Origin of the sequence: Streptomyces sp. NPDC000594 (assembly GCF_040299965.1) — a bacterium.
GTDB lineage: Bacteria > Actinomycetota > Actinomycetes > Streptomycetales > Streptomycetaceae > Streptomyces.
Genome location: NZ_JBEPCY010000023.1, coordinates 1 through 57671, shown reverse-complemented (window position 1 = coordinate 57671; position 57671 = coordinate 1). Strand labels below are relative to the sequence as shown.

Below are 57671 nucleotides of genomic sequence, written 5' to 3'. Positions count from 1 at the left end.
TGTGTTTGCCACGGGGGATTCGGGAGGAGACGGGATCTCATGGAACAGGTGCCAGGCAGTCCGAAGGAGCCGCAGGGACCGGACCCGCGGGATCCCGCCGGGCTGCCCGACTGCTATCGCCACCCCGGTAGCGAGACGGGCATCAGCTGTACCCGCTGTGAGCGGCCCATCTGCCCGCAGTGCATGGTCAGCGCCTCGGTGGGCTTCCAGTGCCCGGAGTGCGTCCGGGGAGGGTCGGGCACCGGGCACAGCGCGTCGGCGAGCGCCCCCCGCACCATCGCGGGCGGCTCCCTCCACGACGACTCCTTCCTCGTCACCAAGGTGCTGATCGCGCTCAATGTCGCGGTGTACGCACTGGTGCTGGCGCTCGGTGAGCGCTTTGTCTCCGAGGTGGAGCTGATCGGCTATGCCTACAGCCCCCAGCTCGACGAGATCGTCGGGGTCGCCCATGACCAGTGGTACCGGCTGCTGACAGCGGTCTTCCTGCACCAGGAGCTGTCGCACATCCTCTTCAACCTGCTCGGGCTCTGGTTCCTGGGCCGGATGGTCGAGCCGGCGCTGGGGCGCGGCCGCTATCTCGCGCTCTATCTGCTCTCCGGGCTCGGCGGCAGCACGCTCGCCTTTGTGATCGCCGCGCCGAACCAGCCCTCGCTGGGGGCGTCGGGCGCCATCTTCGGGCTGATGGGCGCGTTCGTGGTGCTGGCCCGCCGGGTCCGGATGGACATGCGCCCGGTCGCGATCATCCTCGCGATCAGCCTGGTGATGACCTTCGCCCGTCCCGACATCTCCTGGGAGGGGCACATCGGCGGGCTGGTGACGGGCGCGCTGATCGCCGCCGGCTTGGTCTACGCCCCCCGGGCGCGTCGGCGCCTGGTGCAGACGGCCACCTGTGCGGTCGTGCTGCTCGCCGTGGTGGTGGCGGTGCTGGCCAGGACGGCCGCCCTGGTGTGAAGGGTTGTCCACCGGTTGTCCACAGTGTGCGACCGCTCGCGCGCGGACCGTGGGGAACGCGTGTGCCCCTTGTCCCCGATCCGGGTTTTCCCGGTGGGACAAGGGGCGGCACACTCACCCGGACGGCGGGAACGATCACACCGGCGTCAACACGATGAAAGGTTATCCACAGATCGTCTGACCTTTTCCCCACTGTGGACAACTGCTGTGGATAACTACTTCCACTGGGTGGAGACACCGAAGCCGGCGGCGATGAAGCCGAAGCCGACGACGATGTTCCAGTCACCGATGGACTTGAGCGGCAGCTTGCCCTCGGTGACATAGAAAAGGACGATCCAGGCCAGTCCGATCAAGAACAGTCCCAGCATCACCGGAGCCACCCAGCTGCGGTTCGTCAGCTTGATGCTCTGCGGCGTCCTGGACGACGGCGGGGTGAAATCGGCCTTCTTGCGGATCCGTGACTTCGGCACGAGGGACTCTCCTGTCGATGCGCTGCGTGACCGCGCAGGGGACTGTGGCTGGCGTCCGGGGCTGGAGCGACGGGCACCACCGCCTCCCCGGGGCGTCCGTTAGCGTAGTGCTTCCGCGGCTCCTGAGGAGATAAGGGTACGTTGAGCAATTCCGCCAACTCCAGGCCAGGGCCGGTCCGACTGCTCGGAAGAAGGGCCGGTCGCCTGCTGACGGCCGCCATTTTCGCCCTCGCGGGGCTGATCTTCGTCACCAGTTTCAACACCGCCAAGGGCACCGATCTGCGCACCGACGACTCGCTGCTGAAGCTCTCGGACCTGATCGAGGAGCGCAGCGCCCGCAACGGGGAGCTGGAGCGGTCCACGGCGGGACTCCGCGACGAGGTCGACTCCCTCGCCGACCGGGACGACGAGTCCACCGAGGCGGAGGACGCCCGGCTCGGCGCGCTGGAGCGGGCCGCGGGGACCGAGGAGACCCGAGGCGAGGGGCTGACGGTCACTCTCGACGACGCCCCGCCGAACGCCCGTGCCGCCCCCGGCTACCCCGATCCCCAGGCCAACGATCTCGTCATCCACCAGCAGGACCTCCAGGCCGTGGTCAACGCGCTCTGGCAGGGCGGGGCACAGGGCATCCAGGTCATGGACCAGCGGCTGATCTCCACCAGCGCCGTGCGCTGCGTCGGGAACACCCTGATCCTCCAGGGCCGGGTCTACTCACCCCCGTACCGGATCACCGCCGTGGGTGACCGGGACCGGCTGGAGAGCGCCCTGGAGAGGTCCCAGGCGGTCCAGAACTACCGGCTCTATGTGAAGGCGTACGGGCTCGGCTGGAAAGTCGACGGGCGCGACACGGTGACTCTTCCCGGCTACTCCGGCACAGTGGATCTCCACCATGCGCAGCCCCTGGACCCGGAGCCGTCCGACGGTTCCCCGTAGCGGGGGCGGACAGGGGGCGCCGCCGTGCGACGGACCGTCCGGTTCCTCAGCGAGCTGTGCATCACCGTCGGGGTGCTGATCATCCTCTTTGTCGTCCATGTGGTCTTCTGGACCGGTATCCAGGCCGCCGACGCCGCCGACGCGGAGCTGGCCCGGCTGGAGGACCGCTGGGCCCAGGGCCGGATCGAGAGCCGCGCCCCGCCCGCACCCGCTTCCGCCGTCCCCCCGAAAGCCTCCGCCGACCCGGCCCCCGGCGCCGTCCCGACCCCCGGCGGGGAGCCCTCCACCGCTCCGGAGCGCCCCCGGGGCACCACCCAGGCCCCACCGGCCACCCGGGGGCCCGCGGCCGCTCTCCGGGCCGGTGAGCCCTTCGCCGTGATGTACATACCCCGCTTCGGCCGTGGCTGGGACTGGCCGGTCCTGGAGGGCACCGCCGTCGCCACCCTCAAGAAGGGGCTCGGCCACTACCGGTCCACCGCCCGCCCCGGGGAGCGGGGGAACATCGCGGTCGCCGGACACCGCCGCACCTACGGCGACCCCTTCAAGGACATGCCCCGGCTCCGCCCCGGCGACGCGATCGTCCTCACCGACGGCACCACCTGGTACACCTACCGGGTCGCGCGGCGTCCCTTCCGTACCGTCCCGAGCGATATCGGCGTGGTCGACCCCGTGCCCCGGGGGTCCCCCTTCACCCGGCCGGGCCGCTATCTCACCCTCACCACCTGCGAACCGGAATGGGGCAGCAGCCACCGGCTGATCGTCTGGGCCCGGCTGGCCGGAACCCGGGCTGTGACCGACGGCAAACCGGAAGCTTTGCTCAGCTGACCCGCAGGACGTTGTCGGCCCGTAATCTGGAGCCGTACCGAACGGAAGGGGCAGGCCCGTGTACGGCTGGATCTGGCGGCATCTGCCGGGCAACGCGTGGATCCGGGCGCTGATATCGCTCGTCCTGCTGCTCGCGGTGGTGTACGGGTTGTTCCAGTACGTCTTCCCGTGGGCCGAGCCCCTGCTGCCGTTCAACGATGTCACGGTCGACGGAGCGGGCGATGGTGGCGCCGGCACCGGAGTCGCACCCGGAGTCGAAGAGGAAACCGCCCGATGAGCGCACGCATCCTGGTCGTCGACAACTACGACAGCTTTGTCTTCAACCTCGTCCAGTACCTGTACCAACTCGGCGCGGAGTGCGAAGTGGTACGGAACGACGAGGTCTCCCTCGCCCATGCCCAGGACGGCTTCGACGGCGTCCTGCTCTCGCCGGGCCCCGGCACCCCCGAGGAGGCCGGGGTCTGCGTCGAGATGGTGCGGCACTGCGCCGCCACCGGGGTCCCGGTCTTCGGGGTCTGTCTCGGCATGCAGTCGATGGCGGTGGCCTACGGCGGGGTCGTGGACCGCGCCCCCGAGCTGCTGCACGGCAAGACCTCCCCGGTGCTCCACGAGGGCAAGGGCGTCTTCACCGGGCTGCCCTCGCCCTTCACCGCCACCCGCTACCACTCGCTGGCGGCGGAGCCCTCCACGGTGCCGGCGGAGCTGGAGGTCACCGCCTGGACCGAGGACGGCATCATCATGGGGCTGCGCCACCGTGAGCTGCTGGTCGAAGGGGTGCAGTTCCACCCCGAGTCGGTCCTCACCGAGCATGGCCATCTGATGCTCGCCAACTGGCTGGAGGAGTGCGGGGACCGGGGGGCGGTGGGCCGCTCGGCCGGCCTCGCCCCGGTGGTGGGCAAGGCCCTGGCGTGACCGACCGGCACCCTGGGGAGGGGTACGAGCCCCTTCCGGGGTACGGGCCGCAGGGGTACGAGCAGCCGGCTTACGAGCAGCAGGGGTACGAGCCGTCCGCGTACCCCCAGCCCGCGTACCCCCAGCCCGGGTACGGGCAGCCCGGGTACGGGCAGCCCGGATACGGACAGCAGGGGTACGGACAGCAGGGGTACGGGCCCCAGCCGTACCCGCCACAGCCGCCGTACGGGCAGCCCGGGTATGAGCAGCAGCCCTACCCGCAGGCCGGGTACGGACAGCAGGAGTACGAGCAGCAGGAGTACGGACAGCAGGAGTACGGACGGCAGGGGTACGGGCAGCAGGGATACGCGCCCCAGCCGTACGATCCACAGCCGCACCCGCAGCCCGGGTACGAGCCACAGGGGTACGCCCAGCCGGGGTACGCCCAGCCCGGATACGGCCAGGGGTACGCGCCGCCCGTGCCACCCGCGTACCCGGACCCGTACGGGTACACCGGCCCCCCGGGGCAGGACACGGGACACGACCCCGGGTACGGACGGCCGGGGCACGACCCGTACGGCGGCGCGCCCGCCGGATACGCGCCCGTACCCGCCCAGGACCCCGTACCCGCCTACGAACAGCCACCGGAGCCATCGCCGGAGCCATCGCCGGAGCCCGAAGCGGAACGGGAAACGGAACGGGAAGCGGAATCCGGGCCCAGGGCGTCGGGGGCGGGCCGGGCCGCGCGGCGGAGGGCCGCCCGCTCGACCAAGGCCGGCCCGGTCGTGGTCCTCAGCCGGGCCGTCGGCGAGGTCTTCATCACCCTCGGCGTGGTGATGCTGCTCTTTGTCGGCTATCAGCTCTGGTGGACCAATATCCGCGCCGGACACCAGGCCGACCGGGAGCGGGACAAGATCCAGGAAGCCTGGGCGGCGGGCCGCGACCCCGGGAGCTTCCGGCCCGGCGAGGGCTTCGCGATCATGTACATCCCCAAGCTCGATGTGGCCGTCCCGGTCGCCGCCAGCATCGACAAGAAGAAGGTGCTCGACCGGGGCATGGTCGGCCACTACAGCGAGGGCGGGCTCAAGACGCCGCTGCCCTCCGCCCGGTCCGGCAACTTCGCGGTCGCGGGCCATCGCAACACCCATGGCGAGCCGTTCCGCTACATCAACCGCCTCAAGCCCGGCGATCCCATCGTGGTCGAGACCCGGGACCGGTACTACACCTACCGGATGGCGAGCATCCTGCCGCAGACCCCGCCCTCCAACATCAAGGTGCTCCGCGCCGTACCCCCGGGATCCGGTTTCACCAAACCCGGCCGGTACATCACCCTCACCACCTGCACCCCGGAGTTCACCAGCACCTACCGGATGATCGTCTGGGGTGAGATGGTCGAGGAACGGCCGCGTGACAAGGGCAAACCCGATGCGCTCGTAGGCTAGGACAGGCCCTAAGACAGGCCTTGAAGGGACCATCGGAGGGCCCGCGGCCCAGACGGGAACGACGCAGTGTCACGTGCGCGCAGCCGGATCGCCGGTGCCATCAGCTTCCTCGGCGAGCTGCTGATCACCGCAGGGGTCGTCCTCGGGCTCTTCGTCGTCTACTCGCTGTGGTGGACCAATGTCCTCGCCGACCGGGAGTCCGGCCGGCAGGCGGACCGGGTCCGTGACGGCTGGGCGAAGGCCGCCCCCGACGCGAAGCCGGGGGCGCTCGACACCAAGGACGGCATCGGCTTTCTGCATGTCCCCGCCATGGACGACGACGAGGTCCTGGTGAAGAAGGGCACCACGCCCGAGCAGCTCAACGACGGGGTCGCGGGCTACTACACCGAGCCGGTGAAGTCCGCGCTCCCCTGGCAGAAGAAGGGCAACTTCACCCTGGCCGCCCATCGCGACGGCCATGGCGCCAAGTTCCACAACATCCACAAGCTGAAGGAAGGCGATCCGGTCGTCTTCGAGACCCGGGACACCTGGTACGTCTACCAGGTCTACAAGGCGCTGCCGCAGACCTCCAAGTACAACGTGGAGGTGCTGAAGCCGGTCCCGAAGCAGTCCGGGCGGACGGGGTCGGGCCGGTACATCACCCTGACCACCTGTACGCCCATCTACACCTCGGACTACCGCTACATCGTCTGGGGCGAGCTGGTCCGGGAGGTCCCGGTGGACGCGGACCGCACCCCGCCCGCCGAACTGCGCTGAGAACCGGCGGCCCCGGTGTCCGCTCGGGACACCGGGGCCGGGGCTCAGGGCCTCAGGGGCCGCAGGGAGGCAGGAAGGTCAGTGCCTCAGGGGGGCGGGAGGGTCAGGGACGGCCGCCCAGGCTGCCGCCGAACCAGCCGTCGCCGTCCGACTCCTCGCCGTCCCCGGAGTCACCGTTCCCGTTGTCGCCCTGGTTTCCCTGGTCGCCGTTGAAGTCGGCGGTGACGACGTTCACCTTCTTCTCGTCGCCGGGCTGCTGACCGCCCTTGGGGTCCTGGTCGACCACCCGGGCGTTGTCCCCGTCCGGGCCGTCGATCTCGCCCAGCTCCAGACCCGCCTGGGCCAGCAGCTGCCGCGCCTCGGCCAGGGTCCTGCCGGTCAGCCCCGGGACCGGGGCGACCTGCTCCGGGCCCTTGGAGACCTTCAGCGTCACCGTGCTGTTCTCGGCCGCCTGGGTGCCACCCTTGGGGTTCTGCTCGATGACCTGGTCCTTGGGCTGGTCCGAGTCGATGTACTCGACCTTCACCTGGAAGTTCATCACCTGGAGCTGGGTCTGGGCCCCGGCCAGCTGATTGCCCTCCACCGGGGGCACCGTCTTCATGGCCTGCTTGGCCACGGTGAGGGTGACGGTCGAGTTCTTCTCGGCCATGCTGGCGCCCGACGGCTCCTGGTCGAGGACCGTACCCGGGTCCTCACTCGCGGACTCGGACTCCTCGACCTTCACCTTGAAGCCCTTGCGGGTCAGCTGGTCCCGCGCGTTCTCCAGCGACTTCTCGGTGACATCGGGGACCTCGACCTTGGGCGCGCCCTCGGAGAGCACATAGGTGATGGTCTCGCCCTTGGCGATCTTGCCGTCGTCCGGGCTCTGGCTGCAGATCGTGCCCTTGGGCTGATCGCACCGCTCCGAACCGGACTGGGTGATCTCGACATCCGCGTTGGTCGCCTGCCGCTGCGCCTTCTCGGGGGTCATGCCCACCAGGATCGGCACCGGGATGTCGCCCACCTTGGGGTCGGGGCCGAAGACCGTGCGGCCGATCAGTATCGCGCCGATCAGCACCAGGACACCGGCGACCACCAGCAGCACCGTGGAGGTGGAGGACTTGCGCCGCCCCCGCCGTCCGCGGCCGTCGTCGTATCCGTTGAAACCGCCGTCGTCCGGGTTGACCGGGGGCAGCATCGAGGTCTGCGCGACCGCCGGATCGGCCGGCCGCATCGCCGTGGTGGGCTGCTCCTCCGAGGGGTACCCGCCGTAGCCGGCCGCGCCCATGCCCGCCGCCGCGGCGACCGGCTGGCCGTCGAGGCAGGCCTCGATGTCGGCCCGCATCTCGTCCGCCGACTGATAGCGGTAGTCGGGGTCCTTCACCAGCGCCTTGAGGACGATGGCGTCCATCTCGGGCGTGATCTCGTGATCGAACGACGACGGGGCCTGCGGCTCCTCGCGGACATGCTGATAGGCCACGGCCACCGGGGAGTCCCCGATGAAGGGCGGGCGCACGGTCAGCAGCTCGTACAGCAGACAGCCGGTGGAGTACAGGTCGGAGCGGGCGTCGACCTGCTCGCCCTTGGCCTGCTCGGGCGAGAGGTACTGGGCCGTACCGATCACGGCCGAGGTCTGGGTCATCGTCATCCCCGCGTCGCCCATGGCGCGCGCGATGCCGAAGTCCATCACCTTGACCTGCCCGGTGCGCGTCAGCATGACGTTCGCGGGCTTGATGTCACGGTGGACGATGTTGTTCCGGTGCGAGTACTCCAGCGCCTGGAGGATGCCGATGGTCATCTCCAGCGTGCGCTCGGGCAGCAGCTTGCGCCCGGAGTGCAGCAGCTCTCTGAGTGTGGAGCCGTCGACGTACTCCATCACGATGTAGGGGATGGAGACCCCGTCGACATAGTCCTCGCCGGTGTCGTAGACAGCGACGATCGCGGGATGGTTGAGCGAGGCGGCCGACTGGGCCTCGCGGCGGAACCGGGCCTGGAAGGACGGGTCACGGGCGAGATCGGCCCGGAGCGTCTTCACGGCGACGGTCCGGCCGAGACGGGTGTCATGTGCGAGATAGACCTCCGCCATGCCACCGCGGCCGAGCACCGAGCCCAGTTCGTACCGCCCGCCGAGGCGACGCGGCTCTTCCATAACTGTTCCAGCCCTCTCCGTCAGTCCGCCGGCGGGCCGTGGGGTGGCCCGGCGGTGTGCTGTTCGCGACTACGCTACCGGGCCCGCGCGGCCCGGCCGGTCCGCGACCGTCACCTGATACCTGACCGGTATCGCCCTGTGCAGAAATGACAGACATGGCAGACACCGCGGAGGACGGGCGTGACCTCGGTCACTTCTTCAGAACGGCCTCCATCACCTTCTTGGCGATCGGCGCGGCCAGACCGCCACCGGAGATGTCGTCCCGGGCGGTGCCGCCCGCGTCCTCCACGATCACCGCGACGGCGACCGGGGAGCCCTCGTCGGTCTTGGCGTACGAGATGAACCAGGCGTAGGGGCGCTTGCTGTTGTTGGCACCGTGCTGGGCGGTACCGGTCTTGCCGCCCACCTTGACGCCGGGGATCTGGGCGTTCCGGCCGCTGCCGCTGTCGACCACGTTCTCCATCAGCTCCTGGACCCGCTGGGCGGTGTCCTGGGAGAGCGGCCGGCTCAGCTCCTCCGGCTCGTTCTGCTTGATCACGTCGAGATCGGGGGACTCCAGCCGGTCGATCATGTACGGCTTCATCAGCTTGCCGTCATTGGCGATGCCGGCGGCGACCATCGCCATCTGGAGCGGGGTGGTCGCGGTGTTGAACTGGCCGATCGCCGAGAGCGAGTTCTCCGAGCGCTCCATCTCCTTGTCGTAGACGGAGGCGGCGGCGCGGACCGGGGTGAAGTGCTCCTTGTTGAAGCCGAACTTCTCCGCGGTCTCCAGCATCTTCTCCCGGCCCACCTCGTCGGCGAGCTTGGCGAAGACCGAGTTGCAGGAGATCTCCAGGGCCTTCTTCAGGCTGACGTTCTCGCACCCCTGGGCGAGGTTCGTCATCGGGGTGCGGGTGTTCGGGAGGATGTACGGCTCGGGCGTGTCGGTCGGCTCGTCGACATCGGTCACCTTGCCGTGCTCCAGCGCGGCGGCGGCGGTGAGCACCTTGAAGGTGGAGCCGGGCGGGTAGATCTCACGGAGCGCCCGGTTGAGCATGGGCTTGTCCTTGTCCGTGTCCAGCTTCTTGTACGCCTTCGCGTCGGCGCTCCGGTAGCCGGCGAAGTCGGCGGGGTCGTACGAGGGGGTGGAGGCCAGCGCCAGTATCTTGCCGCTCCCCGGGTCCAGCGCGGCGACGGCGCCCTTCTTCTTGCCGAGCCCCTCGAAGGCCGCCTTCTGCGCCCGGCCGTTCAGCGTGGTGACGACATTGCCGCCCTTCTTCTTGTCGCCCGTGAACATCGCCATGGTGCGGTCGAAGAAGAGCTGGTCGGAGTTGCCGGAGAGGATGCCGTCCTCAAGGTTCTCGATCTGGTTGGCGCCGAACGCCTGGGAGGCGTATCCGGTCACCGGCGCCCACATGGGGCCGTTCACATAGGTCCGCTTGAAGACAAAGTCGGTGTCGTCGGTCTTCTTGGAGCCGGTGATGGGCTTGCTGTCGACGATGATGTTGCCGCGCTCGCTGGCGTACCGGTCGATCTCGATCCGGCGGTTGCGGTCGTTCTCGTTCAGCTCGTCGGCCTGGAAGTACTGGAGCCAGTTGGCCCGTACCAGCAGGGCGAGGACCAGGAAGCCACAGAAGATCGCGATCCGGCGCAGGGGCTTGTTCACGGTCGGACCACCTGGGTCATCTCGGCGTCGGGGGACGGGGCGGGCGCGGGCGCGGGGCGGCGCGCGGTGTCGCTGATACGGATCAGGATGGCGATCAGCGCCCAGTTGGCGATCACCGAGGAGCCGCCGGCCGCGAGGAACGGCATCGTCATACCGGTCAGCGGGATCAGCCCCATCACACCGCCGGACACCACGAAGACCTGGATGGCGAAGGCGCCGGAGAGGCCGACCGCGAGCAGCTTGCCGAAGGGGTCGCGGGCGGCGAGCGCGGTGCGCACACCCCGCTCCACGATCAGGCCGTAGATCATGAAGAGGGCCATGATCCCGGCGAGCCCCAGCTCCTCGCCGAAGCTGGAGAGGATGAAGTCGGAGTTGGCGGCGAACATGATCAGGTCGGAGTTGCCCTGGCCCCAGCCGGTGCCCAGGGTGCCGCCCGCGCCGAAGGACATCAGCGCCTGGCCGACCTGGTTGCTCTGCTCCCAGACGGTGTCCGAGAAGGGGTTGAGCCAGGCGTCCACCCGCTGCTGGACATGGGTGGCGAAGGTGGCGACACCGACCGCTCCGGCGGCCGACATCAGCAGACCGAAGACGATCCAGCTGGTCCGTTCGGTGGCCACATAAAGCATGATCACGAACATGCCGAAGAACAGCAGGGAGGTACCGAGGTCGGTCTCGAAGACCAGGATCAGGATGGACATGCCCCAGACCATGAGGATCGGTCCGAGGTCCCGGCCGCGCGGCAGATAGAGGCCGAGGAAGCGGCGGCTGGCGAGCGCCAGGGCGTCCCGCTTCACCATCAGATAGCCGGAGAAGAAGACCGCGATGATGATCTTCGCGAACTCGCCGGGCTGGATGTTGATCGGGCCGAGGCTGATCCAGATCTTCGCGCCGTTACGGGCGGGGAAGAACATCGGCAGGATCAGCAGGAACAGCGCCACCGCCATGGAGATGTAGGTGTACCGCTGGAGGATCCGGTGGTCCTTGAGGAGCAGCAGCACGCCGACGAAGAGCGCCACACCGATCGCCGAGTACAGCATCTGCTTGGGGGCGTCCGGGGCATAGGCGCCGTAGAGGAACTCGGCCCGGCGGATCAGCCGCTCGGACTGGTCGAGCCGCCAGATCATCACCAGCCCCAGCCCGTTGAGCAGCACCGCGAGCGGCAGCAGCAGCGGGTCGGCGTACTTGGCGAACTTCCGCACCACGAGATGGGCCACGGCGGCGAGCAGGGCGAGCCCCAGCCCGTAGCCGAGGACACCGGCGGGCAGCTCGCCGTCGAGGGCGAGACCCACATTGATGTACGCGAAGACCGGGATGGCGACCGCGAAGGCGAGCAGCATCAGCTCGGTGTTGCGGCGGCTCGGTGCTTCGATCGCGCCGATCGTGGTGGTATTGGTGACAACGCTCATGGTGGAGAGGGCCCCCTACGGCTGATTACTGCTTACCGCAGTTCGAGGCCAGCTTCTGCTCGTCCTCCGAGAGAACCGGTCCCGGGGGAGGAGTGGGCGAGGCAGCGGTCGGCTTCTTCGTGGTGTTCTTCCGGTCGTCCTCCGGGGCGCCGCTGGGGCTGGCGCTGGGGGAGGCCGTGGCCTTGGCGGGCGGCGCGGCGGCGACCTTGTCGGCCGCCTCCTGGCGCTTCTCCTCCTTGCGGCAGGCGGAGGCCTGCGCGGAGAGTTCGCCGATCTTCGCCTGGGCCCTGCCGAGGTCCTTCTGGGCGATGGTCGCCTCCACCTGCTTGCGCTGGTAGGGCGGGAGGTACTTGAGTTCGATCTCCGGGTGGTCCTTCTTGACCTCGGAGAGCGAGATCCACGCCAGATCCTGGCTGATGCCCTGGTAGAGGGCGACATGGCCGCTCTTGGTGCCGACGTAGTACTGGGTCTGCGTCCAGCGGTAGCCGCCGTAGAGGCTGCCGCCGATCACCGCGAGGGCGAGGGTGGTGTAGAGCGAGCGCTTCAGCCAGGTGCGGCCCCGGCCGGGCTTCTCGAAGTCGTCGTCGGTGTACGCGTCGAAGCTGCCGTCGGGGGTGCCGTAGTCGTCACCGCCGCCGCCCGCCCGGTCGCCGTGGCCGCGCGGGGTGCGGCCGAGGCCGGAGGCGCGGCCCGCCGGGGTCTGCATGGCCCCGCCGTCGTTCAGCTGGAGCTGGTTCTCGGCGACCGCGCCGACGACCACGGGGGTGTCGCTGAGCTGCGCGGCCATCGGGTCGGCCGCGTCGGTGTCCAGGACATCGGCGACGATGCAGGTGATGTTGTCCGGGCCGCCGCCGCGCAGGGCGAGCTGGATGAGGTTCTGGATGGTCTCCTGGGGGCCCTGGTAGCTGGCCAGGGTCTCCTCCAGGGTCTGGTGGGAGACCACCCCGGAGAGCCCGTCGGAGCAGATCAGATAGCGGTCGCCGATCCGGACCTCGCGGATGGAGAGATCGGGTTCGACATGGTCGCCACTGCCCAGCGCGCGCATCAGCAGGGAGCGCTGCGGGTGGGTGGTGGCCTCCTCCTCGGTGATCCGGCCCTCGTCCACCAGCCGCTGGACCCAGGTGTGGTCCTGGGTGATCTGGGTGAGGACGCCGTCGCGGAGGAGATAGGCGCGGGAGTCGCCGACATGGACCAGGCCGAGTCGCTGGCCGGTCCACAGGAGCGCGGTGAGCGTGGTGCCCATGCCCTCCAGGCGGGGGTCCTCCTCGACCATGGCGCGCAGCTGGTCGTTGGCCCGCTGCACGGCGGAGCCGAGCGAGGTGAGCAGATCGGAGCCGGGGACGTCGTCGTCGAGCGGGACGAGGGTGGAGATGACCTCCGAGGAGGCGACCTCACCGGCGGCCTGGCCGCCCATGCCGTCGGCGATGGCGAGCAGCCGGGGGCCGGCATAGCCGGAGTCCTCGTTGCCCTCCCGGATCATGCCCTTGTGCGATCCGGCGGCGAAGCGCAGAGACAGGCTCATGCGCACCTCGCCGGTCGGCTCGGGGTACAGCCGGTCTCGCGCCACACTGCCCGCCCTCCGGTCGGGAGCCGCCGGTCCCGGTCCGCTTTCGGGACCGTTGTGGCTCGCTCGCTCCGCTCGCTCATTGTCTTACTACTTCCGCAGCTCGATGACGGTCTTGCCGATGCGGATCGGGGCGCCCAGCGGAATCGGTGTCGGGGTGGTGAGCCGGGTCCGTTCGAGATAGGTGCCGTTGGTGGACCCGAGGTCCTCGACGATCCACTGGCCGTCACGGTCCGGGTAGATCCTGGCATGCCTGCTGGACGCGTAGTCGTCGTCCAGGACGATCGTGGAGTCGTGCGCCCGGCCCAGGGTGATGGTCTGGCCCTGGAGCGCGACCGTGGTGCCGGTGAGGCTCCCTTCGGAGACCACCAGCTTGGTGGGCGCGCCCCGGCGCTGGCGGCCGCCGGACTGGCGTCCGGTCGGCTGCTGCCGCTGGGGCGGTGGCGCGGTCTGGCGTGGCTGCTGGGGCCGGGTGTCGCCACCGCGGCGTGAGCCGCGTTGTGTGACACGCGTTCCGAACAGATCGCTGCGGATGACCTGGACGGCCACGATGACGAACAGCCACAGAACGGCCAGGAAACCCAGCCGCATGACCGTCAGGGTCAGCTCTGACATTGCCCCCGCTTCACCCTTCGGCTTGCCGGTAAACGATGGTGGTGCTGCCCACGACGATCCGCGAGCCGTCGCGGAGCGTAGCGCGGGTGGTGTGCTGCCCGTCCACCACGATGCCGTTGGTGGACCCGAGATCCTGGATCGTCGAGGGCGTTCCGGTCCGGATCTCGCAGTGCCGGCGGGAGACGCCGGGGTCGTCGATCCGCACATCGGCGTCGGTGCTGCGACCCAGCACCAGCGTCGGGCGGGAGATCTGATGGCGGGTGCCGTTGATCTCGATCCAGCGCCGTACCTGGCCGCCGGCGGGGGCGGGCCCCGCTCCGGGGCCTCCCGCCGCGGGGCGGTCCGGTACGGAGGAGAGTCCTGGGCGGGCGCCCGGAGGCGGCCCGGCGGGCATCGGGGGCGAGGCGGCCGACGGCGGCCTGCCGTAGCCGGCGGCGGCGTCCCCCGGGCCCGCGGGCGGCTGGCCGCCGCCGGGGCTCTGCGAGGTGCTCGACGCGAGGGTGCGGCTGCGGACCCGGTAGAGGCCGGTGTCGAGGTCGTCGGCCTTCTCCAGATGGACCTTGATCGGGCCCATGAAGGTGTACCGCTGCTGCTTGGCGTAGTCGCGGACGAGTCCGGCCAGCTCGTCGCCGAGCTGGCCCGAGTAGGGGCTCAGGCGCTCGAAGTCGGGCGCGCTCAGCTCCACGATGAAGTCGTTGGGGACGACGGTCCGGTCGCGGTTCCAGATCGTGGCGTTGTTGTCGCACTCGCGCTGGAGGGCGCCGGCGATCTCCACCGGCTGGACCTCGGACTTGAAGACCTTGGCGAAGGTGCCGTTGACCAAGCCTTCGAGGCGCTGCTCGAATCGCTTCAGGACTCCCATCGGGCACCTCCTCCGTTGTCGCCGTCCTGATACTGCTTACTGATCGTATCCACGCGTCGGGAAATCGGCTGGTTCCCCTTGTCTGCCCCGTCGATGAGTGTCACCTCTCACACGGATCGTAGAGGCGCCCTGCTGACAGTGTCCCGCACCCGGGGAGCCCCGGGGAGGAGCGGGGGCGGTGGCAAGGGGGCTCGGGGGCGGGTCCGGTCCCGCTCCTTCCCCTGTGTGCCGTTTGCCCGCCGCCGTCCGCCGTACTCGGGCGCCTGCGCTGGTTTCCGGCTGTTCCGGTTCGGCTCCGGTTCGGCTCCGCTTCTGTTCTGCTTCCGCTTCGGTCCGCTGCTGTTTCGGTCCCGCTCCGGCCCTGGTCCGGCTTCGGTCCGCCCCGGTTCCGCTCCGGCTTCGCCGCCGGGCCCGTACCGGCCGCCGGACCGGCGGGGACTCCGCGTCCCCGAACAAACAGATGTGATTCCACCCTGCGCAGCGTGCTAATCTTCTGCATGTCGCCAGGGGGACACGCCGAGCAAGGCGGGTCAACCAAGCAACAACACCCAATGCGCGGGTGGCGGAATAGGCAGACGCGCTGGATTCAGGTTCCAGTGCCCGAAAGGGCGTGGGGGTTCAACTCCCCCCTCGCGCACCACACCGAAACGGGTGGCATCGATCATGATGCCACCCGTTTCGTCATGTCCGGACGTTTTTCGGCCCCGATGATTCAGGTGTCGGCCGTGTCCTGGGTTCAAACCTTCATCGGAGTGTCCTTCGTCACATTGTTCGTTTCCGTGTGTCGGGTTCGGTGTCGAGTCGCGTGCCGGGTTGTGTGCGGGGTCGTGTGCCGGGCCGGGCTCCCGGGGTGTCCACCTGCCACCCGGTGAGGGGTCGGTCGCGACCTTCGTCGTCGCCGGACGGGACGAAAGTGGACGGCCGGGGGCGGGGGCGGCTTCCTAAGGTGCTGCCGTGAACCTCTCATCGTCGAAGAGCCTGGCCGGACTGCGCAGGGGCTGGTCCTGGCTGGCGGTGTCCGAGCCCTGGTCGCGCCGCCCGGTACCGCCCCGCGGGGTGCCCGGGTGGGGGATGCCCGCCGAGCTGGTGCTGGCGCTGGCGATGGCGCTGGCGGCGTTCGGTATCGAGTACATGTTCGAATCCGTGCCCGTGCGGACCGTCATCGCCACCGCACTGGCCGGGCTGCTCACCCTGCTCCGCCGTCGGCTCCCCATACCCGTACTCATCGTGACCTGCGCTTTCTGCGTCGAACTCGCCGGTCTCTTCTTCGTTCAGATGCTTGTCGGCTGGTCCGCCGGAAGCCGGATCACGGGCACCGGCCGCGCCGTGGCGACCTTCCTCCTCGCGTACGCGGCGGGCCTCGCGGTCGTCGCCGGGTACCCCGGGGCGGATCTGACGCTCACCGTCCCGAGCGCGATCACCCTCACCCTCGCCTATCTGGCGACGGTCGTCGTCCCCGGCCTGGTCAGCCGCTACTGGCGCCAGCGCAGGACCCTGCTCCACGCCCTCCAGGAGCGCAACGCCCAGCTGCTCCGGGAGCGCAGGATGATCGCGGGCCAGGCACGGCTGAGGGAGCGCCAGCGCATCGCCCAGGACATGCACGACAGCCTGGGCCACCAGCTGGCCCTGATCGCCGTGCACACCGGGGCGATGGAGGTGGACCCGGAGCTGACCGGGCGGCAGCGGGAGGCGGTCGGGGTGCTGCGGACCGCCTCCGTGGCCGCCATGCACGAGCTGCGCGAGGTCGTCGGCATCCTCCGGGACGGGGTCGAGGAACCGGCCTCGGGACCGGTGGACGAGACGGAGCGGGCGGCCCGGGGGACCGCCGGTATCGGGGTGCTGGTGGAGACCGCCCGGTCCGCCGGGAACACGGTGGAGCTGCGGACGGAGGGGGAGCCCCGCCCGCTCGCCACCGCCGCCGACCACGCCGCGTACAGGATCGTGCAGGAGGCCCTCACCAACGCCTACAAGCACGCCCCCGGCGCCCCGATCCGGGTGGCGCTGCGCTACGAGCCGGACTCCCTGGTGGTGGAGATCGTCAGCGGTCCGCCCCCGGCGCCGGCCGGCGAGGTGGTCAGCGGCGGGCAGGGGCTCACCGGACTGCGCGAGCGGGCCCGGCTGGTCGGCGGGATGGTGCACACGGGGGTGCTGGACGACGGGGGGTTCCGGGTGGCGGGGGTGCTGCCGTACGGGGCCGTCGGCGGGTCCGGCGACGTCCCCCGTACCGGCACCGCTTCCGCTTCTGGTTCCGTTTCTGGTTCCGCCCCGGCTTCGGGACCGGCTTCGGGACCGGCTTCCGGTCCCGGGGACATGCGGTGGGATCCCCCGGGGGCCTTCCCGGACCCCGGCGGCCCGGCCCTCGACGGGAGCGACCACGAGGCCCTGCTGATGCGGGAGCTGGAGACGAGCCGGCGCCGGGAGCGGACCAGCGGGGTGGGCCTCGGCTGTGCGGTGGCGGCGGGCACGGCGGTGGTGGTCGTGGTGGGGATCGCGGTCGCCCTCGTGTACACGGTCGACTCCTTCGACGCGGGCATGATCGACAGGGCGGAGTACGACCGGATCACCATCGGTACCGCCGAGGCCGAGGTGCGCGAGCGGCTGCCCGAAGGGGACAGCTTCGTCACGAGCGGCCTGGACCGGGACGGGCCCCCGAAGCCCGAGGGGTCCGAGTGCCTGGTGCTGATGGACTCGGAGATGACGGACACCCTGACCACCGAGCCGGTGTTCCGCTTCTGCTTCCGGGACGGAAAGCTGATCGAGAAGAAGGCGTACCACACCGGCCGGTAGCCGGGCGGGCGCCGCTTGACCGTGCGGCGCCCCTGTGGTGTACCTACCTTCTCGGACAGAGAGTGTCCGACAGAGAAAGTGCCGGAGCGGGCCGCCGCCCGGTGGCCATCGGGTGAATGAGGATGACTATGACGGGGGCGCCGATACGGGTTGTCATCGCCGATGACGAGCCGCTGATACGGGCCGGGATCCGGATGATCCTCACCTCGGACCGGGAGATCGAGGTCGTCGCCGAGGCGGCCGACGGGCGCCAGGCGATCGAGCTGGTACGGGCGCACGGCGCCGATGTGGTGCTGCTGGACATCCAGATGCCGGTGATGGACGGGCTGACCGCGATGCGGGAGCTGCGCCGGGCGGCACCCGCCGCACGGGTCGTCATCCTCACGACCTTCGGGGAACGGGACAACGTCCTGCGGGCGCTGGAGTCGGGCGGGGCCGGTTTCCTGCTGAAGGACACCGCGCCCGCCGAGCTGATCGCCGCGGTACGGGCCGCGGCGGCGGGGGACGCCTATCTCTCGCCGGGCGCCACCCGCCATGTGGTCGACCGGCTCGCCACAGGGCACACTGCCTCCCGCAACGAGCGGGCGCGGGCCCGGGTGGCCCAGCTGAGCGCGCGGGAACGGGATGTCCTCGCGCTGCTGGGCGAGGGGCTCTCCAACGCGGACGCGGGACGGCGGCTGCATATGAGCGAGGCCACGGTGAAGACCTATGTCAGCCGGATCCTCGCCAAGCTGGAGTGCGAGAACCGGGTGCAGGCGGCGCTGCTGGCGAGGGACGCGGGGCTGGGGGAGGGCTGACCGTACGGGGTGGTTCCCGGGGTGGTTCCCGGGGTTTTCCACAGGGGGAGACGGGCGGCTCGCGGCCCAGGTACGGTCGGGACGGCCGAACGGTCGGGGAGACGGACGACCGGCGGCCGGACGATCGAGACACGCGGTCCCGGGGTGCGACCCGGGGGCGCGACGGAGGGGGAGGCCGTCGATGACGAGCGGATCCGAGACGGTGCCGCTGTCCACCGGAGGCCCCGGAGGGCCCGGGGGCCGTGGAGCCCTGGGGGGCTTCGGGAGCCTGGGCAGCCTGGGCGTTCAGGGTGGCCAGGGTGGCCAGGGGAGCGCGGGGAGCTTCGGGAGCGGTGGCCCCGGGGCGCGCATCCCGGCGGTGCCCGGGTTCGCCCGGCGCCCCGGCCCCGGCGGTGTGCCCTCGCCCAAGCAGCGGGGGAAGGACCTCCGGGCGCGGGTGCCGCGCTCGGCCCACGATGTGCTGCGCCCGGTCGCGGGGCGGCCCGGCGCCGTCGAGGCGGTCGAGGAGTCCAGCCGGGGCAGGGTCCCCGAGCTGACCCCGATCCGGGTCGGCCGGATGGCCGCCTCGCCCTTCGCCTTCCTGCGGGGCTCGGCCGGGCTGATGGCCCACGATCTGGTCGGCACCCCGGTCACCGGGGTCACCGCCCAGATCTGCGGAGACGCCCACGCCGCCAACTTCGGCCTCTACGGCGACGCCCGCGGCCGGCTGGTCATCGACCTCAACGACTTCGACGAGACCGCCGTCGGCCCCTGGGAGTGGGACGTCAAGAGACTCGCGGTCTCCCTGGTCCTCGCGGGCCGGGTGGCGGGCGCCGATGAGTCCGTCTGCGCCTCCGCCGCCTTCGACGCCATGGGCGCCTACCGGCGGACCATGCGGCTGCTGGCGAAACTGCCCGCCCTCGACGCCTGGAACGCGATAGCCGACGAGGAGCTGGTCTCCCACGCCGACGCCCGCGATCTGCTGGGCACCCTGGAGCGGGTCTCCCAGAAGGCGCGGAACAACACCAGCGCGCGCTTCGCCGCCCGGTCGACCGAGGAGTACACCGACGCCACCGGCTCCGGCCGGCGGTTCGTGGACGCGCCCCCGGTGCTGCGCCGGGTGCCGGACGCGGAGGCGTCGGCCGTCGCCGCCTCGCTGACGGAGTATCTGGGCACGGTCTCCGAGGACCGGCTGCCGCTGCTGGCCCGGTACGAGATCCACGATGTGGCGTTCCGGGTGGTGGGCACCGGCAGTGTCGGGACCCGCTCCTATGTGGTGCTGCTGCTGGACCACCGGGGGGAGCCGCTGGTGCTCCAGGTCAAGGAGGCCCGGCCGTCCGCGCTGCTGCCGCATCTGGCGGCGGCCGGCTTTCCGGGGACCGGCCCGGGGCACGAGGGCCGCCGGGTGGTGCTCGGGCAGAAGCGGATGCAGGTCGTCAGCGACATGCTGCTCGGCTGGACCACGGTGGCGGGCCGCCCCTTCCAGGTCCGGCAGTTCCGCAACCGCAAGGGCAGTGTGGACCCGGCGGCGCTCTCCCCGGACCAGCTCGACGACTACGGGCGGATGACGGGCGCGCTGCTGGCCCGCGCCCATGCCCACAGCGCCGATCCCCGGCTGCTCGCGGGGTACTGCGGCCGGGGCGAGGAGCTGGACGAGGCGCTGGCCCGGTTCGCCGTGGGCTACGCGGACCGTACCGAGGCCGACCACGCCGAGCTGCTGCGGTCGATACGGGCGGGAAGGACGGCCGCCGAGCCGGGGGTGTGAGAGGCCGGGGGTGTGAGAGCCGGCCGCCCCGCGCCCGTACTCTGGGCGGGTGACCCAGGATGTGCCCGGCGGGCCGACGCCCCGGAACGACGAAGAGCAGCAGGCGCAGGCACGGCCGGAGGACCGGCTGGACCGTGCGGTGCGCGCGGCCGAGCAGGCGCTGATCGAGTTCGAGATCGCGCTGGAGACCTTCCGGGTGGAGGTGGAGAACTTCTCCCGCCTCCACCACCAGCGGCTCGGTCCCATGTACGCCCGGCTGGACGAGCTGGACGCGCAGATCGCCGAGGCGCGGGCCGCCCGCAGCGGTGACCCGGAGGATCTGCGCAAGGCCCAGGAGGCCCGTGCGGTGGTGCTGCCGATGCCGGGCGTGGACGAGCTGTTCCACGGCTGGATGGACTCCGACGGTCTCTACCCCGAGGCCGCCGCCATGCTGGGCGGGCAGTCGGTCCGCACCCCGCAGCGGGTGCGGCCGAGCGACGAGGCCCGCAAGCTCTACCGCGAGCTGGCCCGCCGCGCCCACCCCGATCTGGCGCAGGACGAGACGGAGCGGGCCCGGCGGGACGAGTTCATCACCCGGGTGAACGCGGCCTACGCCCTCGGCGACACCGAGGGGCTGCGGGTGCTCGCCGATGAGTGGGCCGCCGGGCCCGAGCCCGCCGCCGCACGGCTGAGCGAGAGCGAGGAGCTGTACGCCCGGCTGGAGTGGCTGGCCCAGCGCAAGGAGCGGCTGGCGGTGGTGGCCAGGGAGCTGGAGGAGAGCGCGATCGGCGCCATGCTCAGGCTGGCGCCGGACGACCCGGACCGGCTGCTGGAGGAGATCGCCGAGCAGCTGCTCGCCCAGGTCGCGGAGCGGGAGACGGAACTGGCCGGGCTGGCCGGATAGGGAGCCGTCCCCGGACGCCGGTGGTTCGGGCATCCTGGGAGGGCCCCGGCGACCGGCCGGGGCGGCCCGGCGCCCGCGTGCTTCCGCACGGGGAGCGCCGTGCACGCGTCCGCGTGCGCCGAGCCGTGTTCGGTGGTCCGGCGTTTCCGGCGCTTCGGCGTTCCGACAAGAGAGGCTTCACCCATGAATTTCGCCCCGCTCCCCTCGGTGGAGGCCGCGGCGGTTCCGGCCGACGGTCTGATCCTGGATGTCCGGGAGGAGGACGAGTGGGAGGCGGGCCATGTCGAGGGCGCGCTGCACATCCCCATGAGCGACTTCGTGGCCCGCTTCGGCGCGGTGACCGAGGCGGTCGCCGAGGGCGCCCGGGCCCATGTGATGTGCCGGGTGGGCGGCCGGTCCGCGCAGGTGACGCAGTATCTGGTGCAGCAGGGCATCGACGCGGTGAACATCGACGGCGGCATGATCGCCTGGCAGTCCGCCGGGCGTCCGATGGTCACCGACAACGGCGCCACCGCGGTCGTCCTCTGATCGCCGTGCCCCCGGTGCCCCGGGGCGGTCCGCCGTCCGGCGCCGCCCCCGGGGCCATGCGGCACCGCTGACCCAGGGGCGTTCGGCACCGCTCCCCCGGGTCGTGGAGCACGGCTTCCCGGGGCCGGTCGCGTGGCTCAGCCGAGGGGGTGGGCCGCCAGCAGATCGCCCAGGGCCTCCTCATGGGCGGCGGCCGGGCCCAGCGACAGCTCCAGATACTTGGCCCAGGCGTGGTACCGGTGGAGCGGCACCTCGGTGTCGGCGCCATGGCCGCCATGGAGATGCTGGGCCGTCTGCACCACCCGGCGGACCCCCTCCGCGGCCCAGATCTTGGCCACGGCCACATCGGCGGCCACCGGCAGCGGTCCGCCCACCCCGGCCGTGCCCGGTGCGGGCGCCAGCCGCCAGGCGGCCTGCCAGAGGGTGGCCTCCATCGCGCGCAGATCCATATAGCGGTCGGCCGTCTGGACCGCGACCGCCTGGAAGGTCGCCAGCGGGTGCCCGAACTGCTCCCGCTTGCCGGTGTACTCGCTCGTCATGGTGAGGACCTGCTCGCCGAGACCGAGGGCGAGCGCACAGGTCCCGGTGGTCAGCAGCAGGCGCAGCCACTCCCAGGCGCCCTCGGCGGCGATCAGCTCCGGGGCGGCCGTGCGGACCCCGTCGAGCGTCACCTCGGCCAGCCGCTCCCCGGTGGTGGTGATCTGGTCGGTGAGGGTGACGCCCGCCCGGTCCGGGGGCAGCAGGGCGACGACCGGCGTACCCCCGTCCCGGTGGGCGGGAACGGCGATCAGATCGGCGGACGGGCCCCAGGGGACGGCGGTCTGCGCCCCGTCGAGCACCCAGGCCCCTGCGGTGCCGTTGCCAGTGGTGCCGTTCCCTGCGGTGCTGCTCCTGGTGGGCCCGCTCCCGGTGGTGGACTCCGGGTGGGCGGTGACGGCCCGCTCGGCCGGGTCATGGCCGGTGCGCCCCTGGGCCGCCGCGGTGATCACCAGCTCGCCCCGGACGATGCCGGGCAGCAGCCGGGCGCACTGCTCCGGAGTGCCGTACCGGGCCAGCGTCATGGCGACCGCGCAGCTCTCCAGCAGGGGCACCCTGGCCAGCACCCGCGCGGACTCGCGCAGCACCAGACAGAGCGCGATGGGGTCGAGTCCCGCGCCGCCGTGCTCCGGCGGGACCACCAGGCCCAGCAGATCGGTGGCGGCCAGCCGGGCCCACAGCTTCCGGTCGAACTCCTGGGCCACGGCGCCCCGGACGAGCGAGGGGCTGGGCACGGAGTCGGGGGCGACATCGGCGAAGACGGCCCGCGCCGCCTCGACGGCCGCCCGCTGCTCCTCGGTGAAGGTGAAGTCCACTGGCCTGTCCTCCCGCACGGTGGTGCCCGGACCGCCGACGTCGTATCTGACGGGCCGTCAAGATAGAGCACGCCGGGGGAAATGAACACAGCCCGAAATGAACACAGCCGGTCCGGCTCAGCGGTCGAAGTCCAGCTCGACCTCTCCGGTCGCCGGGTGGGACTGACAGGCCAGCACATATCCGGCGGAGGTCTCCTCCGGCTCCAGCGCGAAGTTGCGGTCCATCCGCACCTCACCGGAGACCAGAAAGGCACGGCAGGTGCCGCACACCCCGCCCTTGCAGGCATAGGGGGCGTCGGAGCGGGCCCGCAACACCGTCTCCAGCAGGGATTCCCCCTCCCGCACCGGCCAGCTGCCCGAACGGCCGTCGAGGGTCACGGTCAGCGTGGCCCGGTCCGGGGCCGCCGCCGGGGCGGTGACGGGGGCGGAGCCGGTCTCCACATGGAAGATCTCCTGATGGATCCTGCCGCGCTCCACACCGAGCCCCCGCAGCGCCCGGTCCGCCCCGCTGACCAGTCCGAACGGTCCGCAGAGAAACCAGCCGTCGATCCGGGTCACCGGCAGCAGCCGGGGCAGCAGCGCCGACAGCCGCTCCCGGTCCAGCCGGCCCGACTCCAGACCCGCCTGCCGCTCCTCCCGGGAGAGGGCGGTGACCAGCTGGAACCGCTCGGGGTAGCGGTCCTTCACCTCGGCCACCTCGTCCAGGAACATGGTGGAGGCGACCGTACGGTCGCTCCGGATCAGACAGAAACGGGCTTCGGGCTCCCGGGCGAGCAGGGTGGTGACCATGGAGAGCACCGGGGTGATGCCGCTGCCGCCGACCACCGCCGCGAAGTATCCGGGGTGGGGCTCCAGCCGGAAGCGCCCCATCGGCTCCATCACCTCGACGGTGTCGCCGACGGCCAGTTCCTCGATGGCGTAGGTGGAGAACTCCCCGCCGTCCACCCGGCGGATGCCCACCCGTGGTGCGGAGGGCTCGCCGGGCCCGGGGGCGGCGGAGCAGATGGAGTAGGTGCGGCGGATCTCCTCGCCGCCCACCGTCCGGCGCAGGGCGAGATGCTGACCCGGCGTATGGCGGAACCGCGCCCACAGCTCCGGCGGGACGGTGAAGGTGACGGCGACCGAGTCGTCCGTGAGCCGTTCGACCGAGCCGACCCGGAGCCGGTGGAACATCTACAACTCCTTGAAGTGGTCGAAGGGCTCACGACAGCTCACACAGCGGCGCAGCGCCTTGCAGGCGGTGGAGGAGAAGCGGCTCAGCAGCTCGGTGTCGGTCGATCCGCAGTGCGGGCAGCGCACCGAGAGCGTCAGCGGGACCGGCTCGCCCCCGGCGGTCGGGTGCGGCGGTGCGATCCCGGCGGTCGGGCGCGGTGGGGCGATCCCGGACTCGGCGAGCTTGCGCCGCCCCTCGGCGCTGATGTCATCGGTGGACCAGGGCGGGGAGAGCACGGTGACCACCGACACCTCGGTCATGCCCTGCTCCCGCAGCACCCGCTCGATGTCCTCGGCCATGGCCTCGACGGCGGGGCAGCCGGTGTAGGTGGGGGTGAGGGAGACCTCGACCCGCCCGGGGCCGAGCAGCTCGACCCCGCGCATCACGCCCAGCTCCGCCAGGCTCAGCACCGGCAGCTCCGGGTCGGGCACCGCGCCCGCGAGGGCCAGCAGCCGTTTCTCCAGCGCCGTGGTCACCATGACGCCCCCGGATGGCTGCGGTGCAGATGCTGCATCTCGGCGAGCATCCGTCCGAAGGGTTCGGTGTGGATTCCCTGGCGACCCGCCCCGGCCGCCCAGTCGAGGGAGCGCGGCCCCTCGGGGACGGTCAGGGTCGCCCGTACCAGGGTCCCGGTCACGGCCTCAAGCCACTCCGCCTCCAGGGCCTCCCAGTCCACCTCCACCCCCTCGACCGGCCGGAACGGCTCCGCCGTGAACCGCCACAGCGCCGCGCAGGCGCGCCGCATCCGCCGATGGCTCTCCTCGGTCCCGTCGCCCAGCCGGAGGGTCCACCGCTCGGCGTGGTCCCGGTGGTAGGCGACCTCCTTGACCGCCTTGGCCGCGAGCGGTGCGAACGGGCCGCCCCCGGTGGCCAGCCGCCGGTGGAGGAGATGCTGGTGGACGGAGAAGAAGAGCTGGCGGACGACGGTGTGCGCGAAGTCGCCGTTGGGCTGCTCCACCAGCTGGAGATTGCGGAACTCCCGCTCCTCCCGGAGATAGGCCAGCTCGTCCTCGTCCCCCACCAGGGAGAGCAGGACACGGGCCTGGCCCAGCAGATCCAGGGCGATATTGGCGAGGGCGACCTCCTCCTCCAGGACGGGGGCGTGGCCCGCCCACTCGCCGAGGCGGTGCGAGAGCACCAGCGCGTCGTCACCGAGGGCGAGCGCCGCCGTGGTCACCGGGGTGGTCACAGATGCTTCACCCCCTCGGGGATCTCGTAGAAGGTCGGATGGCGGTAGGGCTTGTCGGCGGCGGGCTCGAAGAAGGTGTCCTTCTCGTCCGGTGAGGAGGCGGTGATCTCCGTGGAGGGGACCACCCAGAGGGAGACGCCTTCGCCCCGGCGGGTGTAGAGATCGCGGGCGTTGCGCAGGGCCATCTCGGCGTCGGGGGCGTGCAGGCTGCCGGCGTGGGTGTGCGAGAGGCCGCGCCGGGAGCGGACGAAGACCTCCCACAGGGGCCAGTCGGTGGGGCCGCTCATGCCGTCGTCTCCCGGTGTCCCCTGTGTTCCTGGTGCTCCGGGTGTTCCTGGTGTCCCCCGTGCTTCGGGTGCTCCGGGTCCTCCGGGTGCCCGGGGCGCTGCCGGTGGCGGTCCGCGTGGGCGGTCGCGGCCTCCCGTACCCAGGCGCCGTCCTCATGGGCGCGGCGGCGCTGGGTGATCCGTTCCTCGTTGCACGGGCCGTCGCCGGCGAGGACGCGGTGGAACTCGGCCCAGTCGATGGGGCCGAAGTCATGGTGGCCCCGCTCCTCGTCCCACCGCAGAGCGGGGTCGGGGAGGGTGAGGCCGAGCGCCTCGGCCTGGGGGACGCAGATGTCCACGAAGCGCTGGCGCAGCTCGTCGTTGGAGTGGCGCTTGATCTTCCAGGCCATCGAGCGGGCCGAGTGCGCGGACTCGTCGTCCGGCGGGCCGAACATCATCAGGGACGGCCACCACCAGCGGTCCACCGCGTCCTGGGCCATCCGGTGCTGGGCGGGGGTGCCCCGGGCGAGGGTGAGCAGCAGCTCGTACCCCTGGCGCTGGTGGAAGGACTCCTCCTTGCAGATACGGACCATCGCGCGGGCGTAGGGGCCGTAGGAGCAGCGGCAGAGCGGTACCTGGTTGGTGATCGCGGCGCCGTCCACCAGCCAGCCGATGGCGCCGACATCGGCCCAGGTCAGGGTGGGGTAGTTAAAGATCGAGGAGTAGCGCTGGCGGCCGGTGTGCAGCTTGTCCAGCAGCTCGTCGCGGCTGGTGCCGAGGGTCTCGGCGGCGCTGTAGAGATAGAGCCCGTGGCCCGCCTCGTCCTGGACCTTGGCCAGGAGGATCGCCTTGCGGCGCAGCGAGGGGGCGCGGCTGATCCAGTTGGCCTCGGGCTGCATGCCGATGATCTCGGAGTGGGCGTGCTGGGCCATCTGCCGGATCAGGGTGGCGCGGTAGGCGTCCGGCATCCAGTCGCGGGGCTCGATGCGCTCGTCGGCCGCCACGGTGGCCTCGAACACCGCTGCGTCACGCTCTGTCGTGCCCACGGTCATCGACGTCATAGGACATCCCTACCGACCGATCGTTCGGTTCCTTGACTTCAATGGTGAGTCCCGGGCCCGTAGGGTGTCAACCCTGTGGATAACCGGGGCGGGTCGAGCGGGATCGGGGCGGGATGGGCTCGTACGACGACGGGAACGCCAACAGAACCGCAGACGCAAGCACCGCCAGAACCGCAGGCGGAAGCGCCGACAGGAGCGCCGACGGAACCGCCCCCGGCGGGCTGCTCGCGCTCTCGACCCCGTACCGGATCGCCGCCGCCCTCGCCCTGGCGCTGGTCGCCGTCGTGGCCACCGTCCATATCGGCATGGTCTTCCTCCATGTCGCCCCCGCCAACACCGCCAGCAAGCGGTACGGCGAGGCGATAGACGCCTGGGTCTATCCCGAGTTCGAGCAGAACTGGAAGCTCTTCGCCCCCAACCCGCTCCAGCAGAACACCGCCGTCGAGGTACGGGCCGAGGTCCGCACCCCGGCGGGCGCCCTGCGGACCACCGGCTGGATCGGGCTGACCGCCGAGGACGCCCGGTCGATCCGGGGCAATCCGCTCCCCAGCCATGTCCACCAGAACGAGCTGCGCCGCGCCTGGGACTTCTACGACACCACCCATGACGAGAAGAACCGCGCCACCGGGGACCGGGGCCGGCTCGCCGAGCGGTATCTCCGCCGGATTGCGGTGCTCCGCCTGGACCGGCGCGATCCGGGCGGCACCGTGGAGCGCGTCCGGCTGCGGTCGGTGACCACCCTGGTCCCGGCGCCCCGGTGGAGCGGCGAGAAGACCGACACCCGGCCGTCCCACCGGCTCCTCCCCTGGTGGGAGGTGACCCCGGCCGACCGGCCCGCCGGGGCGGCGGCGCGGGCTCCGGGGGACCGGGGCCCGGACCGGGACCGGGACCGGGACCCGGTGGCCTTCGGGGGGAGGGTCCGATGACGACCGCGCCCCCCTCCGTCCGGATCGCGGACGCCCTCCAGCGGGTCACCGCGAACGCCCTCGGCCCGTACCAGTCCGCCGTCGTCCGGATCGGCTTCGCCGGTACCTGGGCCCTCTTCCTCCTTCGGGAACTGCCCCACCGGCATGAGCTGTACGGGCCCGACGGCCCCTGGAGCTGGGCCCTCGGTGACCGGCTCATCCGGGGCAACGACGCCTTCACCGCGCTGATGTGGACCGACAGCGCCCTGTGGTTCGAGGCGGTCTATCTCCTGGCGCTGGTCTCCGCCGCGCTGCTGGCCCTCGGCTGGCGGACCCGGGCGATGGCGGCGCTGTTCATGGCGGGGGTGCTGTCGCTCCAGAACCGTTCCGTCCTCATGGGGGACGGCGGTGACAACATCATCCATCTGGTCGCGATCTATCTGGTGGCCACCCGCTGCGGTCAGGTCTGGTCGCTCGACGCCCGGCGCGCCGCCCGGCAGCGGGCCCGCACCGCGCAGACCCCCGGCCCGGCCGGAGACCCGGCGGGGGCGGCACCGGCGGACCGGGTCGGCCCCGTGCTCTGGACGGTCCTCGGGGCCCTGCTGATCACCGGGACCCTGCTGAACCGCTCCGGCTTCGGGATCCTGACGCTGCTCTGGGCGGTCTGGACCGGACTCGGCCTGTGGTGGCTGCTGAACCGCTGTGCCCCGGCCTCCCAGCCCCGGCTGCTCCTGGACACCCTCGCCAACATCCTCCACAACGCCGCCCTTGTGGTGATCATGGCGGAGGTCTGTCTGATCTACGCCACCGCCGGCTGGTACAAGATCCAGGGATCCCGCTGGCAGGACGGCACCGCGCTGCACTACCCGCTCCAGCTGGAGTACTTCACCCCCTGGCCCGCCCTCTCCGATCTGCTGGCGTCCCATGGGCTGCTGGTGATGGCCCTCTCCTACGGGACCGTCGCCGTCCAGGTCGCCTTTCCGTTCACCCTCTTCAACCGGCGGATCAAGAACATCCTGCTGGTGGTGATGATCGCCGAGCATGCGGCCATCGCCGTGGTGCTGGGACTGCCGTTCTTCTCGCTGGCGATGATCGCCGCCGACGCGGTCTTCCTCCCCACGGCCTTTCTGCTCCGGCTGGGCGTCCGCTCGGCCCGGCTGCGCGACCGTCTCACCGCCCTGGTGCGCGGCGGGCCGTACGGACGGAAGGAGCGGGAGGAGCAGCGGGAGGAGTGGGACGAGCGCCAGGGCCCACGGCCCCCGGAGCACGACCCGCGCCCCGTAGCCTGAGGCGATGAGCGAGAACGGCACCCCTGCGGCGGCGGACCCCGTACGGCAATGGCGGCAGTGGCGGGAGGCACCGTCCCAGGGGACGGCGCAGGGTTCCCTCTTCCCCGCCCCCGTGAAGGGCGGGGAGCGGCGGCCGGAGGCGGCCTGGGAGCGGGCGCTGGAGGAGGCGCCGGAACCCGAGCCGGAGACCGTGCTGCTCGATGGCTTCCATGCGCTGAAGCACGCCCTCCGCTTCGGTGCGGAGGTGCGGACCGCGCTCACCAGCGACCGGGAGGCCGTGCTCGCGCTCGCCGACGATCTCGCCCCGGATGTACGGGAGCGGGTCGCGGGGCTGCTCACCGAGGTGCCCCTGGAGACCCTGCGCGAGCTGGTGCCCCGGGTCCACCCCACCCGGGTCGCCGCCCTCGCCCTTCGGCCCGACCGCACGGCCAACCTCGGTCTGCTGACCGAGCGCCCCCGGCGGTCACCCGTCGTCGTCCTGGACAACCCGCGCAACCTCGGGAATGTGGGCGCGGTGGTCCGCCTCGCCGCAGGCTTCGGCGCCACCGGCGTGGTCACCACCGGGGACATCGACCCCTGGCACCCGAACGCGGTCCGCGCGGGAGCCGGACTGCACTACGCCACCGCCGTGGAACGGCTGCCCGGCGACGGCCTCCCCCCGGGGCCGCTCCTGGTGCTCGACCCCGAGGGCGAGGACATCCGGTCGATGACCCTCCCCGATGACGCGCTGCTGGTCTTCGGCTCCGAACGGCACGGTGTCTCGCCGGAGCTGCGCTCCCGGGCCACCCGGCTGCTCGCGCTGCCGATGCGCCCCCAGGTCTCCAGCTACAACCTCGCCACCAGTGTGGCCATGGCCCTCTTCCACTGGGGAGGCACCCCGGACCAGGCCGGACCGACGGACCGACCGAGGGCCTGAGCGCCTGGACCGGGGGCCTGACCGGGGCGGACCGGGCGGGCCCGGGGCGGCTCAGCCCTGGCGCCGCACCTCCACCGTCCGGAAACGGTTGGCGACGAACGCGGCGTCGCACAGCGCCGCGTTGGCCGAGGGATTGCCACCGGAGCCATGGAAGTCGGAGAAGGCCGCCGTCTGATTGACGTACACCCCGCCGGTCAGATTGAGCGAGAGCTGTGCCGACTCCTCCAGACAGACCTCCTCGATCGCGCGCTCCGTCTCCCGGGAGGTGGTGTACGCGCCGACCGTCATCACGCCCTGTTCCCGGATGGTGCTCCGCAGCAGCTCCAGGGCGGCGGCGGTGGAGTCCACGGCGACGGCGAAGGACACCGGGCCGAAGCACTCCGAGCGGTACACCGACTCCGACTCCGGCTTGGCGCCGTCGAGTTTGACGATCACCGGGGTCCGCACCACGGCGTCCGGGAACTCCGGATGGGCGATCTTCCGGGTGGGCAGGGCGACCTCGCCGAGATCCGCCGCTCCGTCCAGCCGTTTCTTGACCTCCGGATTGACCAGGGCGCCCAGCACGGCGTTGGCCCGGGTGTCGTCGCCGAGCAGGCCGCCCACCGAGGCCGCCAGATCGTTCACCACCTCGTCGTAGGACTTGTGGCCCGTGTCGGTGGCGACGCCGTCCCGGGGGATCAGCAGATTCTGCGGGGTGGTGCACATCTGGCCGCTGTAGAGGGAGAGCGAGAAGGCCAGATTGGAGAGCATCCCCCGGTAGTCGTCGGTGGAGTCCACGACGACCGTATTGACCCCGGCCTTCTCCGTGTACACCTGGGCCTGGCGGGCATGGGTCTCCAGCCAGTCGCCGAAGGCGGTGGAGCCGGTGTAGTCGATGATCCTGATCTCGGGGCGGACCGCGAGCGTCTTCGCGATGCCCTCGCCGGGCCGCTCGGTGGCGAGCGCCACCAGCTGGGGGTCGAACCCGGCCTCGGCCAGCACCTCACGGGCGGTCCGCACGGTGAGCGCGAGCGGCAGCACCGCCCGGGGGTGCGGCTTGACCAGCACCGGATTGCCGGTGGCCAGCGAGGCGAAGATCCCGGGATAGCCGTTCCAGGTGGGGAAGGTGTTGCAGCCGATCACCAGGGCGATGCCCCGGCCGGCGGCGGTGAAGCTCTTCCGCAGCTCCAGCGGATCCCGCTTGCCCTGCGGCTTGACCCACTCCGCGGCGGCGGGGACCCGGGTCTGCTCGGCATAGGCGTACGCCACCGCCTCCAGACCGCGGTCCTGGGCGTGCGGCCCGCCCGCCTGGAACGCCATCATGAACGCCTGCCCGCTGGTGTGCATCACCGCGTGCGCGAACTCATGGGTGCGGGCGCTGATCCGGGACAGGATCTCCAGGCAGACCAGCGCCCGCAGCTCGGGGCCCGCCTCCCGCCAGGCGGCCATGCCCGCCCGCATCGCCGGGAGCAGCACATCGGGGTCGACATGCGGATATTCGATGCCCAGCTCGGGGCCGTAGGGCGAGACCTCGCCGCCCGTCCAGCCGTCGGTGCCGGGCTGGTCCAGCTCGAAGCGGCCACCGCGCAGCGCCTCGAAGGCGGCGAGGCCGTCGGCGGGTGCGCTCTCGCCGTAGGCCTTGGGGTGTTCGGGGTGCGGGGACCAGTACGCGCGGGTGCGGATCGCCTCAAGGGCCTGATCGAGCGTCGGCCGGTGGCGCTCGGTCAGCCGGGTCTCGGTCAGTTGCATGACGGACCAACTCCTCGTCGAGCTGGGCGGGAACGGACGGACAGGGTTAGAGTAACCGAACGATCGGTCGGTACAAGGGGGCCTGTCAAACCTGTGGAAAACTCATCCGGGAGGATCACTCCCATGAGCGCCGAAGAGAACGCCGGCCTGGATCCGCGCCGCACGGTCGCCGTGGTCGGCACCGGCACCATGGGCCAGGGCATCGCCCAGGTCGCGCTGGTCGCGGGGCATCCCGTACGCCTCCACGACAGCCTGCCCGGCCGGGCCGAGGAGGCCGCGGCGGCCATCGGCGCCCGGCTCGACCGGCTGGTCGACAAGGGCCGGATGACCGCGGACGCGCGGGACGCCGCCCGCGCCCGGCTCCACCCGGCGGCCGGCCTCGGGGATCTCTCCGACGCCGCACTGGTCGTCGAGGCGGTCGCGGAGCGGCTCGACGTCAAGCGGGAACTGTTCGCCGCCCTGGAGGAGACCGTCGCCGACGACTGTCTCCTCGCCACCAACACCTCCTCCCTCCCGGTGACCGCCGTGGCGGGCGGACTCCGTCTCCCCGGCCGCTTCGTCGGCCTCCACTTCTTCAACCCCGCACCGCTGCTCCCGCTGGTCGAGGTGGTCAGCGGCCATGCCACGGAGCCCGCCGTGGCGGCCCGTGCCCGGGCCACCGTCGCGGCCTGGGGCAAGACCCCCGTACACAGCGCCGACCTGCCCGGTTTCATCGTGAACCGGATCGCCAGGCCGTTCTACGCCGAGGGCTTCGCGGTGTACGAGGACCGGGGCGCGGACCCCGCCACCATCGATGCCGTCCTCCGTGAGTGCGGCGGATTCCGGATGGGTCCCTTCGAACTCACCGACCTCATCGGCCAGGACATCAATGAGGCGGTCACCCACTCGGTGTGGGAGGCGTTCTTCCGGAACGTGAAGTTCACCCCGTCGCTGGCCCAGCGGAGGCTGGTGGAGGCCGGGCTGCTCGGCCGGAAGACCGGCCGGGGCTGGTACGACCATGGACCGGACGCCGTCCGTCCGGAACCGCACACCGCCCCGCCCGAGCCCGCTCCGGCGTATGTCATCGGCGGCGGCGACCTCGGCCCCGCCGCCGAACTGCTGCCGCTGATGCGGGAGTCCGGGATCACGGTCCGCCCGGGGAACGAGGAGGCCGACCTCCAGCTGCTGCTTCCCAGTGGCGGTCAGCTGGTCCTCGCCGACGGGCAGAGCTCCGCCGAGTTCCGCGATGTCGTCTACTTCGACCTCGCCCTCGACTACCGCGCCGCCACGCGGATCGCGCTCTCCGCCGCCCCCCACACCGGCGACCGCACCCTGCGCGAGGCGATCGGACTCTTCCAGGCGCTCGGCAAGAAGGTCAGCGTCATCGGGGACGTACCGGGCATGATCGTGGCCCGGACCGTCGCCCGGCTGATCGACCTCGCCGCCGACGCGGTGGCGAAGGGCGTCGCCACCGGGGAGGACATCGACACCGCGATGCGGCTGGGGGTCAACTACCCGATCGGGCCGCTCGCATGGAACCGCCGTCTCCCCTCCGGCTACATCCATGACCTCCTGGACGCCCTGCACACCCGGGTGCCGGACGGGCGGTACGCTCCCTCACTCGCGCTCTTCCAGCTCTCCTCGGCCGAGGACCATGCCGAGGACCATGACGGGGGCGACGACCGGGACGGCGGCGAGGACGGCGTGGCAGGTGCCGGCGGCGGGCGAGCGGGAGCGGAAGCCGGAGAAGGAGCGCAGTCATGACCACGCCGAAGCGGGACACGTACACCCCGGAGACCCTGCTGACCGTCGCCGTCCGCGTCTTCAACGAACGCGGCTACGACGGCACCTCCATGGAGCATCTCTCCCAGGCGGCGGGGATCTCCAAGTCCTCCATCTACCACCATGTCTCCGGCAAGGAGGAGCTGCTGCGCCGGGCCGTGAGCCGGGCCATCGACGCGCTCTTCGCGATCCTGGAGGAGCCGGGGGCACGGGACGGGCGCGCGATCGAACGGGTCGAGTACGTCACCCGGCGCACCGTGGAGGTGCTGATCGCGGAGCTGCCCCATGTGACCCTGCTGCTGCGGGTCCGGGGGAACACCACCACCGAGCGCTGGGCGATGGAACGCCGCCGGGAGTTCGACCAGCGGGTCGCGGATCTGCTGAAGGCGGCGGCGGCCGACGGTGACCTCCGCGCCGATGTGGACATCAAGCTGGCGACCCGGCTGCTCTTCGGCATGATCAACTCGCTGGTGGAGTGGTACCGGCCGCAGTCCCAGGGCGGGGGGCAGGACGGGGACCGGCTCGCCGAGACGGTGGTGCGGCTCGCCTTCGGCGGGCTGCGGACGGAGCACGCGGCGGCGGACCGGGGCTGACCCGCCGCCCACCGGGCTCCCCGGCCGCCCCCTTTCCCCGTCGGCCGCTGGTCAGCCGGGCTGCTCGCCCTCGCCGCCGTCCGCCGCCCGGTCCGCCGGGGCCGGGTGCATCGCGGGCAGATCCGTCTCCTCGAAGACCAGCAGGGTCCGCGTGGACAGCACCTCCGGCATCGACTGGAGCTGGGTCAGCACCAGCTCCCGCAGGGTGCGGTTGTCCGGTGTGTGCACCAGCAGCAGTACATCGAAATCGCCGCTGACCAGGGCTATGTGCGCGGCCCCCGGCAGCGCCCGCAGCCGTTCCCGTACCGTGCGCCAGGAGTTCTGCACGATCTTGAGCGTGATGTAGGCGGAGGCGCCCTGACCCGCGCGTTCATGGTCGATACGGGCCCCGAAGCCCCGGATGACCCCGTCGTCGACGAGCCGGTTGATCCGCGAGTAGGCATTGGCCCGCGACACATGGACCCGCTCGGCGACGGAGCGGATGGACGCCCGGCCCTCGGACTCCAGGATGCCCAGGATGGCCCGGTCGATGGTGTCCAGCGGCCGGGGTACGGGCGCGGGGCCGGTGACCGGCTCGGACCGGTCCGCGACGACCGGGGCCGTACGGGCCGCTCCGCCGTCGCCCGAACGGGCCGTTCCGGCCTCGCCCGGTGCGGCGGGGGCCTCCGGTTCCGTGGCCTCCGGTCCCGCCCGGAACCCGTTCTCGGCCATTTGTTCAGGACACATATCCCCCCGCCTCCCCGGCATGGACGACCTGTGCCCATCACAGGCTGTGGAGAACCGTTTGTCCACAGGCTGGAGGCGGCTGTAGCCAAAATGCGTCCACGACCGAACAATCGGTAGGTGAGGCGCGCCACATTCCGGCCGCTTCGTCGCCCTCTCCCAAGAGGAGGTGCTCGCTGTGAGAGCCGTCGCCTACCGGCCCACTCCGCCGCCGGAGTGGAAGCCCCGCACCGACCCCGCGCCGCTGCTTCCCGACCCGGAGCCGTTCCGGGTGCTGGGCACGGCCGCCGCCGGACGGGTCGATCCCGGGCTGCTGCGCACGCTCCACGCCCATCTGGTCCGAGGCCGCCGGTTCAACACCCAGGCGACCGCGCTGACCAGGCAGGGCAGGCTCGCGGTCTATCCGTCGAGCACCGGCCAGGAGGCCTGCCAGGTCGCCGCCGCACTCGCCCTGGAGGAGCGGGACTGGCTCTTCCCCAGCTACCGCGACACCCTCGCGGCCGTCACCCGGGGGCTCGACCCGGTCGAGGTGCTCGGGCTGCTGCGCGGCGACTGGCACACCGGGTACGACCCCCGGGAGCACCGGATCGCGCCCCTGTCCACCCCGCTCGCCACCCAGCTGCCGCACGCCGTGGGGCTCGCCCACGCGGCCCGGCTGCGCGGTGACGAGGTGGTCGCGCTCGCCCTGGTCGGCGACGGCGGCACCAGCGAGGGCGACTTCCACGAGGCGCTGAACTTCGCGGCCGTGTGGCGGGCCCCCGTCGTCTTCCTGGTGCAGAACAACGGCTTCGCGATCTCCGTACCGCTCGCCAAGCAGACCGCCGCCCCCTCCCTCGCCCACAAGGCCGTGGGATACGGCATGCCCGGCCGGCTGGTCGACGGGAACGACGCGCCCGCGGTGCACCAGGTGCTCTCCGAGGCCGTGGCCCGCGCCCGGCGCGGCGAGGGACCCACCTTGGTGGAGGCCGTCACCTATCGCATGGAGGCCCACACCAACGCCGATGACGCCACCCGCTACCGCGAGGAGCCCGAAGTGGAGGCATGGCGGGCACATGACCCCATCGCCCTGATCGAGCGGGAGCTGACCTCCCGGGGGCTGCTCGACGAGGACGCCCGGCGGGCCGTGGCCGACTCCGCCGAGGCGATGGCCGCCCGGCTGCGCGAGCGGATGAACGCGGACCCGGTGCTCGACCCGATGGACCTGTTCGCCCATGTGTACGCGGACCGCACCGGCCAGCTCCAGGAGCAGGCGGAGCAGCTGCGGGCCGAGCTGGAAGCGGAGGGGGACCCCCGATGACCTCGGTGACCACCGGAGCCACCACCGCCGCCGCGGTGAAACCGGCGACCATGGCCCAGGCGCTCCAGCGGGCGATGCGGGACGCGATGGCCGAGGACCCCACCGTCCATGTCCTCGGCGAGGACGTGGGCACCCTCGGCGGTGTCTTCCGGGTCACCGACGGGCTGGCCAAGGAGTTCGGCGAGGACCGCTGCACCGACACCCCGCTCGCGGAGGCGGGCATCCTCGGCACGGCCGTCGGCATGGCGATGTACGGACTGCGCCCGGTGGTGGAGATGCAGTTCGACGCCTTCGCCTACCCGGCGTTCGAGCAGCTGATCAGCCATGTCTCCCGGATGCGCAACCGCACCCGGGGCGCCCTGCCGCTGCCGATCACCGTCCGGGTGCCGTACGGCGGGGGCATCGGCGGGGTCGAGCACCACAGTGACTCCTCCGAGGCGTACTACATGGCGACCCCCGGGCTCCAGGTCGTCACCCCCGCCACCGTGGAGGACGCCTACGGTCTTCTCCGGGCGGCCATCGCCGGCGACGACCCGGTGGTCTTCCTGGAGCCCAAGCGGCTGTACTGGTCCAAGGCGGCCTGGTCGCCGGAGGCCCCGGCGGCGGTCGAGCCGATCGGGCGGGCCGTCGTCCGCCGCCCCGGGCGCTCCGCAACGCTGATCACCTACGGTCCGTCCGTCCCCGTCTGTCTGGAGGCGGCGGAGGCGGCGGTGGCCGAGGGGTGGGAGCTGGAGGTCGTGGACCTCCGTTCGCTGGTCCCGTTCGACGACCGGACGGTCTGTGAATCCGTCCGGCGCACCGGCCGCGCGGTCGTCGTGCACGAGTCCACGGGCTTCGGCGGACCCGGTGGGGAGATCGCCGCCCGGGTCACCGAGCGCTGCTTCCACCACCTGGAGGCGCCGGTGCTGAGGGTGGCCGGTTTCGATATCCCCTATCCGCCGCCCATGCTGGAGCGGCACCATCTGCCAGGAGTGGACCGGGTGCTGGACACGGTGGCGCGATTGCAGTGGGAGGCGGAGAGCTGAATGGCACAGGTGCTGGAGTTCAGGCTGCCGGACCTCGGGGAGGGACTGACCGAGGCGGAGATTGTGCGCTGGCTGGTATCCGTCGGCGAGGTCGTCGCGGTGGACCAGCCGGTGGTGGAGGTCGAGACGGCCAAGGCCATGGTGGAGGTCCCCTGCCCCTATGGGGGTGTGGTGACCGCGCGCTTCGGTGAGGAGGGGACGGAGCTGCCGGTCGGCGCTCCGCTGCTGACGGTCGCCGTGGGTGCGACCGCCGGGGAGTTCCCGGCCGGAGCGGAGGCCGGGGATCCGTCCGGTACGGGCGGGAGCACCGCCGCCGCGGAACCCCTGGGGGCCGGGTCTTCCACCGGGTCCCCCGCCGGGGCCGTATCCCCCGCCGGGTCCGACGCCGGGGTCGCGTCCGGGGCTGCGGCGGAGTCCTCGGGCAATGTCCTCGTCGGGTACGGCACCGGAGGGCCCGCCGCCCGCCGCCGCCGGATACGGCCCACCGCCCCGGGGGAGAGCACCCCGCCGGTGCCCCGGTCGCAGCGGCCCGTGGAGGACGATCCCGAGCAGACCGGCCCGGTTCCGGTGATATCCCCCCTGGTGCGTAGGCTGGCCCGGGAGTACGGGCTCGATCTGCGGCAGCTGTCGGGGTCGGGGCCGGAGGGGCTGATCCAGCGGGCCGATGTCGAGTACGCCCGTGCGGCGGGGGCCGCCGCGCAGGCGGGTGCGAACGCCACGCCGGCCGCACCGACCACCTCGGCCGCCGTGTCCGCCCGTACCGTGCCCGCCCCCGCGGCCCCCGCTCCCGCACCGGCCGTCGCCGGGCACGCCCCGTCCACCGGGTCGCCCCTGGCCGCCGTCACCGAGCGGATCCCGCTGCGCGGGGTGCGCGGCACCATGGCCGACAAGCTCTCCCGGAGCCGGACCGAGATACCCGACGCCACCTGCTGGGTGGACGCCGACGCGACGGAGCTGATGGCGGCCCGTGCCGCCATGAACGGCGCGGGCGGGCCGAAGATCTCGCTCATCGCCCTGCTCGCCCGGATCTGCGCGGCGGCGCTCGCCCGCCACCCCGAGCTGAACGCCACCGTGGACACGGCGGCCCGGGAGATCGTCCGGCTCTCCGATGTCCACATCGGCTTCGCGGCACAGACCGACCGCGGACTGGTGGTCCCGGTGGTCCGGGACGCGCACCGGCGTTCGGCGGAGTCCCTGACGGCCGAGTTCGCCCGGCTGACCGAGGCCGCCCGCGAGGGCCGGCTCTCGCCCACCGAGCTGACCGGCGGCACCTTCACCCTGAACAACTACGGGGTCTTCGGGGTCGACGGCTCCACACCGATCATCAACCACCCGGAGGCGGCCATGCTCGGGGTGGGCCGGATCATCCCCAAGCCCTGGGTGCACCAGGGGGAGCTGGCCGTGCGTCAGGTCGTCCAGCTCTCGCTCACCTTCGACCACCGGGTGTGCGACGGGGGCACGGCGGGCGGCTTCCTGCGGTATGTCGCGGACTGTGTGGAACAGCCGGCGGTGCTGCTGCGCACCCTCTGAGGGGCCGGTGGCCGGGACCGGCGGCCCGGGGCGGAGGGGCCCGGCCGGCCGGGCCCATACTGCGGGCATGACCTCGACCCCGCACCCGGTGACGCCGCCCGTGACCCCCGCCCATGACGCCGTCGTCCTCGCCGGGGGAGCCGCCCGCCGGCTCGGCGGCGCCGACAAGCCGGGCCTCGCCGTGGGCGGCCGGCCCCTGCTCGACCGGGTCCTCGCGGCCTGCGACCGGGCCGCGACCACGGTGGTCGTCGGCGGGCGCCGGGCGACCGCGCGCCCGGTCCGCTGGGCCCGGGAGGAGCCGCCCGGCGGCGGCCCGCTCGCCGCGCTCGACGCGGGGCTGCGGCGGCTCGGGGAGGACTCGGAGCGGGTGGTGGTGGTCTCCGCCGATCTGCCGTTCCTCACCGGGGCGACGGTAGGGGCGCTCCTCGACGCCCTGGGGACGAGCGGGCGGGAGGCGGCGCTCCTCGTCGACGCGGACGGCCGGGAACAGCCGCTGGTCGCGGTCTACCGGACCGAGCCCGTCCGGCGTGAACTCGCCCTGCTGGCGACCGAGTACGGCACCCTGGCCGGGCTTCCGCTGCGGCTGCTGCCCGAGCAGCTGGAGACCGTCCGGGTGGCGGACGCCTCCTCGGCCGCCTTCGACTGCGACACCTGGGAGGATCTCGCCGCCGCGCGGGCACGGATCAGGGAGCATGGGAACGTGCTGGAGGAATGGATCACCGCGGTCAGGGAAGAACTCGGCGTCGACCTCGATGTCGACATCGAACTGCTGCTGGACCTCGCCCGGGACGCCGCCCATGGGGTGGCCCGTCCGGCCGCGCCCCTCACCACCTTCCTGGTGGGGTACGCGGCGGCCGGCGGCGGGCGGGAAGCGGTCGCCGAGACGGCCCGGAAGGCGGTGGAGCTGGCCCGCCGCTGGGAGGAAGAGTCCGGCCCGCTCGCCGACGGCGGTGGTTCCCGATGACCCCCCGTGACCACCGAGGCCGCTTCACCCGCAAGCCCTCGGCTCCTGGCACGGCCCCCGCGCCCCGCACCGCCGGGCCCGCGCCCGGGGCCGCTTCCGCGCCCGGGGCTCCCAGGGCGACCGGGCCCGCGTCCGAGGCGGTGTCCGAGGCCGTGTCCGCGTCGGGGAACGTTCCGGTGTCCGAGGGCGCCCCTTCCGTTTCCGGGGCCGCCCGACCGCTCCGTACCGCTGCCACGGCACCGGGGGCCGACTCCGGGGCCGGGGGCACCGCCGCTTCCGCGGCCAGGGCGGTCTTCGCGTTCGGGATCCCTGTCCCGCCCCGGGCTGTCTCCGTACCCAGGGGCGTAGGGCGCACGCCCAGGAAGGCGGCCGGGGGCGAGGCTGCCGGGGACGGGGTGGAGGATGCCCTGGCGCTGCTGGACGGGGCGCCCGGGGCTGTCGTCCCGGAGGAGCGGCCGGCCCCGGTGGCCCCGGTGGTGCCGGTGGTGCCGGGGGATCAGGGGGATCCGGACGGTGTGGAGGACGCGCTCGCGCTGCTGGACGGGACGGTGGAGCCGATGGCCGGGCGGAGACGGACCGTCGCCGCCGGATCGCCGGCCGCGGTGCTGGACGACGACGGGGTGGAGGACGCCCTGGCCCTGCTCGACGGGGCCCGTGTGCCCCGGTGCGCCGACCCCGGGACCCGACGGGCGGGCGGTGCGGGCGAGGAGAGCGGCGACGGGTTCGAGGACGCGCTCGCCGTTCTGCGTCCCGCCGCCGGGCCTCACGCCCCCGAGGGCGGCGGTGGGCCGGAGGGCACGGCCGGAACCGGGCCCCGGCCCGGCAGCGGCCCACGGCACGAAGCACAGCGGGGCGGCCCACGGCACGGAGCACAGCGGGGCGGTCCACGGCCCGGAGTGCAGCGGGACGGGGCACAGCACGGAGCACAGCACGGAGCACAGGACGGGGCGGTCGGCTGGGACGAGGCCCGGGAGATCGCGGCACGGGCGGGGCGGCGTGGCGGGCCGGCCCTCCCCGAGCGGGTCCCGCTGGTCCGGGCGCTGGGACGGGTGCTGGCCGCGCCGCTCACCGCCCTCTGCGATCTGCCGTCCTTCGACACCGCCGCCATGGACGGCTGGGCGGTCGCCGGGCCCGGCCCCTGGACCGTCCGCGATGTCTCCGTACTCGCCGGGCGCGGTGGTGTGCCCCCGCTGGCGGACGGCACCGCCGTGCGGATCGCCACCGGCGCGCGCATCCCGCCCGAGGCCACCGCCGTCCTCCGGTCCGAGCATGCCCGCCTCGACACCGCGCGGGGGCTGCTCGGCGCCGACCGGCCGCTCTCCCACGGCCAGGACATCCGCCCCCGGGGCCAGGAGTGCCGTACGGGCGACCGGCTGCTGGACCCCGCCCGGGTGGTGGACCCGGCGGTGCTGGGGCTCGCCGCCGCCGCGGGCTATGACGCCCTGGCCGTCGCCGCCCGGCCCCGGGCCGAGGTGCTGATCCTCGGCGATGAGCTGCTGTCCGGGGGGCTGCCCCACGACGGGCTGATCCGGGACGCCCTGGGCCCCCTTCTGCCGCCCTGGCTGGAGGCGCTGGGCGCGGAGACGGTCGCGGTCCGGCGGATCGGTGACGACGCCGACGCCCTGCTCCGCGCGGTCACCGACACCGACGCCGATCTGCTGCTGACCACCGGAGGCACCGCGGCCGGCCCGGTCGACCATGTGCGCTCCGTGCTGCGGGCGACCGGCGCGGAGTTGCTGGTCGACTCGGTCGCCGTCCGGCCCGGACACCCCATGCTCCTCGCCCGGCTCGCCGCCCCGGCCCCGGGCGGCGACGGCGCCCCGGTCCGCCATCTGGTCGGGCTGCCCGGCAATCCGCTGGCCGCGGTGGCCGGGCTGCTCACCCTCGCCGAGCCCCTGGTGCGGGGGCTGCTGGGCCGGGTCCCCCCGGTCCCGCGCCCGCTGCCGGCGGGTGAGGAGATCCCGGGTCATCCCCGGGACACCCGCCTGGTGCCCTGTCTCCTCGGCGAGGGACGGCTGCTGCCGCTGCGGTACGGGGGTTCGGCCATGCTCCGGGGGATCGCCTCCGCCGAGGGGCTGGCGGTGGTACCTCCCGGAGGCGCACGGCCGGGGGACCCGCTGGAGCTGCTGGCCCTCCCCGGGGCACCTCTCCGCGCACTCCCCTGAGCCATGGGCACCAGGCGAGGAAGCCCAAGGGCCGGGTCCCGTGCGGTGTTTCACGTGAAACACCCCGGACCCCGGCCCGGCGCCGCTCACTTCAGTGGAGCCTCCGGCTCCCGGCTGATGGTGATCAGCCGGTCCCCGAACTGGAGCTGGGCGCACTCCGGATCGGTGTAGTCCATCATCTTCTTCCGCCGGACCACGGCCACCACCAGATCCGCGCACTCCCGGGGCGACCGGCCCACCTCGTCCTTGGCCACCGGCCGCTCGGCCAGATTCAGTCCGCTCCCCCGGGTCATCAGATCCTCCAGGGTGTCGGCCACATGGGGACTGGCCATCGAGACCCCGAGGAGCCGCCCGGCGGAGCTGGAGCTGGTGACCACGGTGTCGGCGCCGCTCTGCTTGATCAGCGGTACGTTCTCGTCCTCACGGACCGCCACCACAATGGACGCCCGCTTGTTGAGCTGGCGGGCGGTCAGGGTGACCAGGGTCGCGGTGTCGTCCCGCTGGGGGGCGATTATCACCCGCGCGGCCCGCTGGATCTCGGCCCTGAGCAGGGTGCGGGAGCGGGTGGCGTCGCCATGGACCGAGACCAGACCGTCGGCCCCGGCCGCCTCCACCGCCTTCAGCTGGGGGTCGACCACGACGATCTTCTCCGTGGGCACGCCCTGGCCCCGCAGGGTCTCGACGGCATGCCGGCCCTTGGTGCCATAGCCCACGATGATCACATGGTCGGCCATCCGGGAGCGCCAGCGGTGCACCCGTACCTGCTGACGGGTGCGCTCGGTCAGCACTTCGAGGGTGGTACCGACCAGGATGATCAGGAAGAGCACCCGCAGCGGGGTGATGACGAAGATATTGGTGAGCCGGGCGACGTCGCTGACCGGGGCGATATCGCCATAGCCGGTGGTCGAGAGGGTGACGGTCGTGTAGTAGGCGGCGTCCAGCAGGTCGACCTTGCCGTCCGCGTTGTCGGTGTACCCGGCGCGGTCCACCCAGACCAGCAGAGTGGTGACGGAGAGGACCAGCATGGCCATGGCCAGCCGTCTCAGCACCTGCTGGAGCGGGGGCACCGCCGCCTGGGCGGGCATGGTGATGGAGCGCCCCGCCTCGTCGTCGTCCGCGGCCTCCCGGCGGGAGCGGTACCAGATGGAGCGCAGGATCGAGAGCCTGCCTGCCTTCGGCGGCGGATGCTTCTCGTTCCTCATCGATGTCCCCTCTGCACATGGTCCGGTCGGTTGATCCGAAGCTCCCATCGTCCCCGATCCGGCCCCCGAACACGGCCCCGTCCGCCGTGTTGGGGGTAGCGTCGTCCTCCCGTGGTGACGGCGGTACGCACCGGGGGTGGGAACAGAGGACCAGTGGAGGCTTTGTGCGCGGGCACACCGTGATCGTCGGATTCGGGACCAAGGGCCGTTCCGCCATCCAGACGCTGACGGCGACCGGTCTGAAGAAGGACCAGATCGTCATCGTGGACACCAACGGCAAGGTGGTGGAGTCCGCCGTCGCCGAGGGCTACAACGGGGTGACCGGGGACGCCGCCAGCAGCCATGTCCTGATCAAGGCCGAGGTGCAGCGCGCCGGCCAGATCATCATCGCGGCCCAGCGGGACGACACCGCGGTCCTGGTCACCCTGACGGCACGCCAGATGAACAAAGAGGCCAAGATCGTGGCCTGTGTCCGCGAGGAGGAGAACGCCCCCCTGCTGCGGCAGTCCGGCGCCGACGCCGTCATCACCAGCGCCAGCGCCGCCGGACGGCTGATGGGACTCTCCGTCCTCAGCCCCAGCGCGGGCGCGGTGATGGAGGACCTGATCCAGCAGGGCAGCGGACTCGACCTGGTGGAACGCCCGGTGATAAAGGCCGAGGTGGGCAAGAATGTCCGGGAGACGGATGATCTCGTGGTGAGCGTGCTCCGGGGGCACCGGATGCTCGGCTACGACGACCCGGCGGCCAGCCCGCTCCAGCTGACGGACCGGCTGATCACCATCGTCCGGGCGGAGGAGCCCGCCCCGGGCCGGAACGGCCGCCGCCCGTAGCCACCGCGCTCAGCCGCCCGTAACACCCCCGTACCGCACCGGCACGACCCCCGTCACCCGGGTCCGTGCCCCGGACCGGTACTCCGGCGGCCCGGGGGTAGCCTCGCCGCCATGCATGCGATCACGATTCCCGAACCCGGTGGTCCCGAGGCCCTGCTCTGGGCCGAGGTCCCCGACCCCGTACCCGGCGACGGTGAGGTCCTTGTCGAGGTGGCGGCAAGCGCGGTCAACCGTGCGGATCTGCTCCAGCGGCAGGGCCACTACGACCCGCCGCCCGGATCCTCGCCCTACCCCGGCCTTGAGTGCTCCGGCCGGATCACGGCCCTGGGCCCCGGTGTCTCCGGCTGGGCCATCGGCGACGAGGTGTGCGCCCTGCTCTCCGGCGGCGGCTACGCGGAACGGGTGACCGTACCCTCCGGACAGCTGCTCCCCGTACCCAGCGGTGTCGATCTGCTCGCCGCCGCCGCGCTCCCCGAGGTGACCGCGACCGTCTGGTCCAATGTCTTTATGATCGCCCATCTGCGGCCGGGCGAGACCGTGCTGATCCACGGCGGTGCCAGCGGCATCGGCACCATGGCGATCCAGCTGGCGAAGGCCGTGGGGGCCACCGTCGCGGTCACCGCGGGCGGGCCGGAGAAGCTGGCCCGCTGCGCCGAACTGGGCGCCGACCTCCTGATCGACTACCGGGAACAGGACTTCGTGGCCGAGCTGCGCACCGCCACCGGCGGCGCGGGGGCCGATGTCATCCTCGACATCATCGGCGCGAAGTACCTCGAACGGAATGTCCGCGCGCTGGCGGTCAACGGCCGGCTCGCGGTGATCGGCCTCCAGGGCGGGGTCAAGGGCGAGCTGAACCTCGGGGCGCTGCTCGCCAAGCGGGCGGCGATCACCGCGACCTCGCTGCGCGGCCGTCCACTGGGGGAGAAGGCGGCGATCGTGGCGGCGGTCCGGGAGCATGTCTGGCCACTGATCGAGAACGGCCGGGTACGCCCGGTCGTCGACCGGGTCCTGCCGCTGAGCGAGGCGGCCCAGGCCCACCGGGTGCTGGAGTCGGGTGCCCAGTTCGGCAAGGTGCTCCTGGTCCGGGGCTGACCGGCCGGTTCCGCCGAGGAGCCCGGACCCCCGGGGCCCCGGACGCACCGGAGCCCGGACCGACCGGGTCCGGGCTCCTGGGACATCACCGGGGACGGCCCCGGGGGGCGGTCCGGGGGACGTTCTACAGATACGGCCCCGAACGGATCGGCCCCTGCGGGTGGTCGTCCTCATGGGCCGAACCGGGCGGCAGCGCCCGGCGCATCTGCTCCAACTGCGCCCTGGCCGCCATCTGCTGGGCGAACAGGGTCGTCTGAATGCCGTGGAACAGCCCCTCCAGCCAGCCCACCAGCTGGGCCTGGGCGATCCTCAACTCCGCCTCGGACGGCACCACATCATCGGTGAAGGGCAGGGAGAGCCGCTCCAACTCGTCCACCAGCTCCGGCGCGAGCCCGTCCTCCAGCTCCTTGACCGAACCGGCGTGGATCTCCTTCAGACGGACCCGGCTCGCCTCGTCCAGAGGTGCCGCCCTGACCTCCTCCAGCAACTGCTTGATCATGCTGCCGATGCGCATGACCTTCGCGGGCTGCTCGACCATCTCCGTCACCGGGATCTCGCGCGGCTCGTCGTCGCCCCCGCCGCCGAGTGTCATTCCGTCCTGCCCCACGACAAGGATGGGGTGCTCCTGTGACCGTTCGTTCGTCGGCATCTCCATGCCGTCATTGTCTCGCACACCCGGGTCGGAGCGGGGCGCGGTCCGATATCCGCAGCCCAGGGCGGGATGTGCCGGATGCGGCAGTGCCCCGTACCGGGACGATCCTCCTGGTACGGGGCACTGCGCCGATCCGGTACGGGGAACCGCGCCGGGGAGCGGATCAGGTCGCCGCGCGGCGGCCCAGGGCTCCCCGGGAGCGGGTCACCAGCATCGCCAGCAGCGTCGCGCCCAACGGCACGGCGATCAGCAGCAGGGCGAGGGTGGACCAGGGGACCTCAATGGGGACGAAGGGCTTCTCCGCCAGAGTGGCGAACCCCTTCTCGTACTGGGTCTCCCACAGCGAGGTCTCCTTGTGGCGCTGGGAGAGCCTCAGCCCGATCGCGGGCACAAAACCCGCCACCGTGCCCAGGACCACACCCATCGCCGCGACCACCCCGCACTGGAACCCGCTGAGCTTTCTGCGCACCCCCGGGGTGGCCCCGACCGCCGCCAGGGTCTTCAGATCCGCCTCGGCGTCCGCCTGGGAGAGGCCCGTGGCGATACCCGCCGCGCCGATGGTGACCAGACCGGCGAAGATCGCCAGGGCCAGCATCATCACATCGTTGTCGCTCACGAACCCCTTCTCGACCATGAGCACATGGTTGGTGGCGTTCCGGTCCAGCTCCAGATTGAGCCGCTGCTCCTCTTCCGCGCGCGGTGCCCGCTCCAGTGCGTAGTAGGCGCCGTACGGGGCGGTGCCGATCTTCGCCGCCTCGGCCGCCTCGGGCGACATGATCACGGAGATGCCGTAGCCCTCCACGGAGTCCGGCAGGGCGTGGGCGGGGAGCTTCACCACCCGGCCGGGCGGGGTGCGGTTCTCCTCCTCGGCCTGGTAGGAGGCCTCGACATCGGTGACCAGACGGACACCGACCGTGTCCCCGTCGAGGACGGCCCTCTTCAGGACGAGGGACTTGCCCGCCTTCAGCGCCTTCTCGGCCGCCGGATCGTCGATCTCCAGCACCTTCAGCAGCTCGGGGCCGCCGATCACCACATCCGCCGGGGAGAAGACCGGCCGGTCCTCGGCGCAGCGCCAGTCCTTGTTGCGCAGCTCGCGCCGCTCCTTGTCGCTGAAGGTCCGTGGCCCGGCCTCCCCTTTCTCCTCGGCTTCGAGAGGGCAGACATGGGAGGGCGGCACGATCAGCTGGTGACGGCCGCACTGGGCGGAGTCCTCGCCGTAGCTGCCGTGGAGCGAGCAGTTCGGGTTGCCGACCGCGATCCGTGAGACATCGGCGCGCACCTTGACGGGCAGGGTGCTGCTGACGGCGTCGCGTACCGACTTCATGTCCCGGGCGGCGTTCTCCTCCGTCAGCCAGACGGAGACGCTGTGCATGGGCAGGTCCGCCTGGTACTGGGCGCGCTCCTCGGCATCCGAGCCGGCCGCGTAGGTGGCCACGGCGACGGTGCCGGCGATGGCGGCGAGCACCGCCGCGACCGCGGGGGCCGTACGGCCGCGGTTGCGGACCGCGTCCCGCAGCGCCAGCCGGGGGGAGAGCGGGAGGAAGCGCCCGATCCGCCCGAACAGCCCCACCAGCGCCGGGGTCATGGCGACCACACCCAGCTCGGCGACGGCACTGCCGAGGGCGACCACCCACAGCTCCTGGAGGACCATCGAGCCGAAGAGGGCTGCGGCCCCGCCGGCGAGCACGGCGACCAGCCCGATCAGGGGCAGGACCCGGCTGGTCCGGCGCACTCCCCGGCGTCCGGTCAGCGAGGCCAGTACGGGCTGGCGCGAGGCGTTGATCGCGGGGAGCAGCGCCGACGCGACACCGGTGGCCACCGCCAGGACGCCGATGGCCAGCAGCTCCAGCGGGGGCAGCTCGAAGGAGCCGAAGCGTTCGCCGACGTACTCCTCCAGCAGCGGCTGGACCGCGAAGGTCAGCGCGATGCCGAGCACGGTGCCGACCACGGCGGCGGCGGCTCCGATGATCAGGCCGCCGGAGAGCACGATGGCCCGGATATGGCGGCGGTCACCGCCATTGGCGCCGACCAGGCCGAGCTGGCGGCGGGAGCGGCGGGCGCCCACCGCGAAGGCGGGTCCGGCCAGCAGACAGATCTCCAGCAGGGCCAGGAGGACGACGGTGATCAGGATCGTCCGGGACTCCTCGTCCAGCGCCGGCTCCTGGGACTGGAACACAAAGCCGGACTTGGCGTAGAGCGGGACCTCGGAGGGGTCGGGAGGGTCGAGGACGACGGCACGGGAGGTGACGGTCAGACCCTTGGTGTTGATCTCCTTGACGGTGTTCCACGTGAAACCACCGTCCCGCTGCGCCAGATAGGAGGTCCCGGGGCTGCTCGTGGGCAGCCCGGCCTTCTTCAGGGCCTTCTGGAGCGGGTCGAGCAGGGCCCCCGGAAGGACATTGATCTCGTCGCTGTCCAGCGAGTCCGGCCGCTCATAGGTGCCGACGACGGTGTACGTGCGGTCCAGCTGGCGGGCCCTGAGCGTGGAACCGATCCGGAGGCCGCTGTTCTTGAGGAAGGCGGTGGTCACGGCCGTCTCATCGGCGCTCTTGGGGAACCGCCCGTCGACCAGCGTCAGCATCCCCTCGACCATGGGGTCGGATGCCTTCAGCTCGCGTACCACCGAGGGCTGGAGCCCGTGCTTGGTGGTGATCTTGGCCGAGCCCTGGGTTTCGGTCAGGGTCCGGACCCCGGGGGGCAGGGCCGCGAGGACATCGGTGGGGCCGTCCGGATAGTCGTCGTCGGCGTACTCCTTCGCGAGGGTGCTGTTCATGTTCTGGGCGTCCTGGAGGACCGGCTCGCCCTTCGACAGGGCGTCGGATATCCGGGCGTCGGCCGCCCCGATGCTCCGGGACAGCTTCTCCTCGGGGGAGAGCTGGGAGCTGCGGTACGTGATGTCCGCGGCGCTCACCCCGATGACGGGGAGGGCGATCATCGCGAGGACGAGCAGGCTCCGGCCCTTGGCGCGCAGGGCGTCACGGCGGGCGATACGGAGCGCGGCCAGCCAGGAGTGGTACCAGGCCCTCACCGCTCGCCCGCCTGCCCGGAGAGACCGGCCTGACCCGAGAGCCCCGACGGCCCGGAGAGCAGCGAGTCGGCGTCGCCGCGGACGGTCTGGTCGACCACGGAGCCGTCCCGGAGGAAGACCACCCGGTCGGCCCAGGCGGCGAAGCGCGGCTCATGGGTGACCAGGATTCCGGCGGCTCCGGCGTCGCAGCGGGTGCGCAGCAGGGCGAGGACGGACTCACCGGTCTCGGAGTCCAGGGCGCCGGTGGGCTCATCGGCGAGGACCAGCCGCCGGTCGCCGACGAGGGCGCGGGCGATGGCCACCCGCTGCTGCTGGCCGCCGGACATCTCGTCCGGGAAGCGGTCGGCGAGATGGGCCAGCCCGATCTCCTCCAGGGCGGCCCTGGCCTCGACCCGGGCCTTGCGGGCGGAGACGCCGTCCAGCTCGCGGGGGAGCGAGACATTCTCGGCGGCGGTGAGCGCGGGGATCAGGTTGTAGTCCTGGAAGACATAGCCGATGCTGCGGCGGCGCAGGGCGGCGAGGGTCTTGCGGTCGGCGGTGGTGATGTCCGTGTTCTCCACCAGCACCTGGCCGGAGGTGGGCAGATCGAGTCCGCCCGCGATGGTGAGCAGGGTGGACTTGCCCGATCCGGAGGGGCCCATCACGGCGACGAGTTCGCCGGGGAACACCGCGAGGTCGATGCCGCGCAGGGCGTGCACCTCGGTGGCGCCGGTGCCGTGGACCCGGGAGACCGCCTGGAGCTGGAGCACGGGCTGCCGGGACTGCTGTGGCTGATGGGGCATGTGTGGTGTGGCGGCGGACATGGACATACGAGGCCCCCTGGGCTGTTCTGCGGAAAGGGCTCCCTGGGCGGAGCCGGTGGTCGGGACGGCGGTACGGGCCGCCGGTCGGTACGGGCCGGCGGCCGGTACTGCGGTACGGCCGGTGGCCGGCTGCGGGCCGGCTGCGGGCCGGTGGTGGGCGCGCGGCCGGGCCTGTGCGCGGTACGGGCTACAGACCGCCGGCCGGTGCCCTGGTGCGGGCCGGCGCGTTCTGGACCGGCGGCGCGGTCCGCGCCCGCTCCTTGGCGGCCGAGGCGATGCGGATGAGCCGTGCCTCGCAGTGGTCGAGCCAGCGCGCCTCGGCCTCCGTCTGGAAGATCAGCTGTTCCAGCACCAGCAGCCAGGCGACATCGTCCCGCTCGGGCGATTCACCGCTCTCGATGGCCGCCAGCGCCTGGGCCTTCAGCCGGGTGTAGTCCTGCATCGCCCGGACGGTGTGGCGGCGCTGGGACTGGATGACATCGCGGATGTCGACCCCCGGGGCGCCGACCGCCATGGCCAGCTTGATGGCCAGCTCGTCCCGGGGCGGGCTGGTGCGGTCCACCGGCCGGCCGAACCAGCTGCGCAGCTCGGTGTGGCCCGCCTCGGTGATGGCATAGAGGGCGTGGCCCCCCTCGTCCTCGCCGCCCTGGGCGACGAGTCCGTCGCGCTCCAGGCGGTTGAGGGTCGTATAGACCTGGCCGACGTTGAGGGGCCAGGTCGCCCCCGTGCGCGACTCGAACTCCGAACGGAGCTGGGAGCCGTAGCGGGGGCCGTGCTCTAGCAGGGCGAGCAGCCCGTGGCGGATGGACATACTCAGTATGTATACCGAGTATGCCCGGGAGGGCAAACCGCCGCGGGGAGGATCCGGGGAGGACATGGCCGGGTCCGGCGCCCGGAGGACGAGGGGGTCCGGGGGGTGCCGGGCCCGCCCCGGGCGAGGGGTTCAGCGCCGTCTCATCCGTACGCCCAGAAAGCCGATCCCCAGCCCCATCAGGGCCATACCGACCCCGAGCGACAGCGGCGAAACATGGTGCGGAACCGGCTCGGGAGGACCCTCGTACCCCTGCTGGCGTGCGGCTTCGTCATCGAGGGGGGTCAGTCGCGCGGGCGGCTCGGCGGCGGCGTCCCGGGCGTCGGCCGGGATGTCGTCGTTCCCCGGGACGTCATCCACGCGGCGCGCCCCGGGGTCCTCGGCGCGGTCCCCCGGGGACCGGTTCGGGGGCTCCCCGGGGGGCTCCGGCGACTCGGCCGGGGAGCGGGAACCGATACCGGACGGTGACAGAACGCCGGGCGACGACGGTACGGCGGGCGCGGTCGAACCGGGGGGCGCGGTGTGCCCGGAGGGGGCCGCACCGGGCGTTCCGGCGCCCGCGGGCTCCCCCGATCCCCCGTCCGGCCAGGGCGCGGGGGTCACCGGGGGGTGTCCCGGGCGGGTCCGCCCCTCGCCTGCGGGATGTCCGGCCAGCGGGGCGGAGGGCGCCGCCCCGGGCCGTTCGGGCGCGCCCGGGCCCTCCTCCGCGGCCACCCGGGTGCCGGGCGCGGCGAGGAGCAGCAGCAGGAATGAGGCGACCGTGATCGCGCACCGGGTGCGCAGCCGTGGAGTCACCGGGTGACCCCCTCCCGTACCGAACGACCGAACGTGCCGAACCGCCCCGCGCGGTGGAGGGGCGTACCGGGCACAACGAGCACGGGCCGCCGACGATCACGCCGACGACGGCCCGTGACCGTATCCCGGTGCCGTTGGACTCAGCGTCACATGGCGTGATGGATCCGGCATCTCAGGGCCATCCGGAAGAAAGGGCGGTGGGTCAGCCCGCCGCGCCCGTGGAGATGGTCAGCTCGAACTCCTGGTTCTTCGGGTTCACGGCCGTCCCCCGGCCCGGGAACTGCCGGACCACGGTGTCCTTGCCCCACTGCGGGTTGTCGACCTCGACCACCTTCCAGGTCCAGCCCGCCGAGCGCAGACACTCCTTCACGGAGAGCACGTCCTTGTAGGTGAGATCGGGCGCCGCCACCTTCGAGGGGTCGTTGTAGTCCTCCGTGGCGTCCGAGCACTTCGTCGCGTCGATCTTCCGGGTGCGGTCCGGGGGGAGCCCCTCCGTTTTCGCACCCGTACCGGTGCTGTCCGTACGGGTCGGGTCGGGTGCCGCCGACGAGGTGGCCTCGGTCCGGATGCCGGTGTTCGAGCGGGACCTCTCCCGTTTGTCCTGGATCGCTCCGATCACGATCAGGACCGCCAGCACCCCGAACACGGTGAGCGCGATCTTCTTCCCGCGCCCCGAGCCCTGTCCCTGCCCCTGCGCTTGTCCCTGCCCCTGTCCCGGCCGCTGCCCCGGTCCGACGGGCGCGGGAGGCGGCGAGACGGTGTACGAGGGGGCCATCGGCGCGGTCGCCGGATACCCGTGGACGGGCGGCGGCTGCGGATAGGCGTACCCGGGTCCGGAGTGCCCGGGGCCGGGGCGCCCGGGTCCGGGGTGGGTCGGTCCGGAGTGGGTCGGTCCGGGGTATCCGGGACCGGGGTGCGCCGGGCGCGGTGTGGGGTGGCCGTGGACCGGCTGCGGCTGCGGCTGCGGAGGGCCGTACGGGCCCGGGGCCTGCGGATACGGTCCGGGCGCCGGGGCCACCGGCGGAAAGACGGCCGAGGCGACGCCCGCCCCGCTCGACACCGGACCGCCGGAGACGATCAGCGGAGCCGCGGGCCGGCCCGCCGCCAGGACCCGCCCGCATGCCTCGCGCATGGCCGCCGAGGTCGGGAAGCGCTCGTTGGGGTTCTTCCGCAGGGCCCGCGCCACCAGCGCGTCCATCGCGGGGGTGACGGAGCGGTTGATCGCCGAGGGAGCGACCGGCTCCTCCTGGACATGCGCGTACACGATCGCCAGCGGCGCGTCCGCGTCGAACGGCAGCCGCCCCGTCAACAGCTGGAAGAGCATCACTCCGACGGAGTACAGATCGGAACGGGTGTCCACCCCCCGCCCCAGCGCCTGCTCCGGCGACAGATACTGCGGAGTGCCCACCACCATGCCGGTCTGGGTCATCGAGGAGACCCCCGACTGGAGGGCGCGGGCGATCCCGAAGTCCATCACCTTGACCACCCCGCGGGGGGTCAGCATCACATTGCCGGGCTTGATGTCCCGGTGGACCAGACCCACCTCATGGCTGGTCCCCAGCGCCGCGAGGACATCCGACGTGACCGTGAGCGCCTTGTCGGCGGGCATCGCCCCGTACCGCCGGACATCCTCCTGGAGCACCGACCCCAGCGGCTTGCCCTCCACGTACTCCATCACGATGTACGGCATCGGAAGGGCGGAACCGTCGGGGGAGACCGTCTCCTCGCCGGTGTCGAAGACCGAGACGATATTGGGATGCGACAGTTTGGCAACGGCCTGGGCCTCGCGCCGGAACCGCTCGCGGAAGGACTGCTCGCGCCCCAGTTCGGTATGGAGTGTCTTGATCGCCACCTGCCGGTCCAGCGCGGTGTCATAGGCCAGATGGACCGCGGCCATTCCGCCCTCGCCGAGCAGCGCGCGGAGCTGATATCGGCCACCCGCCAGGGAACCGCCCGCATAGCGGTCCCGCGCGCCGTCCTGGCTCATGCTCGGCATCCCCCCTCGGCCGTCCCTCTGACGGGGCAAGTCTGCCCGAGGGGTATCCCACGTCAAGCGAGGTGCCCGATCCGTGACCGTACGCGGCGGTCGGGTCCGTCAGAGTCACAGGTGTGGCACGAAATACGCGTGGTCGTGCTCACAGCCGTTTGCCGGGCGGTCCATCTCCGCCGGGCCCGTCGGAGGAAGGCTGTAGCGTGGCCCACACGGCACTGAACACACCAGATACGACGGCGAGGACTGATGGCACCCGAACCCGAAGCCGGCAGCGGCGGCGTGCCGGATCCGGCGGAGAACTGGGGCGCGGGAGGGCTGGTCGGAGACGGCCGCTACCGTCTCACCCACCGTCTCGGGCGCGGCGGCATGGCCGAGGTCTTCGCGGCCGAGGACGTGCGGCTCGGCCGGACGGTCGCGGTGAAGCTGCTCCGCGCCGATCTCGCGGAGGACCCGGTCTCCAAGGCCCGTTTCACCCGGGAGGCGCAGTCCGTCGCCGGACTCAACCACCACGCGATCGTGGCGGTGTACGACTCCGGTGAGGACGTGGTCGGCGGTCAGTCGGTTCCGTACATCGTGATGGAGCTGGTCGAGGGCCGCACCATCCGCGATCTGCTGATCAACGCCGACGCCCCGCCGCCGGAGCAGGCCCTGATCATCGTCTCCGGGGTGCTGGAGGCGCTCGCCTACTCCCACCAGCACGCGATCGTGCACCGGGACATCAAGCCGGCCAATGTCATCATCACCGACTCCGGCGCGGTGAAGGTGATGGACTTCGGCATCGCCCGCGCCCTGCACGGCGCGTCGACGACGATGACCCAGACCGGCATGGTCATGGGCACCCCGCAGTACCTCTCCCCGGAGCAGGCGCTGGGCAAGGCCGTCGACCACCGTTCCGATCTCTACGCCACCGGCTGTCTGCTGTACGAGCTGCTGGCGCTGCGTCCCCCGTTCACCGGTGAGACCCCGCTCTCGGTGGTCTACCAGCATGTCCAGGACATCCCGATGCCGCCGTCGGATGTCTCCGACGTGGTGCCGCCGGAGCTGGACGGGCTGGTCATGCGCTCGCTGGCGAAGGACCCGGACGACCGCTTCCAGAGCGCGGAGGAGATGCGCGGTCTGGTCCAGTACTCCCTCCAGATGCTCCAGCAGCAGGGCAGCCACAACGGCAGCTGGAACACCGGATATGTGCCGGCGCAGGACACCAGGCCCACGACGGCGCTCGGCGGCGGGATGACGGCGGCGACCGCCGTGCACCACCCCGTCCACGGCGAAACGGCCCAGGGGCCGATCCTTCCGCCGATGAACCCCGATGACGGTGGGTACGAGGGCGGTCACCACGGTGGCGGACGGCGGCGCGGCAGGATGGTGCTGATCGCCGTGCTGGCCGTGATCGCCATCGTGTCCGGTGTCGCGTACGCGATCCAGGAGACGAAGTCCAACACCACCGACAACAGTCCCGGGACCAAGACCTCCCAGTCGCCGCCGAAGAAGAAGGAGTCGCCCACTCCGACCTCCTCGCAGACGCCGGAGGAGGACCCGGTGGGCACCCCGGAGCGGACTCAGCAGCCCTGGACGCCCCCGAAGACCGACCAGCCGACGCAGCCGCAGCCGACGCAGACGCAGACCAGCGAGCCGACCACGTCGCAGCCGCCCGTCGAGACCGGTAAGCCGACCGAGCCGACCGAACCCACCGAGCCGACCGACCCGCCGGACGGCGGCGATCCGGGCGGCGACCCCGGCGAGGGAGAACCGGGCACCGAGCCCGGTGACGGCGGCGAGACGGGTGGCGAGGGCGACGGCGGAGAGGCGCCTTGAAGAGACGGTGACCCCTCACCGGGCCCGGGGCAGGAACAGCCCGGTGGGGTTCCCGGGGCCGAGGGAGGCCCCCGGGGCTGAGGGACCACGGCAGGGCCCGGCGACACGCCGGGCCCTGCCGCTTGTGTACGAGGGGCTCCTCGGCAACCCTCGGGAAGCCCGGGGGGCCGGGGGCCCGGGGCGTCGCGGCTCAGGCGGTGAAGGCCTCGCGGACCGCCTCGTACTCCCGTGTCCACCACACCGCCAGGGCCGACACCGCGGCGAACTGCGGGTCGGCCCTGCGGTCGCGCAGCTGATACCGCCAGCGGAGTATCCAGAAGTCGTTGAGCCGCTCCCACCAGACCCGGTGGACGGCCGCCGCCATCTCCGCCGCGTCCGCGCCCACCGCACGGCGATAGGCCCGGGCATAGGCCCGGACCTTGGGCAGCTCCAGCACCCCGGCCGGGCGGAGGAAGAAGATCACGGCGGCCCGGACCGCCTCCTCCGCGCGCGGCTGGACCCCTAACCGGTCCCAGTCCACGATCGCGACCGGCTCCGTCCCCCGGTAGAGCAGATTCAGCGGATGGAAGTCGCCGTGCACCCAGCCGCCCGCCCGCGGGGGCGGCGGTCTGCGGTCCGCGTACAGCTCCAGCAGGGCCCGCCGCTCCAGCAGCCGGTGTTCGGCGAGGGTGTCGAAGGTGTCGTGCGGCCGGGAGCCGCGGGCCAGTCCGAGCAGCTCGTCGATGAGGGTGAAGGTCTCCGTCGGATCGGCGCTGTCGTACGGGCGGGCGTGCTGGGGGGCGTACTGCCGGGTGTAGCGCCGGGGGGCCCGACCCCGCGATCCCGCTTCCCCGGCACGGGCCCGGGGCCCGGGGATCGCGGGGCGCTCGGCGCGGTGCATCACCTGCTCCAGCGCGGTGTGGACCAGACCGAGCAGCGAGCCGAGGCGGCGCGACTGGCAGGTGGAGAGATGGGAGCCGTCGCGATGGCGGCCGTCGACCCAGGGATGGAGGGCGTAACAGCTGTCGCCGATCACCGCGACCGTCTCCCCCCGCGCGTCGGCCACGGGTGGAGCGACGGGGACCCCGAGCGCCTGGAGACGTTCGGTGGCGCGGTGTTGGCGGACGATCGCCTCCCGATCGCCGTCGAGATGGTGTTTCAGGAAGTACGCACCACGGGTGGTGGAGAGGCGGTAGCCGCGGTTGAGAAGCCCTTCGGTGACCCGCTCACAGGAGAGCGGTTCCCCCGGGTCCTCATAGCGGCGCAGCAGAGCACCAACCGGCGGCGCGCTGACAGATGAGCGCGGCACTTACCAAATGTTAGATCACTCAGAGTGTCGGTTGTGCTGCTCTTCGCGATAATCGAGGGTGTGGACGGTGACGAACTGAGGTTCTATTCGCATATAGACCGGCTCAAACCGCTCATCGTCGGCGAAGAGGGGCTCATCGCCGAATCGGCGCAGATCATCCTCGGTCGGGCAGACGATCTCGGCCATGCCGGTGAACTGTACGGACCACATGGTCCGGCAGCCGGAGGTGAAGTTGTCCGCGCCGTACGCCACGACACTGCCGTTGCACGCGCGGTGATAACCGAAGCCCCGGTGCATACGGAGCAGGACGGAGTGGTCGTCGCGGACGATGTGGCGCGCCGGGGCCACGAAGGGCATGGCCCGCATGCTGGTGGCGAGCCGGCCGTAGGAGACACCGTCGAGCAGCCGGACGCCCCGCAGCTCGTCGGGCGCCCCGGAGATGGTCGCGTCGACGGTCGCGCGCAGTTCCTCGGTGGGCATGGGGACCACTCTCGGGGTGGAGGGTGCTCCAGGGGAAGGGGCTGCCGCCCCTGGTCAACGGGACATAAGTCCCACTCACGGGTACCGCTCCGCCCCATCCGCCCCCGGAACCCCTCAGTGGTGCTGGCGCTCCGCCTGCCTGCGGGCCACGAACGCCGCCGCCTGCGACCGTCGCTCCATGCCCAGCTTCGACAGCAGGCTGGAGACATAGTTCTTGATCGTCTTCTCGGCGAGATGCAGCCTCTCGCCGATGGCCCGGTTGGTCAGCCCCTCACCGATCAGATCCAGGATCCTGCGCTCCTGGTCGGTCAGGGCCGCCAGCTTGTCGTCGCCCTTGGGGCTGTTCCCGTCGCGCAGCCGCGCCAGGACGCGGGCGGTCGCGACCGGGTCGAGAAGAGACTTTCCGGCCGCGACATCCCGTACCGCGGACAGCAGCTCATTGCCCCGGATCGCCTTGAGGACATACCCCGAGGCCCCGGCCATGATCGCGTCAAAAAGCGCCTCGTCGTCGGCGAAAGAGGTCAGCATCAGGCATTTGATGCTCTCGTCCTGGGAACGGATCTCCCGACAGACCTCCACACCGCTGCCGTCGGGCAGCCGGACATCGAGCACCGCGACATCGGGGCGGGTGGCCAGGATCCTGACCATGGCTTCCTCGGCGGTCCCGGCCTCGCCGACGACCTCGATGTCGTCCTCGACGGAGAGCAGCTCATGGACGCCACGCCGCACCACTTCATGGTCGTCCAACAGGAATACGGTGATTTTTCCTTCTTCGCGCACGAATGCAGTCTCACACACCGGCTCTTCCCGTGCCCGGGGTGGCCGAGATAGGTTGCCCGTGTTCTCGACCGCCCGCAAGGTTGTGACCAGCGCCGTGACCAGTGATGTTCCCCTTTTTCTGGATTTACTTGGAAATCCAAGCAAAATCCCAGGTCAATAGGGGTTTCGCAGGAATGGTTCGTTCTGGGTAACGTGCTTTTGGCAGGGCTTCGTCGGGGGCACCTGTCACGCCCGTGCTCCGTTGGCGCGCCCACCCCCGTGCGCCGGGGAGAACGGGCGAGCCTCCCCCTGTTCTCGGACAGGGGCAACCTCAGGCTCCCGGCGACCCCGGCGGGCCGGACAGACGGAGGAGCACGCACGTGACCGTGGAGAGCAGTGCCGCGCGTAAACCGCGCCGCAGCAGCAAGCGGGTGGGCGCCAAGAAGACGGAGAGTTCCGAGCCTCAGCTCGTGCAACTTCTGTCACCGGAGGGCACGCGGGTCGAGCACCCCGACTTCAGTGTCGATCTGAGCGCCGATGAGTTGCGGGGTCTGTACCGCGACATGGTTCTGACCCGGCGCTTCGACGCCGAGGCCACCTCCCTCCAGCGCCAGGGCGAACTCGGCCTGTGGGCCTCGCTGCTGGGGCAGGAGGCGGCGCAGATCGGTTCGGGGCGTGCGCTCCGCGACGACGACTATGTCTTCCCGACCTACCGTGAGCACGGCGTCGCCTGGTGCCGGGGGGTCGATCCCACCAATCTCCTGGGGATGTTCCGGGGTGTGAACCACGGCGGCTGGGACCCCACCTCCAACAACTTCCATCTCTACACGATTGTGATTGGTTCGCAGGCGTTGCATGCGGCTGGTTATGCGATGGGTGTGGTGCGGGACGGGGTGGATTCGGCGGTGGTGGCGTACTT

50 protein-coding genes, 1 tRNA gene and 1 pseudogene are annotated in these 57671 nt (G+C 72.1%); 27 read left to right on the top strand and 25 right to left on the bottom strand.

Annotated features, from left to right (window positions below):
• Positions 1–39 precede the first annotated feature (39 nt).
• Positions 40–951, top strand: a complete 912-nt coding sequence (locus ABT354_RS26390; RefSeq protein WP_351498113.1) for a rhomboid family intramembrane serine protease — start codon at positions 40–42, stop codon at positions 949–951.
• A 215-nt stretch (positions 952–1166) separates the two neighbouring features.
• On the opposite strand, the gene crgA is transcribed toward ABT354_RS26390, so the two are convergent.
• Positions 1167–1421, bottom strand: a complete 255-nt coding sequence (gene crgA, locus ABT354_RS26385; protein ID WP_351498111.1) for a cell division protein CrgA — start codon at positions 1419–1421, stop codon at positions 1167–1169.
• Positions 1422–1562: 141 nt separating this feature from the next.
• On the opposite strand from crgA, the gene ABT354_RS26380 reads away from it, so the two are divergent.
• The 6 genes from ABT354_RS26380 (at position 1563) to ABT354_RS26355 (ending at position 6268) form a co-directional block, all read left to right on the top strand.
• Complete coding sequence (locus tag ABT354_RS26380; protein WP_351498109.1) at positions 1563–2354, top strand: DUF881 domain-containing protein; 792 nt, start codon at positions 1563–1565, stop codon at positions 2352–2354.
• Between the two features lie 24 nt (positions 2355–2378).
• Positions 2379–3179, top strand: coding sequence for a class E sortase (locus ABT354_RS26375; protein ID WP_351498107.1), 801 nt, complete (start codon positions 2379–2381; stop codon positions 3177–3179).
• A gap of 58 nt (positions 3180–3237) precedes the next feature.
• Complete coding sequence (locus ABT354_RS26370) at positions 3238–3456, top strand: hypothetical protein (protein WP_351498105.1); 219 nt, start codon at positions 3238–3240, stop codon at positions 3454–3456.
• Positions 3453–4091, top strand: a complete 639-nt coding sequence (locus tag ABT354_RS26365) for an aminodeoxychorismate/anthranilate synthase component II (protein WP_351498103.1) — start codon at positions 3453–3455, stop codon at positions 4089–4091. Before ABT354_RS26370 ends, ABT354_RS26365 begins: the two co-directional genes overlap by 4 nt.
• On the top strand, positions 4088–5512 hold the full coding sequence (locus ABT354_RS26360) for a class E sortase (protein WP_351498101.1): 1425 nt from the start codon (positions 4088–4090) through the stop codon (positions 5510–5512). The genes ABT354_RS26365 and ABT354_RS26360 overlap by 4 nt, the downstream gene beginning before the upstream one ends.
• A gap of 66 nt (positions 5513–5578) precedes the next feature.
• Positions 5579–6268: a class E sortase gene (locus ABT354_RS26355; RefSeq protein WP_351498099.1), complete on the top strand. Its 690-nt coding sequence runs from the start codon at positions 5579–5581 to the stop codon at positions 6266–6268.
• Between the two features lie 103 nt (positions 6269–6371).
• Here the strand turns inward: ABT354_RS26355 and pknB are convergent, their stop codons facing one another.
• The 6 genes from pknB to ABT354_RS26325 all read right to left on the bottom strand — a co-directional run bounded on the left by pknB (position 6372) and on the right by ABT354_RS26325 (position 14488).
• The gene (pknB, locus tag ABT354_RS26350; RefSeq protein ID WP_351498097.1) at positions 6372–8396 is read right to left on the bottom strand and encodes a Stk1 family PASTA domain-containing Ser/Thr kinase; all 2025 of its coding nucleotides are present in this window, start codon (positions 8394–8396) and stop codon (positions 6372–6374) included.
• A gap of 190 nt (positions 8397–8586) precedes the next feature.
• Complete coding sequence (locus tag ABT354_RS26345) at positions 8587–10041, bottom strand: peptidoglycan D,D-transpeptidase FtsI family protein (RefSeq protein WP_351498095.1); 1455 nt, start codon at positions 10039–10041, stop codon at positions 8587–8589.
• Positions 10038–11447, bottom strand: a complete 1410-nt coding sequence (locus ABT354_RS26340) for an FtsW/RodA/SpoVE family cell cycle protein (protein ID WP_351498093.1) — start codon at positions 11445–11447, stop codon at positions 10038–10040. The genes ABT354_RS26345 and ABT354_RS26340 overlap by 4 nt, the downstream gene beginning before the upstream one ends.
• 25 nt (positions 11448–11472) lie before the next feature.
• Entirely contained in the window at positions 11473–12969 is a 1497-nt protein-coding gene (locus tag ABT354_RS26335) for a PP2C family protein-serine/threonine phosphatase (RefSeq protein WP_502983506.1), read from the bottom strand.
• Between the two features lie 132 nt (positions 12970–13101).
• Positions 13102–13626: an FHA domain-containing protein FhaB/FipA gene (locus ABT354_RS26330; protein ID WP_351498089.1), complete on the bottom strand. Its 525-nt coding sequence runs from the start codon at positions 13624–13626 to the stop codon at positions 13102–13104.
• Positions 13627–13636: 10 nt separating this feature from the next.
• On the bottom strand, positions 13637–14488 hold the full coding sequence (locus ABT354_RS26325; protein WP_351498087.1) for an FHA domain-containing protein: 852 nt from the start codon (positions 14486–14488) through the stop codon (positions 13637–13639).
• A gap of 553 nt (positions 14489–15041) precedes the next feature.
• Between ABT354_RS26325 and ABT354_RS26320 the strand changes: the two genes are divergently transcribed.
• The 6 genes from ABT354_RS26320 (at position 15042) to ABT354_RS26295 (ending at position 21227) form a co-directional block, all read left to right on the top strand.
• A tRNA-Leu gene (locus tag ABT354_RS26320) sits at positions 15042–15128 on the top strand.
• Between the two features lie 314 nt (positions 15129–15442).
• On the top strand, positions 15443–17275 hold the full coding sequence (locus tag ABT354_RS26315) for a sensor histidine kinase (RefSeq protein ID WP_351498085.1): 1833 nt from the start codon (positions 15443–15445) through the stop codon (positions 17273–17275).
• Positions 17276–17403: 128 nt separating this feature from the next.
• On the top strand, positions 17404–18072 hold the full coding sequence (locus tag ABT354_RS26310) for a response regulator (protein ID WP_351498083.1): 669 nt from the start codon (positions 17404–17406) through the stop codon (positions 18070–18072).
• A 181-nt stretch (positions 18073–18253) separates the two neighbouring features.
• Positions 18254–19816 (top strand): DUF2252 domain-containing protein, encoded by a 1563-nt coding sequence (locus ABT354_RS26305; RefSeq protein WP_351498081.1) that lies wholly within the window; start codon positions 18254–18256, stop codon positions 19814–19816.
• A 49-nt stretch (positions 19817–19865) separates the two neighbouring features.
• Positions 19866–20699 (top strand): J domain-containing protein, encoded by an 834-nt coding sequence (locus ABT354_RS26300; protein WP_351498079.1) that lies wholly within the window; start codon positions 19866–19868, stop codon positions 20697–20699.
• A gap of 183 nt (positions 20700–20882) precedes the next feature.
• Positions 20883–21227, top strand: coding sequence for a rhodanese-like domain-containing protein (locus tag ABT354_RS26295; protein ID WP_351498077.1), 345 nt, complete (start codon positions 20883–20885; stop codon positions 21225–21227).
• A gap of 137 nt (positions 21228–21364) precedes the next feature.
• Here ABT354_RS26295 and ABT354_RS26290 read toward each other — a convergent pair whose 3' ends face one another.
• From ABT354_RS26290 to paaA, 6 genes are all read right to left on the bottom strand, one after another.
• A complete protein-coding gene (locus tag ABT354_RS26290; protein ID WP_351498075.1) occupies positions 21365–22579 on the bottom strand; it encodes an acyl-CoA dehydrogenase family protein in 1215 nt (404 codons plus the stop codon).
• 117 nt (positions 22580–22696) lie between these two features.
• Positions 22697–23752, bottom strand: a complete 1056-nt coding sequence (locus ABT354_RS26285; protein ID WP_351498073.1) for a 2Fe-2S iron-sulfur cluster-binding protein — start codon at positions 23750–23752, stop codon at positions 22697–22699.
• A complete protein-coding gene (gene paaD / locus ABT354_RS26280) occupies positions 23753–24271 on the bottom strand; it encodes a 1,2-phenylacetyl-CoA epoxidase subunit PaaD (RefSeq protein ID WP_351498071.1) in 519 nt (172 codons plus the stop codon).
• Entirely contained in the window at positions 24265–24981 is a 717-nt protein-coding gene (gene paaC / locus ABT354_RS26275) for a 1,2-phenylacetyl-CoA epoxidase subunit PaaC (protein ID WP_351498069.1), read from the bottom strand. Before paaC ends, paaD begins: the two co-directional genes overlap by 7 nt.
• Entirely contained in the window at positions 24978–25268 is a 291-nt protein-coding gene (paaB, locus tag ABT354_RS26270; RefSeq protein ID WP_351498067.1) for a 1,2-phenylacetyl-CoA epoxidase subunit PaaB, read from the bottom strand. The genes paaC and paaB overlap by 4 nt, the downstream gene beginning before the upstream one ends.
• On the bottom strand, positions 25265–26308 hold the full coding sequence (paaA, locus tag ABT354_RS26265; RefSeq protein ID WP_351498065.1) for a 1,2-phenylacetyl-CoA epoxidase subunit PaaA: 1044 nt from the start codon (positions 26306–26308) through the stop codon (positions 25265–25267). Before paaA ends, paaB begins: the two co-directional genes overlap by 4 nt.
• Positions 26309–26421: 113 nt before the next feature.
• On the opposite strand from paaA, the gene ABT354_RS26260 reads away from it, so the two are divergent.
• The 3 genes from ABT354_RS26260 to ABT354_RS26250 are packed head-to-tail and all read left to right on the top strand — an operon-like array spanning position 26422 to position 29418.
• On the top strand, positions 26422–27234 hold the full coding sequence (locus ABT354_RS26260) for a DUF5819 family protein (RefSeq protein WP_351498063.1): 813 nt from the start codon (positions 26422–26424) through the stop codon (positions 27232–27234).
• On the top strand, positions 27231–28502 hold the full coding sequence (locus ABT354_RS26255) for an HTTM domain-containing protein (protein WP_351498061.1): 1272 nt from the start codon (positions 27231–27233) through the stop codon (positions 28500–28502). Before ABT354_RS26260 ends, ABT354_RS26255 begins: the two co-directional genes overlap by 4 nt.
• 4 nt (positions 28503–28506) lie before the next feature.
• Positions 28507–29418 carry a TrmH family RNA methyltransferase gene (locus tag ABT354_RS26250; RefSeq protein WP_351498059.1) on the top strand — a complete coding sequence of 304 codons (912 nt, stop codon included), beginning with the start codon at positions 28507–28509 and terminating at the stop codon, positions 29416–29418.
• 51 nt (positions 29419–29469) lie between these two features.
• Here ABT354_RS26250 and paaN read toward each other — a convergent pair whose 3' ends face one another.
• Positions 29470–31146: a phenylacetic acid degradation protein PaaN gene (paaN, locus tag ABT354_RS26245; protein WP_351498057.1), complete on the bottom strand. Its 1677-nt coding sequence runs from the start codon at positions 31144–31146 to the stop codon at positions 29470–29472.
• Positions 31147–31269: 123 nt separating this feature from the next.
• Between paaN and ABT354_RS26240 the strand changes: the two genes are divergently transcribed.
• Entirely contained in the window at positions 31270–32889 is a 1620-nt protein-coding gene (locus ABT354_RS26240; protein WP_351498055.1) for a 3-hydroxyacyl-CoA dehydrogenase, read from the top strand.
• A complete protein-coding gene (locus tag ABT354_RS26235) occupies positions 32886–33500 on the top strand; it encodes a TetR/AcrR family transcriptional regulator (protein ID WP_351498053.1) in 615 nt (204 codons plus the stop codon). Before ABT354_RS26240 ends, ABT354_RS26235 begins: the two co-directional genes overlap by 4 nt.
• A gap of 51 nt (positions 33501–33551) precedes the next feature.
• Here the strand turns inward: ABT354_RS26235 and ABT354_RS26230 are convergent, their stop codons facing one another.
• A complete protein-coding gene (locus ABT354_RS26230; RefSeq protein WP_502983505.1) occupies positions 33552–34226 on the bottom strand; it encodes an Lrp/AsnC family transcriptional regulator in 675 nt (224 codons plus the stop codon).
• A 166-nt stretch (positions 34227–34392) separates the two neighbouring features.
• Here ABT354_RS26230 and pdhA point away from each other — a divergent pair, with 166 nt between their 5' ends.
• From pdhA to ABT354_RS26205, 5 genes are all read left to right on the top strand, one after another.
• Positions 34393–35520, top strand: coding sequence for a pyruvate dehydrogenase (acetyl-transferring) E1 component subunit alpha (pdhA, locus tag ABT354_RS26225; protein WP_351498049.1), 1128 nt, complete (start codon positions 34393–34395; stop codon positions 35518–35520).
• Positions 35517–36545, top strand: a complete 1029-nt coding sequence (locus ABT354_RS26220; RefSeq protein WP_351498047.1) for an alpha-ketoacid dehydrogenase subunit beta — start codon at positions 35517–35519, stop codon at positions 36543–36545. The genes pdhA and ABT354_RS26220 overlap by 4 nt, the downstream gene beginning before the upstream one ends.
• Positions 36546–38075: a dihydrolipoamide acetyltransferase family protein gene (locus ABT354_RS26215; protein ID WP_351498045.1), complete on the top strand. Its 1530-nt coding sequence runs from the start codon at positions 36546–36548 to the stop codon at positions 38073–38075.
• Positions 38076–38142: 67 nt separating this feature from the next.
• Positions 38143–39039 (top strand): NTP transferase domain-containing protein, encoded by an 897-nt coding sequence (locus ABT354_RS26210; RefSeq protein ID WP_351498043.1) that lies wholly within the window; start codon positions 38143–38145, stop codon positions 39037–39039.
• A 557-nt stretch (positions 39040–39596) separates the two neighbouring features.
• Positions 39597–41204 (top strand): molybdopterin molybdotransferase MoeA, encoded by a 1608-nt coding sequence (locus tag ABT354_RS26205; protein ID WP_502983509.1) that lies wholly within the window; start codon positions 39597–39599, stop codon positions 41202–41204.
• An 86-nt stretch (positions 41205–41290) separates the two neighbouring features.
• On the opposite strand, the gene ABT354_RS26200 is transcribed toward ABT354_RS26205, so the two are convergent.
• Positions 41291–42406: a potassium channel family protein gene (locus ABT354_RS26200; RefSeq protein WP_351498039.1), complete on the bottom strand. Its 1116-nt coding sequence runs from the start codon at positions 42404–42406 to the stop codon at positions 41291–41293.
• A 164-nt stretch (positions 42407–42570) separates the two neighbouring features.
• Here ABT354_RS26200 and ABT354_RS26195 point away from each other — a divergent pair.
• Together ABT354_RS26195 and ABT354_RS26190 are read left to right on the top strand one after the other, a co-directional pair.
• Positions 42571–43236 (top strand): annotated as a pseudogene (locus ABT354_RS26195) (potassium channel family protein); the annotation flags it as partial.
• Positions 43237–43347: 111 nt separating this feature from the next.
• The gene (locus tag ABT354_RS26190; RefSeq protein ID WP_351498037.1) at positions 43348–44328 is read left to right on the top strand and encodes an NAD(P)H-quinone oxidoreductase; all 981 of its coding nucleotides are present in this window, start codon (positions 43348–43350) and stop codon (positions 44326–44328) included.
• A gap of 124 nt (positions 44329–44452) precedes the next feature.
• Here the strand turns inward: ABT354_RS26190 and ABT354_RS26185 are convergent, their stop codons facing one another.
• From ABT354_RS26185 to ABT354_RS26160, 6 genes are all read right to left on the bottom strand, one after another.
• Entirely contained in the window at positions 44453–44983 is a 531-nt protein-coding gene (locus ABT354_RS26185) for a bacterial proteasome activator family protein (RefSeq protein ID WP_351498035.1), read from the bottom strand.
• A gap of 160 nt (positions 44984–45143) precedes the next feature.
• Complete coding sequence (locus ABT354_RS26180; RefSeq protein ID WP_351498033.1) at positions 45144–48008, bottom strand: ABC transporter permease; 2865 nt, start codon at positions 48006–48008, stop codon at positions 45144–45146.
• Positions 48005–48817, bottom strand: a complete 813-nt coding sequence (locus ABT354_RS26175; RefSeq protein WP_502983504.1) for an ABC transporter ATP-binding protein — start codon at positions 48815–48817, stop codon at positions 48005–48007. Before ABT354_RS26175 ends, ABT354_RS26180 begins: the two co-directional genes overlap by 4 nt.
• Positions 48818–48998: 181 nt before the next feature.
• Entirely contained in the window at positions 48999–49622 is a 624-nt protein-coding gene (locus ABT354_RS26170) for a PadR family transcriptional regulator (RefSeq protein ID WP_351498031.1), read from the bottom strand.
• A gap of 132 nt (positions 49623–49754) precedes the next feature.
• Positions 49755–50417, bottom strand: coding sequence for a hypothetical protein (locus tag ABT354_RS26165; protein WP_351498029.1), 663 nt, complete (start codon positions 50415–50417; stop codon positions 49755–49757).
• Positions 50418–50619: 202 nt separating this feature from the next.
• The gene (locus ABT354_RS26160) at positions 50620–52404 is read right to left on the bottom strand and encodes a protein kinase domain-containing protein (RefSeq protein WP_351498027.1); all 1785 of its coding nucleotides are present in this window, start codon (positions 52402–52404) and stop codon (positions 50620–50622) included.
• A gap of 252 nt (positions 52405–52656) precedes the next feature.
• Between ABT354_RS26160 and ABT354_RS26155 the strand changes: the two genes are divergently transcribed.
• Positions 52657–54225: a protein kinase domain-containing protein gene (locus tag ABT354_RS26155; protein ID WP_351498025.1), complete on the top strand. Its 1569-nt coding sequence runs from the start codon at positions 52657–52659 to the stop codon at positions 54223–54225.
• Between the two features lie 190 nt (positions 54226–54415).
• Here ABT354_RS26155 and ABT354_RS26150 read toward each other — a convergent pair whose 3' ends face one another.
• From ABT354_RS26150 to ABT354_RS26140, 3 genes are all read right to left on the bottom strand, one after another.
• Positions 54416–55513, bottom strand: coding sequence for a phosphotransferase (locus tag ABT354_RS26150; RefSeq protein WP_351498023.1), 1098 nt, complete (start codon positions 55511–55513; stop codon positions 54416–54418).
• Positions 55514–55528: 15 nt separating this feature from the next.
• Positions 55529–55993, bottom strand: a complete 465-nt coding sequence (locus ABT354_RS26145; RefSeq protein ID WP_351498021.1) for a pyridoxamine 5'-phosphate oxidase family protein — start codon at positions 55991–55993, stop codon at positions 55529–55531.
• 114 nt (positions 55994–56107) lie between these two features.
• Positions 56108–56773, bottom strand: a complete 666-nt coding sequence (locus tag ABT354_RS26140) for a response regulator (RefSeq protein ID WP_351498019.1) — start codon at positions 56771–56773, stop codon at positions 56108–56110.
• A gap of 359 nt (positions 56774–57132) precedes the next feature.
• Between ABT354_RS26140 and ABT354_RS26135 the strand changes: the two genes are divergently transcribed.
• A partial coding sequence (locus ABT354_RS26135) for a thiamine pyrophosphate-dependent enzyme (protein WP_351498017.1) occupies positions 57133–57671 on the top strand: 539 nt, incomplete at its 3' end.

Excerpts from the sequence above, each read along its gene's own strand:
- ABT354_RS26390 (WP_351498113.1), top strand. The coding sequence starts at position 40 with ATGGAACAGGTGCCAGGCAGTCCGAAGGAGCCGCAGGGACCGGACCCG.
- ABT354_RS26365 (WP_351498103.1), top strand. The coding sequence starts at position 3,453 with ATGAGCGCACGCATCCTGGTCGTCGACAACTACGACAGCTTTGTCTTC.
- pknB (WP_351498097.1), bottom strand. The coding sequence starts at position 8,396 with ATGGAAGAGCCGCGTCGCCTCGGCGGGCGGTACGAACTGGGCTCGGTG.
- ABT354_RS26340 (WP_351498093.1), bottom strand. The coding sequence starts at position 11,447 with ATGAGCGTTGTCACCAATACCACCACGATCGGCGCGATCGAAGCACCG.
- ABT354_RS26335 (WP_502983506.1), bottom strand. The coding sequence starts at position 12,969 with ATGAGCCTGTCTCTGCGCTTCGCCGCCGGATCGCACAAGGGCATGATC.
- ABT354_RS26330 (WP_351498089.1), bottom strand. The coding sequence starts at position 13,626 with ATGTCAGAGCTGACCCTGACGGTCATGCGGCTGGGTTTCCTGGCCGTT.
- ABT354_RS26325 (WP_351498087.1), bottom strand. The coding sequence starts at position 14,488 with ATGGGAGTCCTGAAGCGATTCGAGCAGCGCCTCGAAGGCTTGGTCAAC.
- ABT354_RS26310 (WP_351498083.1), top strand. The coding sequence starts at position 17,404 with ATGACGGGGGCGCCGATACGGGTTGTCATCGCCGATGACGAGCCGCTG.
- ABT354_RS26305 (WP_351498081.1), top strand. The coding sequence starts at position 18,254 with ATGACGAGCGGATCCGAGACGGTGCCGCTGTCCACCGGAGGCCCCGGA.
- ABT354_RS26295 (WP_351498077.1), top strand. The coding sequence starts at position 20,883 with ATGAATTTCGCCCCGCTCCCCTCGGTGGAGGCCGCGGCGGTTCCGGCC.
- ABT354_RS26285 (WP_351498073.1), bottom strand. The coding sequence starts at position 23,752 with ATGTTCCACCGGCTCCGGGTCGGCTCGGTCGAACGGCTCACGGACGAC.
- paaD (WP_351498071.1), bottom strand. The coding sequence starts at position 24,271 with ATGGTGACCACGGCGCTGGAGAAACGGCTGCTGGCCCTCGCGGGCGCG.
- paaB (WP_351498067.1), bottom strand. The coding sequence starts at position 25,268 with ATGAGCGGCCCCACCGACTGGCCCCTGTGGGAGGTCTTCGTCCGCTCC.
- paaA (WP_351498065.1), bottom strand. The coding sequence starts at position 26,308 with ATGACGTCGATGACCGTGGGCACGACAGAGCGTGACGCAGCGGTGTTC.
- ABT354_RS26260 (WP_351498063.1), top strand. The coding sequence starts at position 26,422 with ATGGGCTCGTACGACGACGGGAACGCCAACAGAACCGCAGACGCAAGC.
- ABT354_RS26255 (WP_351498061.1), top strand. The coding sequence starts at position 27,231 with ATGACGACCGCGCCCCCCTCCGTCCGGATCGCGGACGCCCTCCAGCGG.
- ABT354_RS26250 (WP_351498059.1), top strand. The coding sequence starts at position 28,507 with ATGAGCGAGAACGGCACCCCTGCGGCGGCGGACCCCGTACGGCAATGG.
- paaN (WP_351498057.1), bottom strand. The coding sequence starts at position 31,146 with ATGCAACTGACCGAGACCCGGCTGACCGAGCGCCACCGGCCGACGCTC.
- ABT354_RS26240 (WP_351498055.1), top strand. The coding sequence starts at position 31,270 with ATGAGCGCCGAAGAGAACGCCGGCCTGGATCCGCGCCGCACGGTCGCC.
- ABT354_RS26235 (WP_351498053.1), top strand. The coding sequence starts at position 32,886 with ATGACCACGCCGAAGCGGGACACGTACACCCCGGAGACCCTGCTGACC.
- ABT354_RS26230 (WP_502983505.1), bottom strand. The coding sequence starts at position 34,226 with ATGTGTCCTGAACAAATGGCCGAGAACGGGTTCCGGGCGGGACCGGAG.
- ABT354_RS26220 (WP_351498047.1), top strand. The coding sequence starts at position 35,517 with ATGACCTCGGTGACCACCGGAGCCACCACCGCCGCCGCGGTGAAACCG.
- ABT354_RS26215 (WP_351498045.1), top strand. The coding sequence starts at position 36,546 with ATGGCACAGGTGCTGGAGTTCAGGCTGCCGGACCTCGGGGAGGGACTG.
- ABT354_RS26210 (WP_351498043.1), top strand. The coding sequence starts at position 38,143 with ATGACCTCGACCCCGCACCCGGTGACGCCGCCCGTGACCCCCGCCCAT.
- ABT354_RS26205 (WP_502983509.1), top strand. The coding sequence starts at position 39,597 with ATGGCCGGGCGGAGACGGACCGTCGCCGCCGGATCGCCGGCCGCGGTG.
- ABT354_RS26200 (WP_351498039.1), bottom strand. The coding sequence starts at position 42,406 with ATGAGGAACGAGAAGCATCCGCCGCCGAAGGCAGGCAGGCTCTCGATC.
- ABT354_RS26190 (WP_351498037.1), top strand. The coding sequence starts at position 43,348 with ATGCATGCGATCACGATTCCCGAACCCGGTGGTCCCGAGGCCCTGCTC.
- ABT354_RS26185 (WP_351498035.1), bottom strand. The coding sequence starts at position 44,983 with ATGGAGATGCCGACGAACGAACGGTCACAGGAGCACCCCATCCTTGTC.
- ABT354_RS26175 (WP_502983504.1), bottom strand. The coding sequence starts at position 48,817 with ATGTCCATGTCCGCCGCCACACCACACATGCCCCATCAGCCACAGCAG.
- ABT354_RS26170 (WP_351498031.1), bottom strand. The coding sequence starts at position 49,622 with ATGTCCATCCGCCACGGGCTGCTCGCCCTGCTAGAGCACGGCCCCCGC.
- ABT354_RS26160 (WP_351498027.1), bottom strand. The coding sequence starts at position 52,404 with ATGAGCCAGGACGGCGCGCGGGACCGCTATGCGGGCGGTTCCCTGGCG.
- ABT354_RS26155 (WP_351498025.1), top strand. The coding sequence starts at position 52,657 with ATGGCACCCGAACCCGAAGCCGGCAGCGGCGGCGTGCCGGATCCGGCG.
- ABT354_RS26145 (WP_351498021.1), bottom strand. The coding sequence starts at position 55,993 with ATGCCCACCGAGGAACTGCGCGCGACCGTCGACGCGACCATCTCCGGG.